General features: G+C 63.4%; 56 protein-coding genes and 1 tRNA gene (1 of these 57 running past the window's edge). 22 read left to right on the top strand and 35 right to left on the bottom strand.

The window, feature by feature from the left end; genetic code table 11:
• Positions 1 to 265, bottom strand: partial view of an argininosuccinate lyase gene (argH, locus tag B7Y64_RS10560; RefSeq protein WP_291326910.1) — the beginning only. The gene continues 1,214 nt to the left of window position 1, outside the view; only the first 265 of its 1,479 coding nucleotides appear in the window; it begins with the start codon at positions 263 to 265; its stop codon lies beyond the left edge, outside the window.
• A gap of 51 nt (positions 266 to 316) precedes the next feature.
• Between argH and B7Y64_RS10555 the strand changes: the two genes are divergently transcribed.
• Positions 317 to 1,480: a histidine kinase gene (locus B7Y64_RS10555; RefSeq protein WP_291328825.1), complete on the top strand. Its 1,164-nt coding sequence runs from the start codon at positions 317 to 319 to the stop codon at positions 1,478 to 1,480.
• Positions 1,461 to 2,228, top strand: coding sequence for a LytTR family DNA-binding domain-containing protein (locus B7Y64_RS10550; RefSeq protein ID WP_291328823.1), 768 nt, complete (start codon positions 1,461 to 1,463; stop codon positions 2,226 to 2,228). Before B7Y64_RS10555 ends, B7Y64_RS10550 begins: the two co-directional genes overlap by 20 nt.
• 233 nt (positions 2,229 to 2,461) lie before the next feature.
• Here B7Y64_RS10550 and B7Y64_RS10545 read toward each other — a convergent pair whose 3' ends face one another.
• Both B7Y64_RS10545 and B7Y64_RS10540 read right to left on the bottom strand, forming a co-directional pair.
• On the bottom strand, positions 2,462 to 3,385 hold the full coding sequence (locus B7Y64_RS10545) for a ZIP family metal transporter (RefSeq protein WP_291328821.1): 924 nt from the start codon (positions 3,383 to 3,385) through the stop codon (positions 2,462 to 2,464).
• 125 nt (positions 3,386 to 3,510) lie between these two features.
• Positions 3,511 to 4,407, bottom strand: a complete 897-nt coding sequence (locus B7Y64_RS10540; protein WP_024814361.1) for a dienelactone hydrolase family protein — start codon at positions 4,405 to 4,407, stop codon at positions 3,511 to 3,513.
• Between the two features lie 353 nt (positions 4,408 to 4,760).
• Here B7Y64_RS10540 and B7Y64_RS10535 point away from each other — a divergent pair, with 353 nt between their 5' ends.
• Complete coding sequence (locus B7Y64_RS10535; protein ID WP_291327064.1) at positions 4,761 to 5,651, top strand: NAD-dependent epimerase/dehydratase family protein; 891 nt, start codon at positions 4,761 to 4,763, stop codon at positions 5,649 to 5,651.
• A 67-nt stretch (positions 5,652 to 5,718) separates the two neighbouring features.
• Here the strand turns inward: B7Y64_RS10535 and B7Y64_RS10530 are convergent, their stop codons facing one another.
• Genes B7Y64_RS10530 through yghU form a run of 3 tightly spaced genes read right to left on the bottom strand, consistent with a single transcriptional unit; the run spans position 5,719 to position 7,762 of the window.
• Positions 5,719 to 6,219 carry an NAD(P)H-dependent oxidoreductase gene (locus tag B7Y64_RS10530; RefSeq protein WP_291327066.1) on the bottom strand — a complete coding sequence of 167 codons (501 nt, stop codon included), beginning with the start codon at positions 6,217 to 6,219 and terminating at the stop codon, positions 5,719 to 5,721.
• A gap of 7 nt (positions 6,220 to 6,226) precedes the next feature.
• Entirely contained in the window at positions 6,227 to 6,859 is a 633-nt protein-coding gene (locus B7Y64_RS10525) for a glutathione S-transferase (protein WP_291327068.1), read from the bottom strand.
• A 27-nt stretch (positions 6,860 to 6,886) separates the two neighbouring features.
• Positions 6,887 to 7,762 carry a glutathione-dependent disulfide-bond oxidoreductase gene (gene yghU / locus B7Y64_RS10520; RefSeq protein ID WP_291327070.1) on the bottom strand — a complete coding sequence of 292 codons (876 nt, stop codon included), beginning with the start codon at positions 7,760 to 7,762 and terminating at the stop codon, positions 6,887 to 6,889.
• A 480-nt stretch (positions 7,763 to 8,242) separates the two neighbouring features.
• On the opposite strand from yghU, the gene B7Y64_RS10515 reads away from it, so the two are divergent.
• A complete protein-coding gene (locus tag B7Y64_RS10515; RefSeq protein WP_291327072.1) occupies positions 8,243 to 9,643 on the top strand; it encodes an OmpH family outer membrane protein in 1,401 nt (466 codons plus the stop codon).
• A gap of 384 nt (positions 9,644 to 10,027) precedes the next feature.
• Here B7Y64_RS10515 and B7Y64_RS10510 read toward each other — a convergent pair whose 3' ends face one another.
• From B7Y64_RS10510 to B7Y64_RS10495, 4 genes are all read right to left on the bottom strand, one after another.
• Positions 10,028 to 10,999: an FAD:protein FMN transferase gene (locus tag B7Y64_RS10510; protein ID WP_291327074.1), complete on the bottom strand. Its 972-nt coding sequence runs from the start codon at positions 10,997 to 10,999 to the stop codon at positions 10,028 to 10,030.
• The gene (locus B7Y64_RS10505) at positions 10,989 to 13,214 is read right to left on the bottom strand and encodes a PepSY domain-containing protein (protein WP_291328819.1); all 2,226 of its coding nucleotides are present in this window, start codon (positions 13,212 to 13,214) and stop codon (positions 10,989 to 10,991) included. Before B7Y64_RS10505 ends, B7Y64_RS10510 begins: the two co-directional genes overlap by 11 nt.
• A 26-nt stretch (positions 13,215 to 13,240) precedes the next feature.
• Positions 13,241 to 13,711 carry a DUF2271 domain-containing protein gene (locus tag B7Y64_RS10500; protein WP_024814346.1) on the bottom strand — a complete coding sequence of 157 codons (471 nt, stop codon included), beginning with the start codon at positions 13,709 to 13,711 and terminating at the stop codon, positions 13,241 to 13,243.
• Between the two features lie 137 nt (positions 13,712 to 13,848).
• Entirely contained in the window at positions 13,849 to 14,172 is a 324-nt protein-coding gene (locus tag B7Y64_RS10495) for a PepSY domain-containing protein (RefSeq protein WP_291326410.1), read from the bottom strand.
• Between the two features lie 268 nt (positions 14,173 to 14,440).
• Between B7Y64_RS10495 and B7Y64_RS10490 the strand changes: the two genes are divergently transcribed.
• From B7Y64_RS10490 to B7Y64_RS10480, 3 genes are read left to right on the top strand one after another with little or no spacing between them, the layout of a single operon-like run.
• A complete protein-coding gene (locus tag B7Y64_RS10490; RefSeq protein WP_291326408.1) occupies positions 14,441 to 15,415 on the top strand; it encodes a hypothetical protein in 975 nt (324 codons plus the stop codon).
• A gap of 39 nt (positions 15,416 to 15,454) precedes the next feature.
• A complete protein-coding gene (locus B7Y64_RS10485) occupies positions 15,455 to 15,859 on the top strand; it encodes a PAS domain S-box protein (RefSeq protein ID WP_291328831.1) in 405 nt (134 codons plus the stop codon).
• A 6-nt stretch (positions 15,860 to 15,865) separates the two neighbouring features.
• Complete coding sequence (locus B7Y64_RS10480; protein ID WP_291328817.1) at positions 15,866 to 16,348, top strand: GGDEF domain-containing protein; 483 nt, start codon at positions 15,866 to 15,868, stop codon at positions 16,346 to 16,348.
• An 87-nt stretch (positions 16,349 to 16,435) separates the two neighbouring features.
• Here B7Y64_RS10480 and B7Y64_RS10475 read toward each other — a convergent pair whose 3' ends face one another.
• Complete coding sequence (locus tag B7Y64_RS10475) at positions 16,436 to 16,741, bottom strand: AzlD domain-containing protein (protein WP_291328815.1); 306 nt, start codon at positions 16,739 to 16,741, stop codon at positions 16,436 to 16,438.
• Positions 16,738 to 17,466, bottom strand: a complete 729-nt coding sequence (locus tag B7Y64_RS10470; RefSeq protein WP_291326404.1) for an AzlC family ABC transporter permease — start codon at positions 17,464 to 17,466, stop codon at positions 16,738 to 16,740. The genes B7Y64_RS10475 and B7Y64_RS10470 overlap by 4 nt, the downstream gene beginning before the upstream one ends.
• A gap of 162 nt (positions 17,467 to 17,628) precedes the next feature.
• Here B7Y64_RS10470 and B7Y64_RS10465 point away from each other — a divergent pair, with 162 nt between their 5' ends.
• Positions 17,629 to 18,042, top strand: a complete 414-nt coding sequence (locus tag B7Y64_RS10465) for a hypothetical protein (RefSeq protein WP_291326402.1) — start codon at positions 17,629 to 17,631, stop codon at positions 18,040 to 18,042.
• Between the two features lie 202 nt (positions 18,043 to 18,244).
• On the opposite strand, the gene polA is transcribed toward B7Y64_RS10465, so the two are convergent.
• Positions 18,245 to 21,037, bottom strand: coding sequence for a DNA polymerase I (polA, locus tag B7Y64_RS10460; protein ID WP_291328813.1), 2,793 nt, complete (start codon positions 21,035 to 21,037; stop codon positions 18,245 to 18,247).
• 211 nt (positions 21,038 to 21,248) lie between these two features.
• On the opposite strand from polA, the gene B7Y64_RS10455 reads away from it, so the two are divergent.
• The 5 genes from B7Y64_RS10455 to B7Y64_RS10435 all read left to right on the top strand — a co-directional run bounded on the left by B7Y64_RS10455 (position 21,249) and on the right by B7Y64_RS10435 (position 26,491).
• On the top strand, positions 21,249 to 21,668 hold the full coding sequence (locus B7Y64_RS10455; protein ID WP_111866073.1) for a hypothetical protein: 420 nt from the start codon (positions 21,249 to 21,251) through the stop codon (positions 21,666 to 21,668).
• A 150-nt stretch (positions 21,669 to 21,818) separates the two neighbouring features.
• Positions 21,819 to 22,178 carry a hypothetical protein gene (locus B7Y64_RS10450; protein WP_024814339.1) on the top strand — a complete coding sequence of 120 codons (360 nt, stop codon included), beginning with the start codon at positions 21,819 to 21,821 and terminating at the stop codon, positions 22,176 to 22,178.
• A 57-nt stretch (positions 22,179 to 22,235) separates the two neighbouring features.
• Positions 22,236 to 23,186 carry a homoserine kinase gene (locus B7Y64_RS10445; protein ID WP_114655326.1) on the top strand — a complete coding sequence of 317 codons (951 nt, stop codon included), beginning with the start codon at positions 22,236 to 22,238 and terminating at the stop codon, positions 23,184 to 23,186.
• A gap of 100 nt (positions 23,187 to 23,286) precedes the next feature.
• Positions 23,287 to 24,129, top strand: a complete 843-nt coding sequence (locus B7Y64_RS10440) for a BPSS1780 family membrane protein (RefSeq protein WP_114655327.1) — start codon at positions 23,287 to 23,289, stop codon at positions 24,127 to 24,129.
• 421 nt (positions 24,130 to 24,550) lie between these two features.
• A complete protein-coding gene (locus B7Y64_RS10435) occupies positions 24,551 to 26,491 on the top strand; it encodes an alkaline phosphatase PhoX (protein ID WP_114655328.1) in 1,941 nt (646 codons plus the stop codon).
• Positions 26,492 to 26,686: 195 nt separating this feature from the next.
• Here B7Y64_RS10435 and B7Y64_RS10430 read toward each other — a convergent pair whose 3' ends face one another.
• On the bottom strand, positions 26,687 to 27,829 hold the full coding sequence (locus B7Y64_RS10430; protein WP_291328811.1) for an FUSC family protein: 1,143 nt from the start codon (positions 27,827 to 27,829) through the stop codon (positions 26,687 to 26,689).
• A gap of 18 nt (positions 27,830 to 27,847) precedes the next feature.
• Positions 27,848 to 30,310, bottom strand: a complete 2,463-nt coding sequence (locus B7Y64_RS10425; protein ID WP_291328809.1) for a UvrD-helicase domain-containing protein — start codon at positions 30,308 to 30,310, stop codon at positions 27,848 to 27,850.
• A gap of 563 nt (positions 30,311 to 30,873) precedes the next feature.
• Here B7Y64_RS10425 and B7Y64_RS10420 point away from each other — a divergent pair.
• Positions 30,874 to 31,851: a GMP reductase gene (locus B7Y64_RS10420; RefSeq protein ID WP_024814333.1), complete on the top strand. Its 978-nt coding sequence runs from the start codon at positions 30,874 to 30,876 to the stop codon at positions 31,849 to 31,851.
• A gap of 27 nt (positions 31,852 to 31,878) precedes the next feature.
• On the opposite strand, the gene B7Y64_RS10415 is transcribed toward B7Y64_RS10420, so the two are convergent.
• Positions 31,879 to 32,760 carry an alpha/beta hydrolase gene (locus B7Y64_RS10415; protein ID WP_111866084.1) on the bottom strand — a complete coding sequence of 294 codons (882 nt, stop codon included), beginning with the start codon at positions 32,758 to 32,760 and terminating at the stop codon, positions 31,879 to 31,881.
• A gap of 123 nt (positions 32,761 to 32,883) precedes the next feature.
• Between B7Y64_RS10415 and B7Y64_RS10410 the strand changes: the two genes are divergently transcribed.
• Positions 32,884 to 33,771, top strand: coding sequence for an NAD(P)-dependent oxidoreductase (locus B7Y64_RS10410; protein WP_111866222.1), 888 nt, complete (start codon positions 32,884 to 32,886; stop codon positions 33,769 to 33,771).
• A gap of 81 nt (positions 33,772 to 33,852) precedes the next feature.
• Positions 33,853 to 33,928, top strand: a tRNA-Lys gene (locus B7Y64_RS10405).
• Between the two features lie 507 nt (positions 33,929 to 34,435).
• Here the strand turns inward: B7Y64_RS10405 and B7Y64_RS10400 are convergent.
• The 11 genes from B7Y64_RS10400 to B7Y64_RS10350 all read right to left on the bottom strand — a co-directional run bounded on the left by B7Y64_RS10400 (position 34,436) and on the right by B7Y64_RS10350 (position 41,359).
• The gene (locus B7Y64_RS10400; RefSeq protein WP_291327302.1) at positions 34,436 to 34,687 is read right to left on the bottom strand and encodes a hypothetical protein; all 252 of its coding nucleotides are present in this window, start codon (positions 34,685 to 34,687) and stop codon (positions 34,436 to 34,438) included.
• Complete coding sequence (locus B7Y64_RS10395; protein ID WP_291327304.1) at positions 34,674 to 35,099, bottom strand: DUF5681 domain-containing protein; 426 nt, start codon at positions 35,097 to 35,099, stop codon at positions 34,674 to 34,676. Before B7Y64_RS10395 ends, B7Y64_RS10400 begins: the two co-directional genes overlap by 14 nt.
• Positions 35,100 to 35,120: 21 nt before the next feature.
• The gene (locus tag B7Y64_RS10390) at positions 35,121 to 35,480 is read right to left on the bottom strand and encodes a VRR-NUC domain-containing protein (protein ID WP_291327306.1); all 360 of its coding nucleotides are present in this window, start codon (positions 35,478 to 35,480) and stop codon (positions 35,121 to 35,123) included.
• A 114-nt stretch (positions 35,481 to 35,594) separates the two neighbouring features.
• On the bottom strand, positions 35,595 to 37,571 hold the full coding sequence (locus B7Y64_RS10385) for an AAA family ATPase (RefSeq protein ID WP_291324184.1): 1,977 nt from the start codon (positions 37,569 to 37,571) through the stop codon (positions 35,595 to 35,597).
• On the bottom strand, positions 37,571 to 37,858 hold the full coding sequence (locus B7Y64_RS10380; RefSeq protein WP_291324185.1) for a hypothetical protein: 288 nt from the start codon (positions 37,856 to 37,858) through the stop codon (positions 37,571 to 37,573). Before B7Y64_RS10380 ends, B7Y64_RS10385 begins: the two co-directional genes overlap by 1 nt.
• Complete coding sequence (locus B7Y64_RS10375; protein ID WP_291324186.1) at positions 37,855 to 38,208, bottom strand: hypothetical protein; 354 nt, start codon at positions 38,206 to 38,208, stop codon at positions 37,855 to 37,857. The genes B7Y64_RS10380 and B7Y64_RS10375 overlap by 4 nt, the downstream gene beginning before the upstream one ends.
• Before the next feature lie 80 nt (positions 38,209 to 38,288).
• Positions 38,289 to 38,534, bottom strand: coding sequence for a hypothetical protein (locus B7Y64_RS10370; protein WP_291324187.1), 246 nt, complete (start codon positions 38,532 to 38,534; stop codon positions 38,289 to 38,291).
• 97 nt (positions 38,535 to 38,631) lie between these two features.
• Positions 38,632 to 39,294 carry a hypothetical protein gene (locus B7Y64_RS10365; protein ID WP_291324188.1) on the bottom strand — a complete coding sequence of 221 codons (663 nt, stop codon included), beginning with the start codon at positions 39,292 to 39,294 and terminating at the stop codon, positions 38,632 to 38,634.
• Positions 39,295 to 39,397: 103 nt separating this feature from the next.
• A complete protein-coding gene (locus tag B7Y64_RS10360; protein WP_210568414.1) occupies positions 39,398 to 39,679 on the bottom strand; it encodes a BrnA antitoxin family protein in 282 nt (93 codons plus the stop codon).
• Positions 39,666 to 39,944 (bottom strand): BrnT family toxin, encoded by a 279-nt coding sequence (locus tag B7Y64_RS10355; protein WP_011806457.1) that lies wholly within the window; start codon positions 39,942 to 39,944, stop codon positions 39,666 to 39,668. The genes B7Y64_RS10360 and B7Y64_RS10355 overlap by 14 nt, the downstream gene beginning before the upstream one ends.
• Before the next feature lie 56 nt (positions 39,945 to 40,000).
• The gene (locus tag B7Y64_RS10350) at positions 40,001 to 41,359 is read right to left on the bottom strand and encodes an integrase family protein (RefSeq protein WP_291328807.1); all 1,359 of its coding nucleotides are present in this window, start codon (positions 41,357 to 41,359) and stop codon (positions 40,001 to 40,003) included.
• Between the two features lie 438 nt (positions 41,360 to 41,797).
• Here B7Y64_RS10350 and B7Y64_RS10345 point away from each other — a divergent pair, with 438 nt between their 5' ends.
• Together B7Y64_RS10345 and B7Y64_RS10340 are read left to right on the top strand one after the other, a co-directional pair.
• Positions 41,798 to 43,072 carry a multidrug effflux MFS transporter gene (locus B7Y64_RS10345; protein ID WP_291324195.1) on the top strand — a complete coding sequence of 425 codons (1,275 nt, stop codon included), beginning with the start codon at positions 41,798 to 41,800 and terminating at the stop codon, positions 43,070 to 43,072.
• A 107-nt stretch (positions 43,073 to 43,179) separates the two neighbouring features.
• Positions 43,180 to 44,319, top strand: a complete 1,140-nt coding sequence (locus B7Y64_RS10340) for an HD domain-containing phosphohydrolase (RefSeq protein ID WP_291324189.1) — start codon at positions 43,180 to 43,182, stop codon at positions 44,317 to 44,319.
• Between the two features lie 100 nt (positions 44,320 to 44,419).
• Here B7Y64_RS10340 and B7Y64_RS10335 read toward each other — a convergent pair whose 3' ends face one another.
• Together B7Y64_RS10335 and orn are read right to left on the bottom strand one after the other, a co-directional pair.
• A complete protein-coding gene (locus B7Y64_RS10335; RefSeq protein WP_291324190.1) occupies positions 44,420 to 46,300 on the bottom strand; it encodes a DEAD/DEAH box helicase in 1,881 nt (626 codons plus the stop codon).
• 323 nt (positions 46,301 to 46,623) lie between these two features.
• On the bottom strand, positions 46,624 to 47,202 hold the full coding sequence (gene orn / locus B7Y64_RS10330; RefSeq protein WP_114655358.1) for an oligoribonuclease: 579 nt from the start codon (positions 47,200 to 47,202) through the stop codon (positions 46,624 to 46,626).
• 38 nt (positions 47,203 to 47,240) lie between these two features.
• Between orn and B7Y64_RS10325 the strand changes: the two genes are divergently transcribed.
• Genes B7Y64_RS10325 through rsgA form a run of 3 tightly spaced genes read left to right on the top strand, consistent with a single transcriptional unit; the run spans position 47,241 to position 49,843 of the window.
• Positions 47,241 to 48,548, top strand: coding sequence for a M48 family metallopeptidase (locus B7Y64_RS10325; protein WP_291324191.1), 1,308 nt, complete (start codon positions 47,241 to 47,243; stop codon positions 48,546 to 48,548).
• Complete coding sequence (locus tag B7Y64_RS10320; protein WP_291324192.1) at positions 48,545 to 48,880, top strand: 4a-hydroxytetrahydrobiopterin dehydratase; 336 nt, start codon at positions 48,545 to 48,547, stop codon at positions 48,878 to 48,880. The genes B7Y64_RS10325 and B7Y64_RS10320 overlap by 4 nt, the downstream gene beginning before the upstream one ends.
• Before the next feature lie 18 nt (positions 48,881 to 48,898).
• Positions 48,899 to 49,843: a ribosome small subunit-dependent GTPase A gene (rsgA, locus tag B7Y64_RS10315; RefSeq protein ID WP_024814324.1), complete on the top strand. Its 945-nt coding sequence runs from the start codon at positions 48,899 to 48,901 to the stop codon at positions 49,841 to 49,843.
• Positions 49,844 to 49,882: 39 nt separating this feature from the next.
• On the opposite strand, the gene B7Y64_RS10310 is transcribed toward rsgA, so the two are convergent.
• The 6 genes from B7Y64_RS10310 to rpsP all read right to left on the bottom strand — a co-directional run bounded on the left by B7Y64_RS10310 (position 49,883) and on the right by rpsP (position 53,941).
• Positions 49,883 to 50,869 carry a CobD/CbiB family protein gene (locus tag B7Y64_RS10310; RefSeq protein WP_111866106.1) on the bottom strand — a complete coding sequence of 329 codons (987 nt, stop codon included), beginning with the start codon at positions 50,867 to 50,869 and terminating at the stop codon, positions 49,883 to 49,885.
• A 58-nt stretch (positions 50,870 to 50,927) separates the two neighbouring features.
• Entirely contained in the window at positions 50,928 to 51,647 is a 720-nt protein-coding gene (locus B7Y64_RS10305) for a CoA pyrophosphatase (protein WP_024814322.1), read from the bottom strand.
• A gap of 96 nt (positions 51,648 to 51,743) precedes the next feature.
• Positions 51,744 to 52,130: a 50S ribosomal protein L19 gene (gene rplS / locus B7Y64_RS10300; RefSeq protein ID WP_024814321.1), complete on the bottom strand. Its 387-nt coding sequence runs from the start codon at positions 52,128 to 52,130 to the stop codon at positions 51,744 to 51,746.
• Between the two features lie 127 nt (positions 52,131 to 52,257).
• The gene (gene trmD, locus B7Y64_RS10295) at positions 52,258 to 53,016 is read right to left on the bottom strand and encodes a tRNA (guanosine(37)-N1)-methyltransferase TrmD (RefSeq protein ID WP_291324193.1); all 759 of its coding nucleotides are present in this window, start codon (positions 53,014 to 53,016) and stop codon (positions 52,258 to 52,260) included.
• Between the two features lie 28 nt (positions 53,017 to 53,044).
• Positions 53,045 to 53,614 (bottom strand): ribosome maturation factor RimM, encoded by a 570-nt coding sequence (gene rimM / locus B7Y64_RS10290; protein ID WP_291324194.1) that lies wholly within the window; start codon positions 53,612 to 53,614, stop codon positions 53,045 to 53,047.
• Positions 53,615 to 53,689: 75 nt separating this feature from the next.
• The gene (rpsP, locus tag B7Y64_RS10285) at positions 53,690 to 53,941 is read right to left on the bottom strand and encodes a 30S ribosomal protein S16 (RefSeq protein ID WP_024814318.1); all 252 of its coding nucleotides are present in this window, start codon (positions 53,939 to 53,941) and stop codon (positions 53,690 to 53,692) included.
• 147 nt (positions 53,942 to 54,088) lie between these two features.
• Here rpsP and B7Y64_RS10280 point away from each other — a divergent pair, with 147 nt between their 5' ends.
• Positions 54,089 to 54,610, top strand: a complete 522-nt coding sequence (locus B7Y64_RS10280) for a GNAT family N-acetyltransferase (RefSeq protein WP_024814317.1) — start codon at positions 54,089 to 54,091, stop codon at positions 54,608 to 54,610.
• Positions 54,611 to 54,857 lie beyond the last annotated feature (247 nt).

Raw genomic sequence — 54,857 nt, 5'->3', positions numbered from 1 at the left:
CCGATTCGATCTCGGCCGTGATCTGCGCCATGCCGCGCTGGATGGAGGCGTGGTCGGAGGCAGAGATGATGCCCTGCGCAGCCAGCATGTCGGCGTGCGCCAGGCTGCCCGCAATGTCGGCCTGCCACAGGCGCTTGTCAAAAAACACGCTGGAGGTGTAGCGCTTGACCAGGTCGCTCATGGGCTCGGAAAACAGTGCGGACCATGCCTGCGCCTTGGTGTCGAGCTGGTTGTGGGAGGGGGTCGTGGCTTGGCTGGTGGGCATGGCAGGGCAATAATCGGGTGGAACTGACACCCGGAACACCCGGATGCCTCAATGCAAAACAAGCAAATTTTATCGACCCAGCCCCTGGAGCTGGAAACGGCGCCCGCAAGGCCCCGCCCACGCGCTCCCGTGCAGCGGGCGCTGGTGTTCGATGCCTGCCATGTGGGCGTGGTGCTGCGCGCCGTGCTGTTTGTGGAAATTGTGCTCGGCGTGGGTGCCCTGTATGGCGCCAGCACCCCGCTGGAATGGCTGGCGCGTGTGTCGCTGCTCACCGGCGGCGCCCTGCCCGCCACGCTGGTCTGGCTGATTGCCGCCTGCAGCCTCAAGACCCTGCTGCAGCGCCTCAGAACCAATGGCCAGTTTGCGGCGGGTGTGGTGCTGGGCGCCCTTGCCGGTTTGTATGCCTGCGCCATGCTGAGCCTGGTGGGCGTGGCCGAGCAGCCGCCCTGGCTGGCCAGCGCGGCCAGCGGCGCGCTGCTGTCGGCGGCGCTGGTGGCGGCCCTGGTGATGCGCGCACGCGGGCGCACCCCGGCAGCCACCACGGCGCGCCTGACCGAATTGCAGTCCCGCATCCGCCCGCACTTTCTGTTCAACACGCTCAACAGCGCCATTGCCCTGGTGCGCGAAGAGCCGGCCAAGGCCGAGTCGCTGCTCGAAGACCTGAGTGACCTGTTTCGCCATGCGCTGGTGGAGCAAGGCGAAGCCGTCACGCTGGCCGAAGAGATCACGCTGGCGCGCCGCTACCTGGCCATTGAAGAAGTGCGCTTTGGCAAGCGCCTGCAGGTGCAGTGGAGCCTGGACCCGCGCACCGACAACGCCCGCCTGCCCCCGCTGCTGCTGCAGCCGCTGGTGGAAAACGCCGTCAAGCACGGCGTGGAGCCCAGTGCCCGTGGCGGCAAGCTGCGCGTGCTGACCGAGCTGCGCGGCAGCCGCGTGGTGGTGCGCATCACCAACACCCTGCCCTCCAAGGAAGGCAAAAACGGCCAGGGCGATGAGCCGGCTACCAAGGGCCACGGCATTGCGCTGGCCAACGTGCGTGCCCGGCTGGCGCTGCTGCATGATGTGCAGGGCGAGTTCAGCGCGGGTGTGCAGGATGGCCTGTACCAGGTGCGCATCACCCTGCCGGCCCCCGCCACGCCCAGGCCCGCCGCCCCTGCGCACGCATCCCGAACCCCGGCCCGCGCCGCTCCAGCCCATGAACATCCTCATCGTTGACGACGAAACCCTGGCCCGCAGCCGACTGCGCACCTTGCTGGGCGATTGCCAGGACACCGTGCGCACCACGGTGGCCGAAGCCGCCAACACGGGCGAGGCCCTGGCGCAGCTCACCCCCACGGGCGGGCGGGCCTTCGACCTGCTGCTGCTGGACATCCACATGCCCGGCCAGGACGGCCTGTGCCTGGCCCACGCCGTGCAGGCCCTGCCCCACCCGCCCGCCGTGGTGTTTGTGACCGCCCATGCCGACCATGCCGTGAGCGCCTTTGAACTCGACGCCGTGGACTACCTCACCAAGCCCGTGCGGCGCGAGCGCCTGTTGCAGGCCCTGACCAAGGCCCAGCGCAGCCACCGCCAGGGCGCACCCATCGGCCCCACCGGCACCCACCATGCCAACGGTGCGGCCGACGGCGAAACCCTGGTCATCCAGGACCGCGGCCGCACCGAGCGCCTGCCCCTGGCCGAGGTGCTGTATTTCAAGGCCGAGCAGAAGTACGTGACCGTGCGCACCGCCACGCGCAGCTACATCATGGACGGCTCGCTCAGCGAGCTGGAAACCAAGTTCGCCCCGCGCTTTTTGCGCATCCACCGCAACGCCCTGGTGGCACGCCGCGCCGTGCGCGCGCTCGAAAAACATTACGACCCCGAGGAAGGCGAAGGCTGGGCAGTGCGCCTGCAGGGGCTGACCGAGCTGCTGATGGTGTCGCGCCGCCAGGTGGCGGCAGTGCGCGAGGAGTTGGCGGGATAGGAAGCCCCCCCTGAGTCGCTGCGCGCCTTCCCCCCAGGGGAACGCCGCCCGTGCGGCGGGGCGGCCCTTGCACGGCGGCTACAGGTTGGGCCGCATCCATTTCATAGGTTGCCTCAATCCGTTGGCCTCATACGGATTTGCCTTGAACCGGATACATGGGCGGGGAGCTTCAGGCAGTGCTGCGGCACGACAAGGCGACCCAACGACGTCATGCGGTGGAAGGCAAACCCGTATCAGTGGACATGCGCCGCGCCGCTCACCAGCATCACAAGGCCCATGCCCACCAGGAGCCAGACGATCTGGGCCATGGTCTCGCGCGCCGAGAGGCGCTTTTGCAGTTGCGGAATCAGATCGGCCAGGGCCACATAGACAAAGCTGCTGGAGGCCACGGCCAGAAAGTACGGAAGCCAGTCGTGCAGCTGCCCCACCAGAAAATACCCCACCAGCCCACCCAGCGCCGTCACGGCCCCGGCCAGCGAGACCTTGACCAGCGCCATGCGCCGGTTCGGGCTGGTCTGGCGCAGCACCACCAGGTCGCCCATGTGGTGAGGCACCTCGTGGGCCAGCACGGAAAACGCGGCAATCACACCCAGCCGCATATCGGCCATGAAGGCCGAGGCAATCAAAATGCCGTCGCCAAAGCAATGCACGCTGTCGCCGGTCAACACGGCCCAGCCACCGGCCTTGGGGCCATGGTGGTGAGAGTGGGCATGGTCATGGTCATGGTCATGGGCGGCATGGTCGTGGTCGTGTCCATGTGTGTGTCCATGTGGATGTGCGCGCCCCTGCTGCACTTGCGCAGCGTGGTCATGCCCGGTCGCGCCGTGCCCGGCGGCGGATGGCAGCCCGTGGCTGTGTTCGTGGCTGTGTTCGTGGCCGTGGTGCCAGAGCTCGGCCTTGTCGAGCAAAAAGAAAAACACCAGGCCCACCAGCAGCGTGGCAAACAGGTCGTGGGCATCGACATGACTTTCAAACGCCTCGGGCAACAGGTGCATGAAGGCGGTGGCCAGCAGGGCGCCTGCCGCCAGGCTGAGCAGGCGCTGCGGCCCCACACTGGCGCCGCCCCCCTTGAGCCCCACCCCCATCAGCAGCGCTGCCAGCCAGACGCTGCCGATACCCGCAGCCAGGGTGGCCAGAATGATTGCTATTAAAGTCATAGCTATATGCGCTTGTTAGATATGCCTTAGCGGCATGTTTTAATAAAAATTCGGTGCACACGGCCCCAAAAAACGAAGCCGCCCCCGCGGTGGCCGGGGCGGCTTTTGCGTGGGGTGCGGCCGTTTCAGACCACGCCGTGCGCCTTGAACCAGGCCAGGGCGCGTTTCCAGCCGTCTTCAGCCGCTTCCTTGCGGTAGCTGGCGCGGTAGTCGGCATGAAAGGCGTGCGGCGCGTCAGGGTACACCACGAACTGTGACGCCTTGGCTGCGGCCGTGCCCTGGCCCAGGGCAGTTTTCATCTTATCAATCGTGTCAAGAGGGATGCCGGTGTCTTTTTCGCCATACAGGCCCAGCACGGGCGCCTTGAGGATGGGCGCCAACTCCACAGGGTGTTTGGGCGTCAGGTTGCTCGCCTGCCCCACCAGGCGGCCATACCAGGCCACGCCCGCCTTGACCGGGCCGTGCGCGGCATAAAGCCAGGTGATGCGGCCGCCCCAGCAAAAGCCCGTGATGCCCACGCGGGCCGGGTCGCCGCCATGGGCTGCGGCCCACTGCACGGCACCATCGAGGTCGGCCATCACCTGCGCGTCGGGCACCTTGGAAACCACCTCGGCCATGAGCTTGGCCATCTCGCCATACATCGCCGGGTCGCCCTGGCGCGCATACAGTTCGGGCGCAATGGCCAGATAGCCAGCCTTGGCAAAGCGCCGGCAGGTGTCGGCAATGTATTCGTGCACGCCAAAGATTTCCTGGATGACCAGCACCACCGGCAGGCCGGTCTTGCCCGCAGGCGCCGCGCGGTAGGCGGGCACCTGGAAGCCGCCCACGGTGAAGCTGACCTCGCCCGCATCCAGCCCGTCGGCCGGGGTGGCAATGGCCGTTTGCGCCATCAGCGGCGCCGCCGCTGCCGCGTAACCCAGGCCCATGGCCACCTGCAAGGCGGTGCGCCGGGTGGCACCCGCCTCGGTGGCGCGACCGGGGAGCAAGGCGTTGACATCGGATCGGGCATCGTCATGCAGCATGGCGCATCTCCTGTAAATGCAAGGGTTGAAGAAAATCGAGGCAGCAGCCCAAAGGCTGGCGGACTTGGAAAGCATCAACTGCCCACGGGCCTGAGCGGCGGCCCAAGGGGCACCGTCTTGTGGCCCCGTGGCCGACTGGAGGCTTGGGGCTGGGGCTGCCAATCCGGCAAAAACTGACCGGGCCAATTTTCACTGATCGGCGCTCCCCGTGCGACAGCCCCTGCGGCAACTCAGGCATCTGCCCCTTGCATTGGCATGGCCGGGCACGCTCTGCGTGCAAGGGGGGCATTGCCCGGCACACAATCGCAAATCCGTCTATTGTCCAAAGCCACGCAGATTTCAGGCGCTACACCATGCACATCCTTCTCACCGGCTCCACCGGCTTCATTGGCAATACCCTGCAAACGGCACTGCAACGCGCGGGCCACACCGTGCACGGCGGTGTTTCGCCGCGCAGCCGCACGCTGCTGCCCGGCCAGGTGCCCATGGACTTTGCCCATGACACCACGGCCGCCGCCTGGCTGCCGCGCCTGGCGGGCATCGACGCCGTGGTCAACGCCGTGGGCGTGCTGCGCGACACGCGCGCGCGCCCCATCGACGCCGTGCACCGCGACACCCCCATCGCCCTGTTCGACGCCTGCGCCCAGGCTGGCGTGCAGCGCGTGGTGCACATATCGGCGCTGGGCATTGACGGCAGCAACACGCGCTATGCCCAGACCAAACGGGCCGCCGAGGCGCACCTGCAAACGCTGGCAACCCAGGCAAAGCTGCGCCCGGCCATCCTGCGCCCCAGCGTGGTGTATGGCAAAGGCGGCGACAGCAGCGCGCTGTTCATGAACCTGGCGCGCCTGCCCTTGGCGCTGTTCCCCGGGCCCATGCTCACAGCGCGTGTGCAGCCGGTGTCGGTACACGACCTGGCCGCTGCCGTGGTGGCATTGCTGGGCCCGGCGCTGGAGCACACCGGCACCATCGACTGCACCGGCCCCGAGGCGCTGACCATGGGCGCCTTCATCGCCAGCCTGCGCCAGCAACTGGGCCACAGCCCCGCCACCGTGCTGCGCCTGCCGCAGCCCCTGACCACCTTGAGCGCGCGCCTGGGCGACGCCGTGCCCCAATCGCCCTGGTGCAGCGAAACCCTGGCCATGCTGGGCAGCGACAACGTGGGCAACCCGGCCGTCTTTGAGCAATTGCTGGGCAGAAAAGGCGTGCACTACAGCCAGCTGGTGGCCACGGCCTGGCGCTGAGTTTTTAGGAAAAATTGGCCTCAAACGCTTGTCATATAAGCGCCATAAGCTATTAATACAATAGCAACTAAAACACCCCCAGCACCAGCCCCGCCGCCAGTGCCTCGCCCAGCGCCCGGCAGCGCTCAAGGTCTTCATCGCCAATCTGTTTGGGCGCCAGGATGGCCTCGGGCGTCTGCGCGTGGGTGCACACGATCAGCGGCTCGGCCACGGGCTTGAGGCGCCAGCCAGTGGCGATGCGTGCAATCTGCCGCGCCGCGTTGCTGCCGTCACTGCCCGCGCACACCAGGCTGGCATACGGGCGGCCGTTGACCTGGTCGAGCACCCCGTAATAGCTGCGGTCAAAAAAGTCTTTCAACTGCCCGCTCATGGCCGCCAGGTTTTCGGGTGTAGCAAACACATAGCCATCTGCCGCCAGCACATCGTGCGGCCCGGCCTGCGCGGCGTGCAGCAGGCGCACCGCGCAGGCCGCCTCTCCCGCCGCCCCGGCGCGCGCCGCCTCGGCCATCTGCCGCGTGCCACCCGTGAGCGAGTGGTAAACGATCAGCAGCGTTTTGGCAGAGCTCATGAGGAGATCAAAGAGCCATCGATGGCCGGCCCGCCATGGCCGCGCGCCAGCGCAGCAGGTGCGGGTGCTGCTCGCCCGGCTTTTGTTTGACCACACGCGCAAAGTCCACCGCCACCACCGCCGTGATGTCGGCCACGCTGAAGCGGTCGGCGGCAATACAGTCGCGGCCCGCCAGGCGCTCGTTCAGCAGGGTAAAAAACTGCGCCACCCGCGCCAGCCCGCGCTCGGCCAGCGCCGGGATTTGCGGGTAATCCACCGCGCCCGGCAGCGCCCGGTTGGCCATGGCCGGCGCGCTGTTGCGCAGCGCCTCGGCAATCGCCAGCAGGCCTTCAAACTCCATGCGCCAGTTCCAGCTGGCGATTTCGGCTTTTTCCTCGGGGGTTTCGCCCAGCAGCGGCGGGCTGGGGTAGCGCGCTTCCAGGTAGGCAGCAATGGCCGCGTTGTCGGTCAGCAGCAAACCCTCTTGCGTGCGCAAGGCGGGCACCGTGCACTGCGGGTTGATGCGCCGATAGGCCTCGCCCAGTTGCTCGCCACTGCGCAGGTCCACCTGCACGGTGTCGTGGGCAAGGCCCTTTTCGGCCAGAAAAATGCGGGCGCGGCGCGGGCTGGGCGCCGTGGCGCAGTCATACAAAGTGATCATTGCAAAGTCCTTGGCGGCGAGAAAGGGTCAGGAGGCAGGGTTCAGCTTGTCCTGCGTGCGGGTGTCAAAGTCACTCGCGTCATGCCTTTCGTGCAACTGGCTGGCCGGTTCGCCCCAGGTGCGGTTGACCTTGCGGCCGCGCTGCACCGCAGGGCGCTTGGCAATCTGGTCGGCCCAGCGCACCACATGGGTGTATTCATGCACCTGCAAAAATTCACCCGCTTCATAAAGCTGGCCCTTGGCCAGGGCGCCGTACCAGGGCCAGGCTGCCATGTCGGCCACCGTGTAGCCGTTGCCCGCCAGATACTCGTGCGCGGCCAGGCGCTGGTTGAGCACGTCCATCTGGCGCTTGACCTCCATGGCATACCGGTTGATCGGGTACTCATACTTCTCGGGCGCATAGGCATAAAAATGCCCAAACCCGCCGCCCAGAAACGGCGCGCTGCCCATCTGCCAGAACAGCCACGACAGGCACTCGGCCCGCTGGGCAGGATCGGTGGGCACAAAGGCGCCAAATTTTTCCGCCAGGTACAACAGGATGGCGCCGGACTCGAACACGCGCACCGGCTCGGCCCCACTGCGGTCCATCAGCGCCGGAATCTTCGAATTGGGGTTGACGGCGACAAAGCCGCTGCTGAACTGCGCGCCCTCCTGAATGGGAATCAGCCAGGCGTCGTATTCGGCGCCACTGTGGCCCAGCGCCAGCAGCTCTTCCAGCATGACCGTGACCTTGACGCCATTGGGCGTGGCCAGCGAATACAGCTGCAGCGGGTGCTTACCCACGGGCAGGTCTTTATCGTGCGTGGCGCCAGCCACCGGGCGGTTGATGCTGGCGAACTTGCCGCCGCTCTCTTTGTTCCATTGCCAGATGGCGGGTGGGGTGTAGGGGGATGAATCTGTCATGTGGGGGGCTCCTTCAGGCAAATCGGATAACCAAGGGCTGCGTGGCCTCTTGCCGAATGAGTGTACTGATGCGTTTTGCGTTCTGCTTTGCCTGAAACCCTTACGCAGCAAGGCATGCCTCGAAAACCGTTGAAGCGCAGCAACGGCAATCGGCTCAGCGGTGAATGGCAGAGAACGACCCAAAGCCGACGGTCCGCATCGATCTCCAATGCAGTCTGTTATGCACAACCGAGTGCTCCTACAGCCAGAACCTGCGCTGTGAGTGCCCTGATTGCACCGCCTCGCAAGCTATAGTTCCCCCAGTACAAGCCTGCCGGGCTTCATGGAATTCTTATACCTGGGTGTTTGCACAGCAAGACTGTTGCAAATGTCGGCTGTAAGCCACTTTCAGGAGTAAGCCGTGTCCCAAATATCCCGCATCTCCCAGCTTATCCCGCAGGTTCTGCGGGATACATTAAATTAGCCATCCTCAGGAGCCACATGCTGTCATTTGCCACCGAGTTCCCTGTCGAAGCAACTCGAACATCTGTAGATTTCCTTGCCGCTGTTCGAGAGTGGCTGCTGGGTTCACCGCATACCGCATTTGAAGCGTCAGACTTGTCCGAAATAGAGGCCAAGGATGAGTTCTCAGCGAAGAAGTCGAACGAACTAATTGAGACGCTCAAATACCAAGCGACGGGCAGCGATATGGCTGCCATCCGGTACACGAAGTTGGATCGTGGCCTCGAATGGGTATCGACTATCGTTTTTTCGCGTGGCCAGCCAAGCTGGATCGGAATTCGCACATCCTGTGAGTCTCAACACCCTGCCGCGAAACTTCCGATCGCAAAGAAGCCAGTTTTTGTGCAAACGTTTTTGACACGCCTTGGCGGTGGAGCGGATGGAGAGATCAAGGTACAGGCGATTCCGCTACGCCTTACCAACTCGGATATCCCATTGGCCGCTCGCTGCGTGTCTGGCCGAGCTGGTTGCCGTCTTCCGCTTGTTTACGTCAGCGCAAGGTTCCAAGGCGGCCACCTAGTGAACGTTGATTCTCTGGCAGAGGCGCTTGCTGGCATGGCCCATGTGGTGGTAGAGCCAAACCGCCCCTTCTCCGTGCGGCTAATGAGTGAGGTCAACTCGCAAAACGTGTACGGTGGCGCAATCGGTGTGTACTGGCCCGAAGGTGGTGGTAGGCGCTCCTTCTTTCTACATCACGAGTCCGAATCACCGTCTGAGATGGAGCGTGCAGTTGTTGAAGAAGTTCGCAGTGCTTTAGTGAATCGCCGCCCACTAGCCCGAGTCACTTGGTCAGCGGTGCAAGAGCTCATTTCTCGTCGTACTTTTGCTGCTTTGCGTGACCAAGGGTCAACAGAAGTGCAAAGATACGTTGACGAGTTCGACAAAGAACTGAAATCCAAACAAGAGGAGCTTGAGGACGCTGAACGCGAAATCGCACGCCTCGAGGCAGAAGTAAGAAAGTACCAGGCTCAAAGCCCCATGCAATCCGGCTTGTTTCTCCAGACCGCACCAGAGCAAGATTTGTATGCTGGCGAACTTCTTGGGGTAGTGGGAGATGCCATCGCCGATGCAGTGACTCGCGTCACTGAAGACAGTCGGCGTCAACACATTCTCAAAAGCATCGTTGCCGCCAATCCGCCAACTGGTGAAGCTGAGGCAATGCGGAATCGTCTGAAATCACTTCTCCGCGACTTCAGGAGTATGGAAGCGAAGGTGCGAAGCGCTCTGCAAGATATGGGCTTCGAAATCTCTGAGGAGGGAAAGCACTACAAAATTGTCTTTCAGGGCGATGAACGCTACACATTCACAATGCCCAAGAGTGGAAGCGATCATCGCGGGGGCCTGAATCTTGCTGGCGACATTTCGCGCTTGTTGCTCTGATGGCTAACTGGCGTGCTACGCGCTCCGGCGCCGTTTAACCTGGACGTTGAGCGCCCGCTTTCTCTAACTGTCACCGTCTGGTATTGGCCGATAGCTGCCACCCATTCAACTCTTCTGCAAACTTGAGCACCTGTTCGTTCTGCCTGCGATACATCGGATTTTGAGACGCCTCAGCGCTGACCGCATCCACCAGTCCGGCATCACCCCGACCATCACACCACCCTCGCCGCCGCCACCCCCAGCACAAACGGCAGCCGCAGCCACAAAGCCATGTCCGCTGCCACCTTGGCGGTCAACAAGGATTCGCCGCGCCCTCACGACCATTCCCCCAGCTCCAGCAAGCAGCACCCAAGCTGCGCCCACGCAAAATTCGGCTGAAACGCGCTATTGACGCTGCCCAGCGTGAATGGCGATCTCCTCAAATCCATCGCCATCCCGCAACACGAACACCGCATCCATGCCCCGCTCTTGTGCCAACCGGACTCCGGCCTCCTCACCGAGCACCAGCAGTGCGGTTGCCCATCCGTCGGCGAGCATGCAGGTGGGTGCCACTACCGTGACTGCCGCGAGCCGGTTGTTCAAGGGCCGCCCGAGGGAAGGGCTCATGGTGTGGGCAAAGTATTGGCCCGCCACTTCAATCCAGTGGCGGTAGTCGCCCGAGGTTGCAATGGCCGCATCGGTGAGTTCCATCACGCCCATGGCCTCACGCACGCCCCGAAGGGGCTTCTCAATCGCTATGGCCCACGGTCGCTGGTCTGGTTTCAGGCCACGCGCACGCATTTCACCGTCAATTCCCACAAGATAACTGGCGATTCCCCAGCCATCCAGGCAATGGGCCAACTGGTCCACGCCAAAGCCTTTGGCGATGCCTGAAAGATCGAGCGTGATGGCAGCCCGTTTGCGAACCCGGTGATTGCCGGGGTCGATATCCAGCGCTTCTATTGCAGAGCGATGGGGCTGGCCTTTGAGCGCCTTGATCTGCTGCGCATCGGGTTGCTGCTGGCCGGGGCCAAAACCCCAGGCGTTGACCACGGCCCCCACACCAATATCAAACGCTCCCAGGGACTGCTGCCCCAACTGCAGCGATGCCTGCAGCACGCTCATCAGCTCGGGGGGCATGGTGAGCCATTGCTGCACCGGAGCGGCGTTGAGGCGGCTCAGGTCCGAGTCGGGCTTCCAGGTGGACATTTGTCGATCCACCGCGTCCACTGCGGCAAACAACTGGGCATGGATTGCAGCCGCATCGAGACCCGGCGGCGCAAAAAAAACGGCGCTGTACCGCGTGCCCATGGTTTCGCCGTTCAGGCTGTAGCGCTGCGCCGGCGTGCCAGAGGAGTTCTGCACCTCAGAAAACATCTTCACGGTAACGTCCCTGCGCCTTGAGCGTCTGTGTATCCAGGTGAATGGGGGCCAGCACTTGGTCCAGTGCCTGCAGGGTACTTTTTGCCATGCCACGGCTGCCGCAGACCAGAATTTGCCCGCCATTGGCCATCAGCTGACGCAGTTGCTCCGCATCATCGATGACGCGATCCTGTACGTACTCGCCGTCCTTGACCCGCGAAAAGGCCGCATGCAACTGTGTCAGCCGGCCATCTGCCAAATAACGGCTCAGCTCGGGCTCATAGAGAAAATCGGAAGCAGGGTCGCGCCCGCCCCAATACAGGTACATGGGATGTTTGCCCGTGTTGTTGCGAATGAACCCCGCCAACGGCCCGATCCCTGTGCCGGCGCCGATGAGAATGACAGGCGCCTCTCCAGACACTGGGCGAAAATCCGGATGGAGTTGGATAAAGGCGTCCATCCGCTCCCCCACTTTCAGGCCGTGAAGAAATTGGGAGCACAAGCCTTCGGGAAGCTTTCGCACGCAAATCTCCAAAACACCGTCGCGCGACCCGCTGGCGAGCGAATAGAAACGGGGTATTGCACTGCCCGGGGGCACCACCCCAGCCAGATCGCCCACCTCGAAATGCGGCAAGCGCCCGCCCCCCAGCAGACGCTGCCAGCGGCCCCCCAACCCTGGCCGCGCCACGGGGGCAAAGCGCAAGATGCTGGTGGGTGCATTCACCTGCTCACCGTAGTCAACCCGCTCGACCAATTCAAAAGCATCCGTTCGCGGGGGCTTGGGCGTGTGCTGCAGCGCCAGCTCCTGGCCGATCAGCTGACTGACGGCCTGGCCCCAGCGGACAAACGCCTGGGTCGACTGCCTGTCCACCGTTTCCAGCGCCAGCATGCGGCGCCAGCCCTGGGCCAGCAAAGCGGCTTGCACGTCTTTTGCAAACTGACAAAACCGCGGGAACTGCTGGTCCCCAAAACCCAGCACGGCAAAGCCCAAACCGGGCGGGGCCTTCACCTTGCCCAACCGCGCGAGAAACTGGCTGGCTGAGCTGGGTGCATCGCCGTCGCCATAAGTCGCCGTCAGGATGAACAGGCGTTCGGCACGGCGGTACTGTGCCGCCAGTTGGTTCATGGGCGCCGTGTGCACCTGCAAACCCGCCTGCGTCAAGGCGTTGTGCAGCGCATTGGCAAAGCCCCAGGTGCTGTTGTTTTCGCTGCCAACCAAAATAATGGTGTCGGCCGATTGCGCCGCGCTGTTGCCAACCATGCGCGGCATGGACTGGCGCCGCTCCCACCAGGTCAGCGCGCCTGTCGCGCCCAAGACCGGCACACCCAGCGCACAAATCCCCAGCAACAAACCAAGCCACCACAAGCCCTCGCCGGTGTGCAATTGGTAGACCTGCTCGTAGATGCGGCGCGCCACACCATGGGCCTGATAGGACAACAGCGCGCCAGTTGCCTGATCGACATACGCATCGCCCTGGTTCGTCCGCAGCGAATAGACGTCCGAAGGGTCGCTCGGGTGGGGGTACACCAGCTCGCGCAAGTCATTCAGATCGGTTGCCAGCAAGGCCGCCAACGCCGTAACCGGCTGTGCGGGGCCGCCCGCCTGCCTGGACGGAAACTGCGGCTCGCTTTGCATGCCATCTGGCACCAGTGCAAACGTTGCCGCCGACATATAAATGCCCGTCAACGCAGACAACAGCAGTGCCGGCAGCACCCAACGCCCCACCTGCGCGTGCCAGCGCTGGTTCAAGCCTCCGCGCAGCGGCTGCGCAATCTGCCGCCAGCCTCCAACGCGCCAGACCAGCAGCACCACGCCAGAAACACACAAGAAAAGCATCGCCAGGGCCACCACACCCACCACCGCCCGGCCAGGCGTGTCAAAAAGCAAAGAGCGGTGCAGGTCTTTCACCCAGCGCGAAAACCCCGAAGGCGCATGGGGGGCAATGCCTTGGCCGCTGACAGGGTCGACACGGTCAGCGCCCGGCTGGTCATTGCGGGTGTAATAAACAATGATCGAGCCCGAGGGCGTGCGCTCAATTTGCTCGACATCGGGGTAATGCTGCGCCACCCGGCCCGCCAGCGCTGCCACGCTGATCTGACCGTCTGCGGGTACCGTGGCCTGGAGCCGCTCCAGCGCCGGGTCCAACGACAAAGCCACCCCACTGAGCGACAGCACCGTCAGAAACAAGGCGGCGATCAGACCCGCGAGTGAGTGAAGCTTGCGCACCATCGTACGAACCCTTGCTTAACGCGCCGTCACATGCCGTAGGTGAATGACTGGACATAGCCGCGCCCTGCGGCGGGTTTACCGGCGCCCTGGGTGGTCAGGGGCACGCGCACGTCGGCCGCGTTGTCGCGCCCATCTTCCACCGCGCTGTCGATGCGAATTTCATGGCCGGAGTCAATCAGCACATCGGCCAGTTCCACGGTGACTTTGAGCGTTTTTCCACTGCCCACGCTGGCACCACTGACACCATCAAACTCTGCCGCCTTCAAGCCACTGCCACGGGCCCAGTCACGCAGATGTTTGTAGTACTTTGATTTTTTTCCGGACACCCAGAGCGTTTTTTTGTACAGACCGTTCGTATCGGTCACGTAGATCGCCAGATATGCTCCGTCGCCACCGTAGTTTTTGAGCTGGGTGGTCAAGGTCACCGGACGCGCCTGCGCCAGGTTGGGCAGCGTCATCACGCCGGCAAGGCAAAGCAAAGCAGCAAGTTTTTTCATAATGATTCTTTCGGTAAATTGTCAGGACTGCGCACGCCGCGCGCCCACCGTGGTCTGAAAGTGAAGAAGAAAGCCAGCGCGCGTTTCAAATGCCAACGGGCGCCATCCGGCACACGGGCCCTCGCTCGGCAGGGGCGTCATTTGGCTTTCTGTGCTGGATCAAGATAGTCCGCCGCTTCAGCGTCGTCACTGAACTCGATTTCGAGTTTTTTGATGCGCAGTGACTGGGGCGAATACTTGCCTTTGAATCGGTTTCCCCGGGCATCGATACCGCGAACCTCATAGCAACCATCGTCCACCTTGATGCGTTGCACCGTGCCGCCGCGCTGCTCGATCTGCTGGCGCAGCCGCTCACGCGGCTGCCAGTCGGCCACCGGGTCTGCACAATCGTTTGCAGCCCATGCTGCACCGCCCATGAGTATGCCGGCCAGCGCGGTGTTGACGAGAACCAAAGCTTTCATGATTTCTCTCCTCTGTGAACAGACAAGAGAACTCTAACGACGCAGCCTTAACACTTGATGAACTGGACCGCCGCCAGTGATTTGCCTGTTTTCGTTAGCGACGCGTTGCAGCTACCGCCGCGCCAAAGCTGCCTGCGCCCATTTCTGCGCAGACAAGAAGTTGTCCGCGAATTGCAACAGCAGCGTGTGAGTTGACCCAGCCCCACTGGAGAACTGTGGCAGCATGGCGGCCGGGTTTTCAGGCTCTTCTTCTCCAAGGTGCGATTTTTTGCAAAAAAATGCTTTGCGGTCTCTGGCGCTGCTGCTTTTGCTGCTGACGTTGGTGGTCGTCGCCGAAATCGGCCTCACCCATCGAAACGCTTATGAAGCGACCCAAGCCCATGAGCGCGACCGGGTGCAGCACGACCTGGCAGACATGCGGCTCACGGTCAGTGGCTATCTGGAAAAATTGACGCGCGATGCACAGTTGATGTCCCGCTCGACCGTGCTGGGCCTGTATTTGAGCGACCCCACACCTGAAAACACAACCCATGCCGAAAAAGCGCTGCAAACCCTGTCCATGCTGCGCGGGGACTATGACCAGACACGCTACATCGACCAGAACGGGCAGGAAAAGATTCGGGTCGACAGAGAAAACGGCCAATCCGTCTTGCACAGGCAGGGTTTGCAAAACAAGTCGGACCGCGGCTATGTGCAGACGGGGCTTCAGCTTGGCGCAGGCCAGGTTTTGGTGTCAGAACTGGACCTGAACGTCGAGCAGGGAGTAATTGAAGAACCCCACCGGCCAACCCTGCGTGCCGTGGCCCCGGTTTTCCTCGATGGCAGCCGCAGGGGGCTGATGGTGCTGAACATCGCTGCTGATGAACTGCTCGCCAGCCTGCGCGTCAACCTGCCCGCTGGCAGCGATCTGGTGATGCTCAATGCCACCGGCGGCTGGATCACCGGAGGGGGTGCACTGGACTGGCAGTTCATGCTGGATCCGTCGGCACGACTGAGCGCGCAGGACCCGGCCTTGTGGGCATCCATTGAAGGCCAGCACAGCGGAAGCTTCGAGCGCCTGGGCGAGTGCTATCACTACGAGTGGTTCCAGACGACCGGTGATGGTGTGCAGGCGCCCAAGTGGCTTTTGGCACAACGGCGTGCCAACGAGCCCTGCGCTGCTGCCGCCGCCGAAGCCACCCAGATAGCCGCCAAAAGAATTGCCATCACACTGCTCATCGCCCTTCCCCTGGCAGTGCTGTAGCACCAATCACGCGTCAAAAGTCGGCGCTTTCAGCAAGCCCTGCAAGACCAGCAGGCCGAGTTGAGCATGATCGCCCAGGAGGCAGGCCATGGAATGATCATGGTGGACCGCCAGTGCCATGTGCTTTGGATGAACCGGGAGGCCGAGCGGTTGCTGGGCTGGAGCGAAGCCGAGCTGGTGGGTAAAAATCTGCATGAAACCATCCACCTCACACCTGAGGGACAACCGGTTCACGCGGGGCTGTGCCCCACGCTGAACGCCCTTGAAACCGGCGAACGCCATGGCACAGACCGCGATTCGATGGTGGGTCGAAATGGCCAGCGATTGGTGTTCAGCACCCGCGTCACCCCGTTCGGCCCCGCAGAAAACCGCAAGGCCGTTGTCGCCTTTGCGGATGTCAGCACCCATGTGGCACTGCAACAAGAATTGGCCGTCCAGGCGTAAACAGACGTGCTGACCGGCACGCTCAACCGCCGATCCATCGTGCAAAACCTGCAGGCTGCCCTGGACGACCCGACTCAGACCCCCTGCGTACTGGCGCTGGACATTGATTTCTTCAAGAAAGTCAACGACACGCACGGACACCAGACCGGCGACCAGGTACTGATCCACTTCTGTCGAACCATAGAAACCATGCTGCGCAAGGGAGACCTTCTGGGCCGCATGGGTGGCGAAGAATTTCTGGTGGTTGCAAACACCCCGTCACTGACAGATGCCATGGGACTGGCGGAGCGCATTCGTGCATCCATCGCCAGCACCCCATGCCCGTGCAGCCCGGACACCCCGATTGCCATCACCACCAGCGTCGGCGTGGCCCAGCCCCGCGTCGGAGAAACGATGGAACAACTGCTGGAGCGCGCCGACGAAGCCCTCTACCGCGCCAAGCACGCAGGGCGCAACCGGGTGATGATGGCAGGCGCGGCAATCGCCTGAAAGCCACGCGCCCAAGCCCCCCGCCCGGGCCAGCCAAGCCCGGCGCGGCGGCTCTGCAAGCGCACCACAGGCATCAGCGGCGCCATATCAAGCCCACCAGCGCACCAACCCCGCTGCCACCGCACCCAGCACCACCACCAGCAAAAACGGCAGCCGCAGCCACAAGGCCAGCGCCGCTGCTGCCAGGGCCGCCAGGCGCGCGTCGATCACCAGGGCGGTGCCTGCGGCAAGGGTGTTCATCACCGTGAGCGAGGCGAGCAGCGCCACGGTGATGGCACCGGCCACACGGGTCATCCGCGGGTTTTGCAGCCAGCGGGCCGGCACGGCGTAGCCCGCCAGCTTGGTGAGGTAGGTGGCTGCGCAGGCCAGCAGGATGAAGCCCCAGAGCGTCATGCCGCGCCTCCGGTGCGAGACGCGTCCCCGTGGGCATCCGGGGTACGCCCGCGCCAACCCCAGGCGGCGCCCACCACGGCGGCCAACAAAATGGGCAGGCCGGGCGGCACCAGCGGCACGGCCAGGGCGGTGACCACGCCGCACACCACCGCCAGCGCCACGGGTTCGCGCTGTTGCAGGCGCGGCCACAGCAGGGCCAGAAAGGCCGCCACGGCGGCGCCGTCCAGCCCCCAGCGGCGCGGGTCGCCCAGGGCGTCGCCCAGCACGGCGCCGACCAGCGTGAACAGGTTCCAGAGCACGAACACGCCGACGCCCGCCGTCCAGAAGCCGCGCCGCTGTTCATCGGGCGTGGTCTGGCCTGCGGCGGTGGCAGCGGATTCGTCGATGGTGAGCTGCGCTGCCACGGCCTTGCGCCAGCCGGTGGGGGCGATCATGGCGTTGAGCTGCATGCCGTAGACCGCATTGCGCACGCCCAGCAGCGCGGCAGCGCCCAGGGCCGCAGAGCCCGCGCCGCCGCCGGCGATGACGCCGATGAAGGCGAACTGCGAGCCGCCCGTGAACATGAGCAGGCTCAGCGCCATGGCCTGCCACACGGTGAGCCCGGCGGCCACGGCCAGGGCGCCAAACGAGATGCCGTAGAGGCCGGTAGCGACGGCAATCGACAGGCCCATGCGGATGGCGGGGGTCCAGGTGGAGGGGCGCAGGGTGGGTGGGGAGGATTCCATGGAATTCAATTTTGATAGCTAGCAACGCTTATCAGTAAAGCGCGGGAGGCCAAAAACACTCAAAACATTCAGCGGGTACGTTGTGGCGGGCTGCGGACGCAGGCGGTGTCAGGCGGCCCACCGACGCCATGCCCTGAGGCCCGGCTTGGGGATCAGAGCACTATGCACCTGCGGCTTTTGGGTTCATATTGCGAACGCATTTTCAAAAAAGGTGGATATCTGATGTTCTTTCCTGCCCTTGTGGGCTTACTGGGTCTGGTGGGAGTGGTGGTTTTTTTCTGGTTGCACAACGGCCCGGGGTCCGGCCGCCCCTTCGGCAACCGGGTGGCTGCCCACATCGGCATTCCGAAAAGTGTCTTTTACGCGCTGCTGGAAAACGGCGTCGAAGGCTCGTCGCGTGAATTGCTGGCATCTCTTCAGCGGTCGAAACTGGGCCTGGAGGAGGCGGGCGTCAAGCTCGGCCCTGCGCTGGGCAGGGGGCTTGCGCGCCTGGAACGGCGATTTGGCACCCAGGACAGTTACGACCGGGCCAAGCCCATTGTTGCCAGACTTGTCGCGGCAGCTGAAGAGCAGTGACATAGCAACCCCAACGCCATCCGCTGGCAGCGCCCATCCGTCCAGGGATGGGCAGCATCGCTGACCCTGCGACGGGGAAAGCACAAAACCACTCATGTTTTGATAGCTTGCAGCGCTTGTTTCACAAGGGCTTCAAATAAAAATAGTATTGAATTGCTTGTGAAATAAGCGCAAGCAGCTCCTGATTAAGGAGCAAATGGGTTCAGTGCGCCTTGTCCCAGTTCGGCCCCACGCCCACCTCGGCCAGCAGCGGCACCTTGAGCGCAGCCACATCGGCCATCAGGCGCGGGATGTGTGAGCGCAGCCAGTCCACCTCGCTCTCGGGCAGCTCGAACACCAGTTCGTCGTGCACCTGCATGATCATCTTGATGCCGGGCTTGTGTGCGTCCAATTCTTTCTGCACGGCCACCATGGCCAGCTTGATGAGGTCGGCCGCCGTGCCCTGCATGGGCGCGTTGATGGCGGCGCGTTCGGCACCGGCGCGGCGCGGCCCGCTGCCGGATATCTCGGGCAGGTACAGGCGGCGGCCGAACACCGTCTCGACGTAGCCCATGGATCGCGCGGCGGCCTTGGTTTCGTCCATGTACTGCTTCACGCCGGGGTAGCGCTGAAAGTAACGGTCGATGTAGGCGGCGGCGGCCTTGGTTTCTATTCCTAGGTTCTTCGCCAGGCCAAAGCTGCTCATGCCGTAGATCAGGCCGAAGTTGATGACCTTGGCGTAGCGGCGCTGCTCGCTCGTCACCTGGTCCAGTGCCACGCCAAACACCTCGGCGGCGGTGGCGCGGTGCACGTCCAGCCCGGCGTGGAAGGCGTGCAACAGAGCGTGGTCGCCGCTGATGTGGGCCATGATGCGCAGCTCGATCTGGCTGTAGTCGGCGCTGGCAATCACGCAGCCGGGCGGCGCCACGAAGGCCTCGCGCACGCGTCGGCCCTCGGCGGTGCGGATGGGGATGTTCTGCAGGTTCGGGTCGTTGCTCGACAGGCGCCCCGTGACGGCCACGGCCTGCGCGTAGTGCGTGTGCACGCGGCCGGTGCGCGGGAGGGCCAGTTGCGCGAGCTTGTCGGTGTAGGTGCCCTTGAGCTTGACCAGGCCCCGGTGCTCCAGCAGCTTGGCGGGCAGGGGGTAGTCTTCGGCCAGCTTTTCCAGCACTTCTTCGTCGGTGCTGCGCGCGCCGGTGGCGGTTTTTTTGACCACGGGCATGCCCAGCTTGTCGAAGAAGATTTCGCCGAGCTGCTTGGGGCTGCTGAGGTTGAAGGGCTGGCCGGCGATCTCATACGCCTCGGTTTCCAGCTGAAGGATGCGCTGGCCCAGCTCATGGCTTTGCTGCGCGAGCGTGGGCGCGTCGATGAGCACGCCGTTGCGCTCGATGCGGTAGAGCGCCTCGCTGCTCTGCATCTCCAGCTCGTAGATGAAGCGCAGTTTCTCGTCGGCCTGCAGCAGCGGCCACAGCGCCAGGTGCACGTCCAGCGTCTGGTCCGAGTCTTCGCACGAATAGGCGGCTGCCTTGTCCACCGGCACTTGGGCGAACGGGATCTGGTGCGCGCCCTTGCCGCACAGGTCTTCGTAGCTGATGCCTGTGCGGCCCGTGTGGCGCTCGGCCAGGCTGGACAGGCCGTGGGGCTTGTGCACTTCGAGCACGTAGCTTTGCAGCATGGTGTCGTGCACATAGCCCTGCACTTCGATGCCATGGTTGGCAAACACATGGCGGTCGTATTTGACGTGCTGGCCGAGCTTGTGGTGCTTGCCATCTTCCAGCCAGGGTTTGAGGCGTGCCAGCACTTCATCGCGCGGCAGCTGCGCGGGGGCATCCGGCCCGGCATGGGCCAGCGGGATGTAGGCGGCCTCGCCGGGCTGCACGCTGAAACTGATGCCCACGATCTCGGCGCGCATCTCGTCGAGCGAGGTGGTTTCGGTGTCCAGCGCCACCAGCTCGGCCTTTTGCAGGCGCTGCAGCCAGTGGTCAAAGTCGGTCCAGTTGAAGATGGTGTCGTACACCACCGGGCGGTGCTGCGCGGCCTCGGCCACGGGGCTGGCGGAGTGGTCGGCGAACAGGTCGCCGCTCTGGCCGGGCATGGCCACCACGGGCGCGGGCGCGGCGGCCGGGGCGTCGCCTGCCAGCGTGCGCGCCAGGCCTTTGAAGCCGTAGGTGTCGCAAAAGGCCATGAGCGGCGCGGTCTGGGGCTGGCCGATGCGGATGGCGTCCAGCGCAGGCATGCCGGGCACCCAGCCGTTCAGGTCGCAGTCGGTCTTGATGGTCAGCAGCTGGCGGCTGGTGGGCAGCCAGTCCATCGCCTTGCGCAGGTTCTCACCCACGGCGCCCTTGACCTCGCCGGCCCGCGCCACCAGGGCGTCCACCGAGCCGTATTCCTGCAGCAGTTTCACGGCAGTTTTGGGGCCCACCTTGTGCACGCCGGGCACGTTGTCCACCGTGTCGCCCACCAGCATCTGGTAGTCCAGCATCAGGCGGGCGGGCACGCCGAATTCAGCCTCCACCCCGGCCAGGTCGCGCACCTTGCCGCTCATGGTGTCGATGATGGAGATGTGTTCGTTGACCAGCTGGGCCAGGTCCTTGTCGCCGCTGGAGATGACCACGTCAATGCCCTGGCGCGCGGCCGCCACGGCCAGGGTGCCGATCACGTCGTCGGCCTCCACGCCGGGCACGTCGAGCACCGGCCAGCCCATGAGGCGCACCACCTCGTGGATGGGCGCGATCTGGCTGCGCAGGTCGTCGGGCATGGGGCTGCGCTGGGCCTTGTATTCGGGGTAGAGCGCATCGCGGAAGGTGGGGCCCTTGGCGTCGAACACGCAGGCTGCGTAGGTGCAGGGGTGGTCCTTCAGGAGCTTCTGCACCATGTTGATCATGATGCGGATGGCGCCGGTCTTTTGCACCGTGCCGTCGGACAGGGTGGTGCTCATGGCTTCGCCGCCGGCAAAGAAGGCGCGGTAGAGGTAGCTGGAGCCGTCCACCAGCAGCAGGGTCTTTTTGTCACTCATGCGGCGATTGTGCACACTCGTTCATCCCCGCGCGGCCTGGGATGCCCGCTCTTGGTTACTGCGCCCGGAAAGCGGCAAAATACGTGTTTTTCTAGCCCGTGCCTGCCTTGGGCCCCTGCGTTGACTGGCGCCGTCAGGGCGCCACCCAGCAGATGGTGCGATGCCCCTGCACCCTGGGCTGGAACATTGCTCAATTTTTAAGGTGATCCCCATGAAGAAAATGCTCGCGTTGTTGATCGGTGCGGTATGCACGCTGGCGATGGCAAACACGGAGTTCAAGAACATCCCGGTGCCAATGCAAAAAGCACTGCGCGGCAACGCGCTCAAGACGGTGCATCTGGACAACGGCGTGATGCGGCTGCAAATGGACAAGCCGGTGATCACCGAACTGGTGTATTCCACCTTTGTCTTTCACAACATCTGCGCCGAACAATGGCACAACCCCGAGCAATTTGCCAAGTTGGCCCTGACGCGGGTGGAGCTGCTCAACGCCACTGGCGCACAGGGCTTTGCCTTTGACGCCCGGGGCAACGTGTGTGAGCAGATGGGGCAGCTGGGCAAGAACTTCGGCACCTTCATCGGCCAGCGCACGGTGCAGTGCGAAGCGGGCACCTGCCCCAAGCACCCCTGATCGATTTTCAAGGCACTGCGGCGGGCCGCCTGCCGTCTGCCCCCAAATAGAAGGGCTTGGCGCCAACCGCAGCATGGCAAGTGCTGCCCCCCGGTTTGGGGCACAAAACCATGCGCCATACCGCCCGCACGCGCCGCCTACAATGGCGCCATGCGCGCCGTTCACCTCTTTTTGCTGCTGGGCCTGGCTGCCAGCCCCCTGCTGGCCCAGACCACCCCTCCAATTGCCCCGCAAGGCAATGCGGACAAGCGTGAGCAGCTCCCAAATCCAGAGCAGATGCAAGGCCGCAACAACCAGCGCACCGAGCGCATTCGCGTGGAAGACGAGGGCAGCCGCGTGGACGAGCTGCGTGTGGGCGGCCAGACCCAGAGCATCACCGTGCAGCCCAAGACGGGCGACATGCCCGAATATGAAGTGCAGTCGCCCGACGGAGCCCGCAGCCGCGCCGGCAGCCGCAGCGGCGCCGAAACCAACACCGCCCCGCGCGTCTGGAACGTGATCAAGTTCTGACGCTGCCCCTGGCTGCCCATTCCCTTGTTTTTGTCTTACCCGTTTTTCTTTTGAGCGATGGCCGTTTTTACCGAAGTCTCGACGAATGAGGCGCGCGAACTGCTGCGCCGTTTGCAACTGGGTGACCTGGTGGCGCTGCGCGGCATTGAGGGGGGCATCGAGAACACCAATTACTTCCTGACCAGCGACCAGGGTGAGTTTGTGCTCACGCTGTTCGAGCGCCTCACTGCCGCCCAGCTGCCGTTCTATCTGTACCTGATGAAGCACCTTGCCCACCACGGCATGCCGGTGCCCGACCCCAGGCCCGACCAGAACGGTGACATCCTGCACAGCGTATGCGGCAAGCCCGCAGCCGTGGTGAACAAGCTGCGCGGCAAAAGCCAGCTGGCACCGCAGCCCGTGCACTGCGCCGCCGTGGGCACCATGCTGGCGCGCATGCACCTGGCGGGGCGTGATTACGACCGCCTCCAGCCCAACCTGCGCGGTCTGCCCTGGTGGAACGAAACCGTGCCCGTGGTGTTGCCCCACATTGGCCCGGAGCAGGCCGCGCTGCTGCGCTCCGAGCTGGCGTACCAGAACCATGTGGCCGCTTCATCGGCCTATGCGGCGCTGCCACGCGGGCCGGTGCATGCCGACCTGTTCCGCGACAACGTGATGTTTGACGGCGAAGAACTCACCGGCTTCTTCGACTTTTATTTCGCGGGCGTGGACACCTGGCTGTTTGACCTGGCCGTGTGCCTGAACGACTGGTGCATCGACTTGGCCCAAGGCGCCCACGACGCCACACGCGCCGCCAGCATGTTGAACGCCTACCAGGCCGAGCGCCCTTTGACCGCCGCCGAGCGCGAGCTGCTGCCCGCCATGCTGCGTGCGGGTGCCCTGCGGTTCTGGATTTCGCGGCTGTGGGATTTTTACCTGCCCCGCGAGGCGTCCATGCTCACCCCGCACGACCCCACACATTTCGAGCGCGTTCTGCGAGGCCGCATTGCCCGGCCGGTGCACGCCTGATCCCCTTCACCCCGGCGTCTTTTAGGGTGCTGGGTTAAATTCGCCGCTACCGTCCCGCCACCCACGGCCCGGGGCTCTTTCTGATTGTCAAAACCTTTCCATGAAACTCCACATCGTCCCCGCACGCACCGGCCTGGCCTGGGTCAAGCTTGGCATTCGGGCGTTCTGGCGGCAACCCATGGCACTGGCGGCCCTGTTTTTCATGACCATGGCGGCCATGTCGGTGGCCACCATGATCCCGCTGGTGGGCCCGGCCGTGGCGCTGGCCCTGCTGCCCTCGGCCACACTGGCCATGATGGTGGCTGCTGCCGAGGCCGTGCAAGGCCGCTTTCCCACGCCCGCCGTGTTGCTGGTGGCCTTTCGCACCGGGCGGCAGCACCTGCGCGACATGCTGGTGCTGGGGGCGCTGTATGCGGTGGGGTTTCTCGGCGTGATGGGCCTGTCGGCACTGATCGACGGGGGCCAGTTCGCGCAGGTGTACCTGGGCGGCGCCCCCCTCACCCGCGAGATGGCCGAAACGCCCGCGTTCCAAGGGGCCATGTGGCTTTCGATGGCGTTGTACCTGCCCCTGTCGCTGCTGTTCTGGCATGCACCCGGCCTGGTGCACTGGCATGGCGTGCCGCCAGTGAAAAGCCTGTTCTTCAGCATCGTGGCCTGCCTGCGCAATTTTGGCGCCTTCACGGTCTATGGGTTGGCCTGGATGGGCGTGTTTCTGCTGGGCGGCCTGGTGATCAGCCTGGTGGCGGGCCTGCTGGCCGTGGGCGGGCTCACCTCGGTGGTGGGCGGCATCATGGTGGGCGCGGCCATGATGATGGCGGCCATGTTCTTCACCTCGGTGGTGTTCACTTTCCGTGATTGTTTCGAACCACCCGAAAAGCCCGAGCTGCAAGCCCCGCACGGCAATCCGTCCGATGCGGCACCGGGGCCTGGCGGCACGGTGTAACGAGCGCGCGGCGGGGCAGCCGGCCCCAAGGCTGCGGCAGCAAGCGCCAGTGCAGCCCTTGCCAACGCCCTGGGCCGCGTACCGCGTGCCCTGCCCCATCGTTCGCACACGGTACAGCACGCATCCAGCGCAAGAGCCGCCCGGTACGGTGGCCGACTGGTGCCTGCGCATGGCTTCCTGGCAGCCTCTGCCGCCCTGTGCGGCGTGACAGACACACTGCCTGCGCAGTGCATATACCGCGCGTTAAAACCCGCTGCGGATGACAGTTTGTCACGCAACCGTCAAACGTCTGTCACGGGGCATTTCTAGTATCTGCGGCTGGAAGCAGCACTCTGCCCCGGCACAGCCACACCCGTGGCCGGCGGTGGCATGCGAAGGCGCTCTCTGCTTGTCCGCACACCAACCTGGAAATCTCCCCAAAATGACCCAACCGACGATGCCCACCCGCCGCAAAGCCCTGCAACTGTTGGCCGGCGTTCCGATGCTTCCGCTGGGCGCCAGCGCTTCAGCCGCCCTGCTGACTGCCTGCGGTGGCAGTGACGACCCCAGCTATGTTTCTGCCAGCTTCACGTCGATGGCTGCGCCCACGCTGGCCAATGCAGCGGCCATGGCCACCACGACCGTGGGCTCCACGCTGAACATTAAGTTCAGCGACGACTCGGTGCGCTCGTACCAGCTGGCCTACCAGCCCTTCTTCGTGACGGGCGACATGGTCTCTGACGGAAAAGGCGGCACGACCCTGTCGGGCGGCTACTACGACATCAACAACAAGCCCATCATCGACGCCACGGTGCCAGGCAAGGAGCGCCATTACTTCTCCGACGCACCCGATGGCACCTCGCTGCTGACGGTGGCCAACCCCACGGTCACCGGCCTCAAGGGCAAGGCCGTGTTTGCCGTGGTGCAGTTTGAATACACCACCTGGGCACAAGATGGCAAGACCGGCATGTACGGCAAGCTGCCCTCGCCCATCGCCGTGCTGACGCTCGACCAGGACCAGGCCACCGGCAAACTGAGCCTGGTGAAATACCACAACGTGGACACCTCCAAGGTGCACGGCCTGTGGATCACCTGCGGTGCCAGCATCTCCCCCTGGGGCACGCACCTGTCGAGCGAAGAGTACGAGCCCGACGCATTTGCCGCCCGCAGCGCCAACTTCATGGACGACTTCAGCAAGAACCTGTATGGAGATGCCGCCAAGGCCAACCCTTACAACTACGGCCACATGCCCGAAGTCACGGTCAATCCAGACGGCACCGGCAGCATCAAGAAGCATTTCTGCATGGGCCGCATCTCGCACGAGCTGGTGCAGGTCATGCCCGACAATCGCACCGTGCTGATGGGCGATGACGCCACCAACGCCGGCTATTTCGTGTTCGTGGCCGACAAGGAAAAAGACCTGTCGTCCGGCACACTTTACGTGGCCAAGGTAGGTAGTGGCTTCTCCATCGATCCCAAGGTCGGCACGGCTGCCCCGCTCACCTGGATCAAGATGGGCTCGGCCACCAGCGCTGAAATTGAAAAGCTGGCCAGCACGCTCAAGCCCACGGACATCATGACCATGGTGAAGGCGGACCCGAACGACGCCAGCTACACCAAGATCGTCGCCAACGGCAAGACCGAGTGGATCAAGATCAATGCCGGCATGGAAAAGGCCGCCGCTTTCCTGGAAACCCACCGCTACGCCGCCTACCTGGGCGCCAGCACGGGCTTCTCGAAGATGGAAGGCACGACTGTCAACATCAAGGACAAGGTGGCCTACTCTGCCCTGCAGAATTGCCGAGACTCCATGGTGGCCGGCAACGCGTCGAACGTGCCTGGCAATGGCATCTCCATCCCCAAGGCCCTGAATGCCGGCGCCGTCATGGCGCTCAACCTCAAGGGTGGCCAAAAGGACACGGCGAGCGCTGCCATCAACAGCGAATGGATGCCTGTGGACACCAAGGCGCTGCTGGCCGGTGAAGACATCACCGCCGATGCCCTGGGCAACACCGCCAACCCCAACAACATCGCCAACCCCGACAACCTGAAGTTCTCGGAAAAGATGCGCACCCTGTTCATCGGCGAAGACAGTGGCCAGCACGTCAACAACTTCCTGTGGGCTTACCACATCGACACCAAGCAACTCTCGCGCATCATGTCGATCCCTGCGGGCGGCGAAGCCACCGGCCTGCACGCCGTGGACGAGATCAACGGCTGGACCTACATCATGAGCAACTTCCAGCACGCCGGTGACTGGGGCGGCATCCACAACGTGGTCAAGGGCCAGCTCGATCCTCTGATCAATGCCAACTACAAGAACAAATCTGGCGCCGCAGTGGGCTACCTCACGGGCACGCCAACCCAGATGAAGCTGGGCTGATCCGCTGACCAGATACGGGCATGCGCTGCATGCCTTGCACGCAAAAGGCGGGGCCAAAAGCCCCGCCTTTTTTCATGGGCGCAGCACCGCAAGGGGCTACAGCCAAGCGCAGCAGTGGGGCACCATGGCTAATGAATTCAGCAGAAACAGGGCGATAGCCCAATCAATTCAGAAGCACCCGAAATTCAACCCAGCTCAGCCCGCCTTGCGGCGATGTCGGTGCAGGTGCGCGCGGTCATCCACACTGGAGAAGACAACGGCAAACACGATGCCCAGCGCCGCGCCCAAAATGGTGTCGAGCACGCGCTCGACCGGCATGCTCGCGACCACCGCGGGCGATGCCAGGTACGTCATGAGCAGCGCCATGGGCGTCACGGTGATCTGGCCAAGCGCGTAGTTGTAGCCAATGATCACCTCGGTCAGAAACTGGAACAGCACGATCGCAGCCACCACCACCCAGAACGAAGGCTGCTGCGCCAGCATGGCCCACACAATGAAAGAGCCCACGACGGTCCCCGCCATGCGCTGCAATGCGCGGTTCATGGTGACATGCAGGTGCCCGCCCTGCATCACCGACACCGCACCAATCGCCGCCCATGCGGGATGGTGCCAGCCGGCCATGAAGGCAATCCAGGCCGCCAACCCGGCACATGCGGTGATGCGCACGGCCGCAATCCACTGGTGCGACCAGGGGGGCACATGCACGGGCGGCAAGCGCAAAGCATTGAGTTCAGGGGCGCGCCACCGGTCCGTCACCAGGCAAGTCCCTGCCGCCATCACGCCACCGAAGAGCGTGGCCAGCAACCGGGCCAGCACCTCGGCGCCACCGTCCACGGGGTGGTAGGCCGCCCCGGCCGCAAACACGATGATCACGGCCCCGGGCCCGCCCAGGCTCCACCACGACACCGCCACGGTGGACGCGCCGGCCACCAGGGCCAGCGCCAGCACCATCATCCACGGCAGCGCGCCAGCCCACGATGCGAGCGAGGGCACCAGCACCCCCAGCGCCAGCAGCAGCGCACAGATCACGACGATGCGCATGCGCCGCTGCACCGTGGAAAAGCGCCCGAACAGGGCCGCCAGCGCACCGATCGAGGCGAACCCCACCATTTCGGGCCAGGGCGAGAAATGCGTGACCACGATCGCCAGCAGCACGGCCAGCGCAGACTGAAGGCCCGCAATGGCAAAGATGCGCAGCGAAGGCGGCGCGCCCAGGGCCATGCTCTCCCGCCACTGCGCCGGGCTCACCAGATGGCGCGCCGATGCGCCGTGCGTGGCACTGCGCTGACGCCGGCGCTTTTGGGACGAATCGCCGGGTTCAGGCATGGAAGTCTTCATGGCAGGCGGGGGGCGCGTTCACTCCACCACCGTCAGCTTGGCCACCGACAGCGCCAGCCACTTGGTGCCATGGCGCGGAAAGTTGACCTGCGCGCGCGCGTCGTCGCCGGTGCCTTCAATGGCCAGTACCTTGCCTTCGCCGAATTTGGTGTGAAACACGTTGAGCCCTGCGCGCAAACCGTGCGACGGCGTGGCCTTCTGCACCGGTACGGGTGGGCTGACAAAAGTCTCGGATTTGAAGCCAAATTGGCCTCTAGCGCTTGATCCATAAGCGCTAAAAGCTCCTGAATTAGGAGCGTACGAGCCAAACCCCTGCTGCTTGGGCGTGATCCACTTGAGCGCGGCTTCGGGCAACTCGTCAAAAAAGCGGCTCTTGATGTTGTAGCGCGTCTGGCCGTGCAGCATGCGTGTTTGCGAGTGGCTCAGGTACAGGCGCTTGCGCGCGCGGGTGATGGCCACGTACATCAGGCGGCGTTCTTCCTCCAGGCCGTCGCGGTCGCTGGCTGAGTTTTCGTGCGGGAACAGGCCCTCTTCCAGGCCACCGATGAACACGCCGTCAAACTCCAGGCCTTTGCTGGCGTGCACGGTCATGAGCTGCACGGCGTCCTGCCCGGCCTGGGCCTGGTTGTCGCCCGCCTCCAGTGCGGCATGGGTCAGGAAGGCGGCCAGGGGCGAGAGGGTTTCGCCGGTATCGATGTCCACGATACCGGGCACTGCGGGCGAGAGCTGCTCATCCAGCACCGGCGCGCTGGGGTCCAGCCCCTGGCTCACCGGGCTTTGCGTGCCCTGCCCCAGCGGCGTGCCATGCTCGTCCAGCGGCAGGGCCACCGCGTCGCGGCCAAAGCCCTCGTGGGTGACAAAGCTCTCGGCAGCGTTGACGAGTTCTTCCAGATTCTCGATGCGGTCGGCGCCTTCTTTTTCGGTACGAAAGTGCTCCACCAGCCCGGTGGATTCGAGCATTTGCTCGATGATGCCGCGCAGGTTCAGCCCCTGGGTTTGCTCACGCAGCACGTCGACCATGGCCACAAACGCGCCCAGGTTGGCGCCCGCCTTGCCTGGCACGGCGCTCACCGCGTCGTGCAGCGAGCAACCGGCGGCGCGGGCGGCGTCTTGCAGCACCTCGATGCTGCGCGCACCAATGCCGCGCGGCGGAAAGTTGACCACGCGACTGAAGCTGGTGTCGTCGTGCGGGTTCTCCAGGAGGCGCAGGTACGCCAGTGCGTGCTTGATTTCCGCGCGTTCAAAAAAGCGCAGACCGCCATACACACGGTAAGGCACGCTGGCATTGAACAGGGCCGATTCGATTACGCGGCTTTGGGCATTGCTGCGGTAAAGCACGGCGATTTCCTTGCGCTCGAAACCATCGCTCTTTACCAGCTGCTTGATCTCATCCACCATCCACTGCGCCTCGGCCAGGTCGGAGCTGGCCTCGTACACGCGCACCGGCTCGCCCGCGCCCTGCGTGGTGCGCAGGTTTTTGCCCAGGCGGCGGCTGTTGTGGCTGATGAGGGCGTTGGCCGAGTCGAGAATGTTGCTGTAGCTGCGGTAGTTTTGCTCGAGCTTGATCTGGCGCTGCACATCAAATTCGCGCACAAAGTCGGCCATGTTGCCCACGCGCGCGCCGCGAAACGCATAGATGCTTTGGTCGTCATCGCCCACGGCAATCACGCTGCCGCGCGCCTCAAAACGCCCGCCCACCTCGTTGCCCGCCAGCTGCTTGAGCCAGGCGTACTGCAGCTTGTTGGTGTCCTGAAACTCATCGACCAGCATGTGCTGAAACCGGCGCTGGTAGTGCTCGCGGATGGGGTCGTTGTCGCGCAGCAATTCGTAAGAGCGCAGCATCAGCTCGCCAAAGTCCACCACGCCTTCGCGCTGGCACTGCTCTTCGTACAGCTGGTAGATCTCGACCTTCTTGCGCGCATCGCTGTCATGCGTGGGCACGTCGCCGGGGCGCATGCCTTCTTCCTTGCAGTGGGCAATGAAGTAGGCCAGCTGCTTGGGCGGAAAACGCTCGTCGTCCACGTTGTGCTGCTTGCACAGGCGCTTGATGGCCGAGAGCTGGTCTTGCGTGTCGAGGATCTGGAACGACTGCGCCAGGCCTGCCGCCTTGTGGTGCGCGCGTAAAAGGCGGTTGCACAGGCCGTGAAAAGTGCCAATCCACATGCCGCGCACGCTGACGGGCAGCATGGCCGACAGGCGGGCCACCATTTCCTTGGCTGCCTTGTTGGTAAAGGTGACGGCCAGAATGCCGCCGGGCGTGGCATAGCCGTTTTGCAGCAGCCAGGCGATACGCGTGGTGAGCACGCGCGTCTTGCCCGAGCCGGCGCCAGCCAGGATGAGCGCGTGGCCCGCAGGCAGGGTGACGGCGGCCAGTTGCTCGTCGTTCAGATTGGCCAGAAGGGGCGATGCTGCCGAGGCAGCACCGGCGTGTGGGGGCACCAGGGCTTCTGGTGCACCCGAAAACGGGTCTTGTGGAAACATGCAGCCATTGTAGAAAGCACCCCACCGCTGGGTATAGCCGCAGGGCCAGTAGGGCCCCTGCGAATGGCCTGGGCGCTGGCATCGGCCCCCAACGGGGTGTGATCATGCGTGCTGGACAGATCGAATGATCACGGTCACCTTGCGATAAAAGTATTAGCAAAAACAGGCTCTAGCGCTTATGCAATAAGCGCTTGCAGCTATATAAAGCAGAGCACTTCTACCACTTGCGAACAAACCCTGTGCGCATTGCCCAGGGCGCCCGTCCGGCCCACTGGCGTGTGTGCTGCGGTGGGATGGGGCCCGAGGCGCAGCGCCCCGCCGTGGCTGCGGCGCATTGCGACGACCGGCACAGCCCGGCAGCAGGCAGGGGCATTCCGGCAAAGCCGCGCGCGGGTAGAATCAATCACCGGGCCCAAGTTTCTTGACGTCCGGTTTTTTTGTGCCTGCGCTCAGCAGGGTTCGGAGCGGCCACCACGGCCCCGCCCACACAACCGGTCGCCAGGCCAAGCGCCCACCGCAGTCAAAATTGTTTGGCTGCGTCCCTTGATGGAGCTTGGAATCTCATGGAAATCTTCGACTACGACAATGTTTTGCTGCTGCCCCGCAAGTGCCGCGTGGAAAGCCGCTCGGAATGCGACGCCAGCGTAGAACTGGGCGGGCGCAGCTTTCGCATCCCGGTGGTGCCCGCCAACATGAAGACGGTGGTGGACGAAAGCATATGCACCTGGATGGCGCAAAACGGCTACTTTTATGTCATGCACCGCTTTGACCTGGACAACCTGCAGTTCGTGCGCGACATGCACGCCAAGGGTTGCTATGCCTCGGTCTCGCTGGGCGTGAAACCGCCCGACTACGCCACCGTGGACCAGCTGGTGGCCGAGGGCCTGTGCCCCGAGTACATCACCATCGACATCGCCCACGGCCATGCCGACAGCGTGAAGGCCATGATCGCTTACCTCAAGCAGCACCTGCCCAAGGCCTTTGTGATTGCTGGCAACGTGGCCACGCCCGAGGCCATCATCGACCTGGAAAACTGGGGCGCCGACGCCACCAAAGTGGGCGTGGGGCCAGGCAAGGTGTGCATCACCAAACTCAAAACCGGCTTTGGCACGGGCGGCTGGCAGCTCAGTGCGCTCAAGTGGTGCGCGCGCGTGGCCACCAAGCCCATCATTGCCGACGGCGGCATCCGCAGCCATGGCGACATCGCCAAGAGCATCCGCTTTGGCGCCAGCATGGTGATGATCGGCTCGCTGTTTGCGGGCCACGAAGAGTCTCCCGGCAAGACCGTGGAAGTGGATGGAGAACTGTTCAAGGAGTACTACGGCTCGGCCAGCGACTTCAACAAGGGCGAATACAAGCATGTGGAAGGCAAGCGCATTCTCGAGCCCATCAAGGGCAAACTTGCCGACACACTCATCGAGATGGAACAGGACGTGCAAAGCTCCATCAGCTACGCGGGCGGCACCCGGCTGATGGACGTGCGCAAGGTCAACTACGTGATTCTGGGCGGCGACAACGCGGGCGAACACCTGCTGATGTAGGCCACCCATCGGGCTGCGGGCGCGTGTTCAGGCCCGCAGCAGGTTCAGGGCCATGTGGTGTAGGTCATGCCCGGGCTGTGCCAGCGCATCGAGAATACTGAAATGGTTCAGCCCGGCCAGCACCTGGTGGCGCGGCACGGCGCGTGAGCCCCAGGCGTCCTGCAGCAGCCGGGCCTGCCGCAGGAACTCGGCGCTTTCGTCGCCACCGACCGCGCTGTACACAATGCCCTGGCTGGGCGCCTGCAACCTCGCCGGGCTGGCTTGCAGCACATGCTGCGCGGTCAGGTGCAGCACCGACTGCAAAAATGGGGTGTGCATGATGGGCTCCAGGTCGTGAATCCCCGAGATCGAAAGCGCGTTGCGCACCAGCCCGTCCGGCCATCCGTCGCCCAGCAGCGGCCACACGCTTGTCAGCAGCATGGCCGCCAGTTGCCCACCTGCGGAATGGCCTGCCACCGTGATGCGGCCAGGGTCACCTCCATGGCGCTCAATGTTGCCCCACACCCAGCCCAGCGCCCTCTCGACCTGGCGCACGATCTGGGGCACCGTGACGGGAGCCTGGGGCGTGCCGGGGCACAGCGCATAGTTCACCATCACCACGCAGACTCCCTCGCGTGTGAACGCAGGCGCCAGAAAGGAATGCTCAGACTTGTCGAGTGCGCGCCAGTACCCCCCGTGGATGAAAACCAGCACCGGGGCCGGCGAGCGGCCCGGCACGTGGGGCGCAAAGATGTCGAGCGCCTCACCAGTGCCGCTGCCGTAGGCAATGTCCAGCGCGCACGCCCCACTGGTGCGCGCCAGGGCAGACGCGTCGGCCCAGCGCTGCAGATAATCCACGTGGTCCGGCACCAAGGCCCGGTTGTTGTACATACGCTCCAGCCAGGCCGGATCGTGGTGGGGGAAGTTCATGGCGCGTCTCCTTGTGCGTGCCATCATCCCGGCATATTCAGCACACTGCAAGCTCGCTGACAGGGAGTGGCAGTGAAAAAGCCCATGATGGCGGCAGACAAAACAGCTTCCAAGGATGCGCCCATGACCACCACCCCGCCGCTTCGCGTTGCCGTCCTCGGTATCGGCATGATGGGATTGCCCATGGCCCGACGCCTGTGCGCGGCAGGCCACCAGGTACACGCCTGGAACCGCACCCGCGCCAAGGCCGATCCACTGGCGTCCGCTGGCGCCACGGTGCACAACACACCCACAGACGCCGTGCGCGATGCCGACTTTGTCATCAGCCTTCTGGAGAACGGCTCGGTGGTGGACCAGGTGCTTTTCGGGCTGGGCACGGCGCAAGCCATGCGTGCAGGCGCCCTGTTTATCGACATGGCCTCGATACAACCCCGGGAAGCCCGCGACCACGCGACTCGCCTGGAGGAAATGGGGCTGACCCACCTGGATGCGCCGGTCTCCGGCGGCACGGTGGGCGCCGAAAACGGCACCCTGGCCATCATGGCAGGCGGCCGGCCGCAGGAGTTTGCGCGCGCACAGCCCATCTTTGCCATCTTTGGACGCGCCACCCATGTCGGCCCCCACGGCGCGGGCCAGCTGGCCAAGCTGGCCAATCAAATGATCGTGGGCATCACCATTGGCGCGGTGGCAGAGGCACTGCTCTTTGCCGCCAAAGGCGGCGCCGACATGGCCAAGGTGCGAGAGGCCATCAGCGGCGGCTTTGCTGACAGCCGGATTCTTCAACTGCATGGTCAGCGCATGGTGGACCGCGACTTCGCTCCACGTGGCCGCATGACGGTTCAACTCAAGGATCTCGACAACGCCCTGATCACCGCCCAGGAAATCGGCTTTGATGCCCCCATCACGGCGCTTTTCGAAGCGCTGTACAAAGATGGCGTCGAACACGGACTGGGCCAGCTGGACCACAGCGGCCTGTTTGTCGAGCTGGCCAGCCGCAACGCCATGCAATAATTTTTGTACCAGCTTGCCAACGCCAGAATTTTTGGTGCATAATTCAAGGCTCAGCAGCAATGCTGGCAGATTAAAAAGTTTGGGTTCTTAGCTCAGTTGGTAGAGCAGCGGACTCTTAATCCGTAGGTCGAGTGTTCGAGTCACTCAGGACCCACCAAGCTAGCCCGCATGGGCACACGAAACCCTGCTATCAAACCGGTAGCAGGGTTTTTTGTTTTTGGCTTCGTTCCGGCTCATGTAGCCACCATGTAGCCAGCGGTACAGGGTTTTGCACCGTGTAGCCAGCATGTAGCCACCCAGCGCCAGGCAAAAGAAAAGCCCCACGGCGGGGGCTTCGGGGTAGTGGGGATGCAGCGCTGCGCCACCAGGCCCACGGGCAAGAGCTTGCTATCTGGCCTTGTCGTTGCGCTCTGCGGTGCGGGTTGCGCTATCTGTCAGCGGTTGACAGATAGCCATGCGCCAGCACCCAAAAGCCCCACGGTGCGAATTACTGGGGCGGCAGGTCTTTGATTGCAGTTTGATTGATGCAAGCTATCAAAAACGCATGGCATGGAATATGCAACCCGCAAAAAATGTGCCTGATAGCTTTTGAAAATGATGCTGCACTATGGTTTTTGCAGCAGCGGGTTAGGCTGGGTCTGTTCGGGTGGGGTGCGGTCAGGCTTCACTTGCCAGCCATCAGCAAAGCACAGCCCGGCCTGTTGCGCGTCACCTCGCGGGATGCCCGGTCTATTAGCTCTTGCTCAGTCTCTCCAGGCTGGCGCGTCCATCGCTGGCTTCCATTCTGGTCATGCAGTTCCTGTAGTTCTTCATCAAGGTTTCCACGACTCAGGGGTTGAATAACGATGGTCGTAGGCCCTTCATCCATCGAAACCCCCTTTTCCAGTTCGGCAATTCTCTTTTCAAGGCTTTGCATTCTTTTCCTCCAGCACATCGATACGGCGCGCCAGTTCATCAATCTCAGCCACACGGGCCAGCGTACCAATGGCACCCAGCAGGGCGGCCCCTTGTCCGGGTGCAAGCTCTCCAGCGGCCACGGATGCCAGCACGGCGCGCCCTTGGTCGGTCAGGGTGCCATCGGGCAGGCTCAGGGCTTGCGTGGCCTCCACGGGCTTGATGGGCGGCAATGCACGTTCCAGCAGCAGGCGGGCGGCTTGCACATCACCAGCCAGGGCGGCAGTGGTCAGGCTCTCCAGAATTGCGGGCACGTTGCCTGCAATGGCGGCGCGCAGCTTTGCCACTTCACCCGTGCCAGCCGGGCGGCCTTTGGGGTTTCCAGACTGGCCCGGCTTCCATGCAGCGGCGGGCGGTTTTCTTCTTGTCGCCATCGGTGTTCCTTTTGTGCTTTTTCAGTTGTTGAGTTGTTCGCGCACATCGCGGCAGTCACGCGCCACAAAGGCAACGCCACCAGCGCCGCGGATGCGCTCTAGGAATAGGGCTTGCTCGGGGCGCAGGCGTCCGGCCTGGGCTTTCACTTCCACACCCAGCAAGCGGCCATCCTTCAATTGCCCCAGCACATCGGGGCAGCCCTTGAACCCAAAGCGGATAAAGCGGCCTTCCACCTTTGCAGCCCCGGTATTCATGCGCTCACACCACGCCACGGCGGGATGCGTTCTCAGCGCCTTCAATACTTCCACCAGGGCGGCAGCTTCGGGGCGGCGGTTGGCTCGGGGTGTCTGTTGTTCCAGGCCGAAAAGGTCAGCATTCATTGCACGCCCCCTTCCCCGGAATTTCTCCCCGGAATCCTCCCCCCTTATAGGGGGGGCGGGGATTTTCGGGCCTGGGAATCCCCGAAACGGGGAAAAACGGGGAATTTCGGGGTATCAAGCAAGCCATATCCACCCCTTGTCACACCCCACCACACCACGCGAAACCAGCCCGGTAATTCCATCTCTGGCGCGTTCTGTTTTGCGGTCTGGTGCCACTGTCAGACGTTCGGCAAGGCGGGGTAGCACCACCTCCAATTCCACAGCAGGGCGGCCCGGCGGGCAGGATGCAGGCGCACCCGGCGTATTGAATGGCCCGGCCTTTTGCAGCAGGTCACGCAGGGCATCAAGAATCACCCGTTGATTGCCACCCTGGGGCAGCTTCACGGCTCGCACTTCGTCTAGGGCGGTATCACGCACCACCACGCACGATGTAATGGCCTCGCCGGTTTCCTCCACTCCCAGCGCCTCTACTTGCAGCTTGAATTGGTGCGCGGTTCCGTCCTGCCCGTCCTTGCTTTTCGCCACCTTCCATTCCCGGCGGTCGCCTTCGCGTGAAACTTCGATTGCGGCATCCATTGCAGCGAATAGCGAACTGTGCCCACGCAGGCCAGCGGCGGCATTCTTGCCCGTGTGGTGAACCAGCACCACCAGCCCACCGGTCAGGGTTTGCAGGGTCTTTGCAGCCTCCAGAATCTCGCCCATGTCGCGTGAACTGTTTTCGTCGGCAGTGGGCGCGGCGCGGTTCAAGGTGTCCACCACCACCACAGCGCCAGCAGGCACCACGGCGGCAAGGTCTAGCACGTCCTGCCCGTCGGTCAGCTTGAACGGTTGCAGCATCATGCGCAGGCCGTCAGGCAATGCACGGCCCCGGCTGGTCTCCCATGCCTGGGCGCGCAGCTTGAACCCGGCTTCACCCTCCAGCGCGGCATACACAACGGGCGCGGCTTCCACCCGGCAATCAAACCAGCGTTGCCCCTCGGCAATGGCGGCGGCCATGTCAAAGGCCAGGAATGATTTACCGGATGCGCTAGGGCCATACAGCGCAGCAAGCCCCACGGCAGGCAGCACACCACGCACACGCCACGCCAGCGGGGGCAGGTTGCGCAGCTCATCGCCCCCCAGCAGCTTGTAACGGGGCTCAGGCTTGGGCGGCTCTGTCGCTGCCTCCAGCAGCCCGGCCAATACATCGTGCCCGTCACGCTGCGCAAGGTCGTTTGCGTCGAAGTTCTGCACCTCGCCCTGGGGCATGTAGGCCACGGCGCATTGCAGCGTCTGGGCAATCTCTGCGGCGCTTTCTTCCTTGCCCACATCAGGCACCAGCACCAGCCGGGCGGATGCGTCACGCTGGCGCTGGTCGGCAGCCACGCGGGCCACGTTGCCCCAGCCAAAGCACACCACGGCAGCATTGCCCGTTGCTTGCCAGCAGGCCCATGCTTGCCCGATACCCTCGCACAGATACAGCGGCGCACCCGGCACCACATCGCCCACGGTGAAGCTCGCCCCGGCCATCGGCGCACCGGGCAGGTTCATTTTTTTACCGGCACCGGGCGGCGGTATCAGTTGCAGGCTTTGCAGCCCTTGCGGGCCATAGGCAGGCACCACCAAAGCCCCGGCCATGCTCTGCCCTTGAATGCGCAGGGCGTCGCCACCGGGCACCACGCGCAAGGCATCCAATGGCACCCCGGCGGCAGCTTTTGCCACGATGTAGCCATGTGCAGCGGTTGCAGCATCGCAGCGTTCCCACACCTCGGCAGGGCTCATGCCTGGGGCGGGCTTGCGCTGCGGCTCTGCGGCCTTCCTGGGGGCTTGTTGCTGGCGTTGCTGGGGCTTGCCTTCGCCCATGCGCCACCCATGTTCAGCGCCCACGCGGTAAAGGGTTCCAGGGCCAATACCCTTGCCCGGCTTGAAACTGCGCCACGTATCGCGGGCGTCGCGTTCGCTGTAGTTGCCAGCCCCGGCGCTCCATTCGTTGAACGTATCGAAGTCAAGGCCAGCAGCTTGTGCAGCCATGCCCACCTTCACCCATTCATCGCGGGGCAAGTCGGGGGGGATGCTGTGCAGTGCGTCGATTGCTTTTGCGGTGTCGTGCATCAAAACGGCACCCCCCCATCGTCCGCTTCGGCGGGGTTGTTCGGACTGTTGCCCGGCTCGTTCAGTGGCTTCAATAGCTGGGGCTCTCTCTCCAGCTTCGCAGCCAGCAGGCGCAGCAGTTGCGCGGCCTCCAGCGGGTCAGGCGTCAACACGTAAACGGTAACGGGCGCGTTCGGCAATTGGTGCCCGTCCGGTATGGTGCAAGCATCAAGGGAATAGGGCATTGCACTGCCCCAGCGGTCGCCCCACCACTCATAGTTGCTGCACTCGATTTGAATTGCTTTCATGCGCCCCCCTTTTTCTGGCGCTTTGCCATCCATTGATGCAGCTTGCGGCGGTCGCCATCGGTCAGCAGATACACGCCAGGGCGGCAGATAAACCCGTCACGGTCAACAAAGTTGATGCGCTTGCATGGCACCTCCAGGCCACGGCGGCGAAGCTCTGCCACCAGTTCCGGCCCATTGCTGCAACCCGCTTCGGTGTCCAAGTTCTCGCGCGGCATCGGGCGGCGCAGCAGTGCGGCGATTGCACGCAGGTGACGGGGGTTATCGGTTCCGATAAACTTCGATGTGTGCTCTTTGGAAAGCCCCTTGTCCGCTGCAACGGTCTGGGGCTTTTTCATTGGGGCGGCGTTCATTAGCGGCCCCCCTTGCGAAACCAGCGGGACGGGGCAGCGCACCACAGCGCCAGCATCAGGCGATTGATAGCGGCGGCCATTTAAGCCACCCCCAGCACGGCGCGAATCTCTGCCACGCTCCAGGCCAGACGGCCCATGATGCGGCGCGGGCGCAGCGGCCCGTTTTCCATGCAGGCCCAGCCCCTCAAAGTCTGCGGGCGGCGGTTCAGGTAGTGGGCAGCGGCGGCGGTGTCCACTGCGGGGCGGTTCACCAGTTCCAGCGGGGGGAACTCTTGGGGCTCAGATACAGCGCGGCGGGTGTCTGCGCTGTGTAGGGTCGCTTGCATTGGTTACCGTCTTTCTGCCCAGTGCGGGCATTGATTGATGACGGTTTCCAAGTATTCGCATATGTCGGCAGGTAAGCGCCTGCCGTTCGCTTGCCGACTACCTGCCGTAAAGGCGCTCTCTATGCGCGCTCAGGTCTTGCGCCAGGGCCTGCCGTGTAATGTTCTCGGCTTTTGCGATTTCCTTGATTCCACGCGGCAATTGCGCGTAGGTGTCTTGCGGCATAGACAAGCCAGCATCAAGGCACATTTGCCAGCGGCGCGCTTGCCGTTGTTCCGCACTGCCAGCCACCACGGGCGCGGGCGCTGCGGCCTGGGGCTCAGGGTTCAACGGCCACCGAAAAGGAAAACCGGCGCGCTCTAGCCATGCGTCAAGATTGGCAGGCGTAACCCAATCGTGAAACACCATGCAGTCACGGCCCACCAGCGGCCCGCCGAACTCGGGGTTAGTCAAAGTCAGAGCGCCAGCACGGGCGGCAGGGTGCATTTCGTTTGTCAGAAACCTGTACGCATCAAAGCTGTTTGCAGCGGCCAAAACGTCCGCTACCTCTGGCATAGTGAAGTTGCCTTTTGCTTGACGGGCCATCGTGCGCTGAATGTCTGCAATGGCGTCAGCAGCCTTGGACGAGCCAGAGCCCATATCAGCACATGACACATTACGAATGTGCACCCATGTATCAGGCGGCAGCGCCAGCAAGTCGGCATCAACGCAAAGCGGGACGACTGGCACCTTAAAAATCGGTGTTTGTTCTTGTTCGCTCATAGCACCCCTTCAAGTGCAGCCTTCAAAAGGAGCCCCAGCAGGCGGGTGAAGGTGTCCCGCTTTTCGGCCCGGTTTCGAAGCGGGCCTAGCTGGGGCGAAACGGTCAGGCGTGCGCCCGCACCCAGCTTTTCAGGGCCTCATTGATGCGGGTTTGCCAGCCATCGCCCGAGGCCTTGAACTTCTCCAGCACCTCTACATCCAGGCGCAGAGTGACCTGGGCCTTTGTGCCACTACCCAGCGGGCGGCCACGGCGTGCCAACGGCTTGACCTGCTCCCATTCGGTGTCTGTGAAGGGCGCAGCGTCAGGGTCTGCCAGCGCAGCGGCGGTAATGGCTGCATCCTCGGCAGGCGTCGGCTGGATGGTTCCGGTTTTAAGTTTCGGCATAGCGCTTCACCTCTCGCGTGTTGGCTTTTCTCAAACTGATAACGCGGCGCTCGGTCGGTTGCTCTGGCGGGCGGTCAACATACACCACGTACATGATGCGCAGGCCGATATAGCCCAGCGCCACCATGCGGGGCTCGCCATAGTCCCGGCGCGTGTCGGGCCACACCACGGCGGTTTCCCATTCGAAGCCCACGGCATCCAACAATGAAAACCCATGCTTTGCCAGATTGGCGGCATCTTTGGCCGGGTCGAACGTCACATTCATGGTTTAGTGTAGCTACGTTTATTTAGATTGCAAGGATTATTTGTAGTTGCGTTATTTCAGACGGCCACCACACGCAGCGCACCGGGCGCGGCCTTGGCATCAAACACAATCCCGGCCTGTTCCAAAATCCACGCCTCTATGCGCTCATGGTGTACGCGCAGCAGGTCTAGCGGGCGCACGGTGTAGTGCTTTTCAGCGGTTGCACTGGGCTTGTGGCCCATGATTTGAGCCACCACACCGGCGGGAATTTCGAGCCACTCCGTCAGGCTCTTGAAACTGCGGCGCAGGCCATGCAGAGTTAGCCCCTCGATACCAGCCACAGCACAGGCGGCAGTATGCGGGGCTCTTGGGATGCTCAGGGTCTGCCCTTCGGTGTCCTTGCCCCGTGCGGTGCTGGGAAACACCCAGTCACTGCGGCGCGGCAGCGAGTGCAGCAGGTGCGACACATAGGGCGTCAGGGGTATGACTCGCTCCCCTTCCACCTTATCCCGGATGGTCAACCCCTTCCACTTGGTGTTGACATCCTCCCAGCGCAGCCCCAGCACCTCGCCCGGCCTTGCACCAGTCAGCACCAGCACTTGCAGGTAGGCGGCTGCAATGGGGTTTTGAATCTGTTGCACGGCGGCAAACCACGCAGGTAGCTGTTCTTTCAGCAGCGCATCCTGCTTCACCCCGGCCTTGCCCAATGCCTCGCGGGCCTTCTTGGTCTTGGCAGGGTTCACGCTGGGCATCGCTGGCGCATATTCCGGCTGTTCTGCGCACCAGCTCAAAAAGGCTTTCAGGCAGCGCCATGCCAGCCGGGCGGATGTTGGGCGGGTCTGCGCTTCGCGTGCTGCCCATGCCTCGATAACAGGCGCGGTCAGGTCACGCAGTGCAAGCCCCATCAGCGGATGCAACGGCCCGGCCACAGTCACACCACGGCCACGGGTGCCACGCTTGGAAACCTCGCCACCGGCCTGAACCAGCTTCACATGGTCGGCATGGTGTCGTGCTCCCCAGTGCGGGCGGCGGGCCTCAAGGTACAGGGCCCACACCTCACCCACGGTAACGGCTTGGACGGCGGCGGCGGCCTTCGCTGCGGCCTTGTCTGCCTGTTGCTGGCGCTCTATCTCTCGGGGGTCTTGCCCGTTATCCAGCACCACGGCAAGGCGGCGGGCTTCGGTGCGGGCCTGTTCAATGCTCCACAGCTTCACGTCCCCAATGGTGCGGCGGATGGTTTGCCGGTCTAGCTTGGCCTCATAGACAAAAGACTTCGCACCAGCAGCGGTTACACGTACACGCAGGCCGGGCGCTTCGCTGTCTCGCATGAATGCCTGTTGCTTGCCAGCGGGGCAGGCCAGGCGGTCGATAGCCCCGGCGGTCAGGTTCACCCGGTCGGCCAGGTCGGGGGCTTCGCTTTTCTTCGGTCGTGCCATGCTGATTGCTCCGGTCGGTTTGGCTACACGGGCAATCCATGTAGCCACCATGTAGCCACCATGTAGCCAAAAACCCCATATTTTGGGGAATATCAATCAACGCTTATGCTGTGTTCTTACCCAGTACATCAGCCGTAAGTTGTTGATTTATATTGATTCTATCAGCACCAATCAACACGGCCAAATATATATTTACTCCGACTCTTAATCCGTAGGTCGAGTGTTCGAGTCACTCAGGACCCACCAAACTGCAAAACCCCGCTGTCTTCAAGATGGCGGGGTTTTTTCATTTGCAGCGCCTGCCTGCCCGGCCGCTCCCACATACGAGGCGCAGGCGCAGCACTCAACGCTCAGAGCTGCGCCCAAAGCCCGGATCAAAGTGCTCGCCGATAATGGATCCGACCCGTGCGCTGGACAACGCAATCGTCACTCCCGCTGATGCGGGTAACTTCCATTCATCCTGCACATTCAACCTCCTTCATGAATCCACAAGCCCACCTGCTATGGCGTGCACCCCGTTGGGCACTGGCGGTGCTGCTGGCCTTGCTGGGCATGCTGGGGCCTTTTTCGATCGACACATACCTTCCGGCGTTCTCGGGCATTGCCTCGGCCTTGGGCGCCACGCCGGTGCAGATGCAGCAGACGCTCTCTGCGTATCTGTTCGGCTTTGCCTTCATGAATCTCTTTCATGGCGCGCTGGCAGACAGCTTTGGCCGCAGACCCGTGGTGTTGGCCGGCATTGCAATGTTCACCATTGCATCGGCCGGGTGTGCGCTCTCGCAGAGCATTGAACAACTGGTGCTTTTTCGCGCCTTGCAAGGTCTGTCAACCGGCGCTGGCATTGTGGTGTCTCGTGCGGTGATCCGCGACATGTTCCCACCCGCCCAGGCACAGAGGGTCATGAGCCAGGTCACCATCTACTTTGGTGTCGCGCCGGCCATTGCCCCCATCGTGGGTGGCTGGCTGTTTGTGCATCTTGGCTGGCACAGCATTTTCTGGTTCCTGACCCTGGTGGGGGTTGCGCTCTGGGTCGCCAACCTGCGGTTCCTGCCCGAAACCCTGCATGCGGACCACCGCCAGCCCTTCAATGTTCCACACCTGATGCGGGGCTATTGGCAACTCGGCTCCAGCCCGCGCTTCCTGCTGCTGGCCCTCGCCAGCGGGGTGCCGTTCAATGGCATGTTCCTGTATGTGCTTTCAGCCCCTGCCTTTCTGAGCGACCACCTGGGGCTCGCACCCACGCAGTTTTTCTGGTTCTTTGGCCTGACCATCTGCGGCATCATGGGTGGAGCATGGCTGAGCGGCCGGTTGGCGGGGCGGGTTGCGCCCAAGCGGCAGATTCAGCATGGCTTTGTCATCATGTGCGTTGTTGCGGTTGTCAACGTGATCGCGAATGCTGTTTTCACTGCACACGCAAGCTGGGCGCTCTTTCCCATCGCCGTGTTTGCGTTTGGCTGGGCGTTGATGGTGCCGGTGGTGACCTTGCTGGTACTGGACCTTTACCCGCAACGGCGCGGCATGGCATCGTCTTTGCAGGCGTTTGTGGGGTCCACCGCCAACGGGGTGGTGGCCGGTGTGGTGGCGCCGCTCGTGATGCACTCCACGTTGTGGCTGGCGGTGGCATCGCTGTTGATGATGGGCATCGGCATGCTGGCCTGGTTCTACCTGCACCATCGCTGGCCCGAAATCGGACGCACCTCTGAGCCAGGCTGACTCACAGGTATGTTCAATCGTCAGCCACTCTGCAACAATCGTCCAGAGGCGCCCCACCCCCGCAAAGGATTCACGACCCAAACAATGCGATCAACCAAGGTTTGGCCATGCAACTATTGAAACTGGTGGAGTCCGAGATCCAGATGGATGTTGCGCTGCCGTGGAACGTTCGCAACCACGATTGCGCCCTGCTTCTCGCACGGGGGCACATCGTCAGCAGCGAGGCCCAGATGCAGGCCTTGCTTGAGCGTGGCATCTACGTCGACCTGGAGGAAAAGCGGGCAGTAGAAGCCCTTTATGTCCCCAAGTCAGGGCCGGTAAAAAGTATTTACACGCGCTGGGCCGATACCGTCGACACCCTGGAAACACTGGTGCACGAGTTGCCGCATGCGCCGGAATTCCCCGCCAACATAGAAAAACTGGCGCAGGAGTTGATCACGTTGGCCGACCTGGATGCCGATATCGCCATCTTCCTGGCGGTCCGCCAGGACCAGGCCAGGCACCTGCGGTATGGTTACAGCCACAGCGTCTACACCGCTCTGCTGTGCATCCTGATGGCGCGGCGCATGGAGTGGACCGCCGCACGTGTTCGCCTCATCACGCTGGCCGCCCTCACCATGAATGCCAGCATTGCCGACTTGCAGGGTCAGATGGCGAGCCAGGACTATCCCGTGCTGGACCGGCAACGCACCCAACTGCGCACACATCCCATCGATAGTGCCGCATTGCTCGCCAAGGCAGGCATCACCGACGCCGCATGGCTGGAGGCCATTCGCCAACACCATGAACAGGGTAATGGCAGCGGCTACCCCAGGGGCTTGACGCAAATCGATGAATTGGCCCAGATGCTGCGCATGGCCGATATTTTCATGGCACGCATCAGCCCCCGGGCAATCCGCGCACCCATGATTGTCCAGGATGCCGCCCGCCAGATGTTTCGGGACGACAAAGGGGGAGCGATGTCGTCCGCCATCATCAAGGTACTGGGCATCTACCCGCCGGGCAACCTGGTGAAACTCGCCTCTGGTGAGCTGGGCGTGGTAATGCGCCGTGGCACAGAAGCTCGCACACCTTTGGTGGCCGCCGTCACCGACGCACAGGGCCGCAGCGTCACCACCACCCTGCATCGCAACACCGCAGACCCTGCCCATGCCATCACCGGCCTCGCAGCAGACGACAAACACCTGCTTTCGCGGGTGCCCCCCGAGCGCCTCTATGGCTATGCACAGGCGGGCGCGCTGACCTGAGCGTGCGCGGCGGCCCCACAGCCGCCACCCCTGACGAAAAAAAGGGCTGGCCCCTTTCGGAACCAGCCCTCTTCAACTCGTCAGCAATTCTGCAGACAACTCAGCGTGCAGGGCGCGCTGGGCGCTTGCGGGCATCATGGGGCACAAAAGGCTTGCCACCACCAGCACCTGCCGGCTTGGAGAAAGCGGGCTTGCGGGGAGCGAAGTCACCGCGAGGTGCGCCAGCATCGCCACGTGGGGCAAAGCCAGCACGGCCAGCGTCGCCAAACCCAGGCTTGCGGCCAAACGACTCGCCATCACGGCGGGGCGCAAAACCACGGTCACCACCACGGTCGTCACGGCCAGCAAAGCCGCCGCCACCGCCGCCTTCACCACGGGAGGCAGGAGCGCCACGGTTGTCACGACCAGCAAAGCCGCCGCCAAAACCACCGCCGAAGCCACCACGGTCATTGCCGCCACGTGCGGGACCACCGAAGCGGCCGCGCGACTGGTTGTCACGGTTGTCAAACGAACGGCCAGGGGCGCCACGGCCACCACCACCGAAATCGCCACCGCGAGGTGCCTGCGGCGCGCGCTGCGAGGGCTCCATGCCAGGAATCACTTCGGCCTTGAACTGCTGGCGGCTGTACGACTCAATGTCGTAGATTTTGCGGCGATCGCGGAACTCGGCAAACGTGATGGCCAGGCCATCGCGGCCCGCACGGCCGGTACGGCCAATGCGGTGGGTGTAGTCCTCGGCCTTCATGGGCAGGCCGAAGTTGAACACGTGGGTAATGGTGGGTACGTCAATACCGCGTGCCGCCACATCGGTGGCCACCAGGATCTGCACCTGGCCAGCGCGCAGCGCCATCAAACGGCGGTTGCGCAAACCCTGGCTCAGGGCGCCGTGCAGGGCAACGGCCGAGAAGCCTTCCTGCTGCAGGTCGTTGGCCAGGCCGTCGCACTCCACCTGGGTGCTGGCAAAAACGATGGCCTGGTTGATTGTGGTGTCACGCAGCCAGTGGTCGAGCATCTTGCGCTTGTGCTGGGCGTTGTCGGCCCAGTACAGCATCTGCTTGATGTTGGCGTGCTTCTCTTGCGGAGAATCGATGGTGACCTTCTGCACCGACGAACCACCGTCATGCATCACGCGCATGGCCAGCTGTTGGATGCGGGGCGCAAACGTGGCGCTGAACATCATGGTCTGCTTGCGCTGGGCGGTCAGCTGGTTCAGCTCGGCCAGGTCATCCGAGAAGCCCAGGTCGAGCATGCGGTCGGCTTCGTCGACAACCAAAAACTGCACCTTGTCGAGCTTGATCTGCATCGAGCGCTGCAGATCCAGCAGACGGCCAGGAGTGGCCACCACGAGGTCGGCATTTTGCAGCTTGGCGATCTGCAACTGGTAAGGCATGCCACCCACCACGTTGGCCACGCGCAGGCCACGGCAATGCTTGACCAGATCGATGGCGTCGTGTGCGACTTGCTGTGCCAGTTCACGGGTAGGGCACAGGATCAGGGCGCCGGGGGTGGCGGCCTTGAAGTTGCGCGAGCTCGTGGGGTCCTTGCGCTTGGCGCGCTTGGGAGCGGGTTCGCCACGGGCAGCGGCTTCGGCCACAGCGCGGTCGAAGGCGGCGCGCTCTTCGGCTTCGGCTTCGGCTTGCTGGTTGATCAGCGTATGCAGCACGGGCAGCAGGAAGGCGGCAGTCTTGCCGCTACCCGTCTGGCTGGAAACCATCAGGTCGATGAACTTGGAAGCATCGCTGCCCATTGCCAAGGGAATGGCCTTGAGCTGCACGCTGGTGGGCTGGGTGTAGCCCAGATCGGCCACAGCCTGCACCAGTTCAGGGGCCAGGCCCAGCTCGATGAAACCATTGGGCTCAGCAGTGACTGCCTCGCTGGTGGATTCAATGGAAGTGTCAAGGGTGGACTGCTCGGCAATAACGGCAGCAATAGAAGTATCTGCAGGCGCGAAATCGCCCTGCACCAAAGTGGTGTCGGTCATGAATTTTTCTCTCACGAAGACGGTCGCAAGCGTAGCCCGCGATGGCTTCGTCAATGGTTAAAAAACATCAACCATCAAACGAAACCTGCATGCGCTCTGGGCGGATGCTGGTGGGCGTTGTTCGCCAGTCCTGCGCTGTCTGAGACAGCCGGCTGGCAAGCCCGGTGTGTGAGGGGAGATGCACAATCTGCGTACAGTTTCCTGCGCAGCCCGCAATTATCGCATGAATAGGGGTTTCCCCGCAAGCCCCCCCACCCTGTTCATCACAAGCCGCCTTGTAGGTGGCTTGTGATCCGCCACTGCAACGGGGCGTCCAGCCAGCGTCAAACGGACAGCAGGTGCTTGCGATAGTGCGCCAGCTCGTCAATGCTTTCATGCACATCGGCCAGGGCGGTGTGCTTTTGCGCCTTCTTGAAGCTGCTGTAAGCCTCGGGCTTCCAGCGCTTGGCAAGCTCCTTCAGGGTGCTCACATCCACGTTGCGGTAGTGAAAGAAGCGTTCCAGCTTGGGCATGTAGCGCACCAGAAAGCGCCGATCCTGTCCAATGCTGTTGCCACACATGGGCGCGGTGCCCTTGGGCACGTAACGGGCCAGAAATTCCAGTATCTGTTGCTCGGCCTCGGCCTCGGTCACAGCAGAGGCTTTCACCTTGTCGATCAGGCCGCTGCGGCCGTGCGTGCCCTTGTTCCAGGCGTCCATCTTGTTCAGCAATTCGTCTGCCTGATGAATGGCAAACACAGGGCCTTCGATGCGTGGCTCCAGCTGGGGGCCTGTCACGATCACAGCGATTTCCAGCAGTCGGTCGGTATCGGGCTCCAGGCCGGTCATTTCGCAGTCCAGCCAGACCAGGTTCTGGTCCGATTTGGAAAGCACGGGGGGTACGGGGTTGTTGGCTTCAGACATGGCGGGCATTGTCGCTGATGGCCTAAACTCGCGCCCACATGCCTATCTCCGACGCTTTTTCGCCCTCCAGTGCCCTCACCATCGCCTTTGCCGCTGCGATTTGTGCCGGTCTGCTGCTCAAATTCTGGCTGACTTCACGCCAGATTCGCCATGTGGCCCAGAACCGATCCAGCGTGCCCGACGCCTTTGCCGCGCGCATTTCACTGGCAGCCCACCAAAAGGCCGCCGACTACACCATCACCAAGGCACGCTTGAGTTTGCTGGAGATGGCGCTGGGCGCCGCTGTGTTGATGGGCTGGACGCTGCTGGGCGGGCTCGACGCCCTGAATCAGGCCCTTTTGGGTGCATTGGGCGGTGGCATGGTGCAGCAACTGGCACTGCTGGGAGCGTTTGTCGTCATCAGTGCGGCCGTCGACCTGCCGGTCACGCTGTACCAGACCTTCGTGATCGAGCAGCGCTTTGGCTTCAACAAGATGACGCTGGCACTGTGGCTGGCGGATCTGGCCAAATCCACCCTGGTGGGCACCCTCATCGGTCTGCCGATTGCGGCGCTGATCCTTTGGCTGATGGGCGCTGCAGGGCCATCGTGGTGGCTGTGGGCCTGGGGCCTGTGGATGGCATTCAACCTGCTTTTGATGGTGATCTACCCCACCTTCATTGCCCCCCTGTTCAACAAGTTCCAGCCACTCGAAGACGAATCGATCAAAACCCGCGTCACGGCGCTGATGCAGCGTTGCGGCTTTGCGGCCAAGGGGCTGTTCGTGATGGATGGCAGCCGCCGCAGCGCCCATGCCAACGCCTATTTCACCGGCTTTGGCGCCGCCAAGCGCGTGGTTTTTTATGACACCCTGCTGCGCCAGCTCTCGCCAGGCGAAGTAGAAGCCGTACTGGCCCATGAGCTGGGACACTTCAAGCACCGCCACATCCTCAAGCGTGTGGCCAGCCTATTTGCCCTGAGCCTGGCCGGCTTTGCCCTGCTCGGTTGGCTCTCCACCCAGGTATGGTTTTACACGGGGCTGGGCGTGCGCCCCTACATTTCCCTTGATCTGGCGGCGCCTCCAGTGCCCAACGATGCGCTGGCCCTGCTGCTGTTCCTGCTGGCAGTGCCCGTTTTCACGCTGTTCATTGCGCCCGTTTTTGCAGGGCTTTCGCGTCGCCACGAATTTGAAGCCGACGCCTATGCAGTGGCCCAGACCAACGGGGCCGATCTTTCCACTGCGCTGCTCAAGCTCTACGAAGACAACGCCTCCACACTCACCCCCGACCCGGTGTATGTGAAGTTCTACTACTCGCACCCGCCCGCTACTGAACGGCTGGCACGCATGCCATCGTCCGCCCAACCATGACCACAATGCTGAAGAAAAAAGACTGGTCGGCGCATACCCGACGTGCGCTGACAGCTACGGAAATAGTAGCAAACCTGGCCAAGATCGAAGGCTGGTCCCTCAGCGGTGATGGCGCCCAGGTGGCCATCGAGAAAACCTACCATTTCGCCAACTACTACGAAACCATTTCCTTCGTGAATGCAGTAGCCTTTGTGGCCAACGCACAAGACCACCACCCGGACCTGTCAGTGCACTTCAACCGCTGCGTGGTGCGCCTGAACACGCACGACGTGCAGGGCATCTCTGCCACCGACTTCGATTGCGCGTCCCGGTTCGACGCCCTGCTGGCATGAACCCCACCGCCTACTCCCATGACTGAACGCAGCGCCCTCATGGAAGGATTTGTGGTGGCCGGACACGGGCGCCACTGCATGGTGGAGACCGCCGACGGTCAGCGCCGCATCTGTCATCCGCGCGGCAAGAAGAGCCAGGCCGTCGTGGGCGACCGGGTGCTGTGGCAGGCCCCTCCGAAAGGCCAGGGCGAAGAAGGCACCATCGAAAAAGTGCTGGAGCGACGCAACCTGTTTTACCGTCAGGACGAGATCCGCACCAAGTCCTTTGCTGCCAACCTCGATCAGATCCTGATCCTGATCGCCGCCGAGCCGGTGTTTTCCGAAAGCCAGCTGGCCCGCGCCCTGATCGCAGCGGAGGCGGCTGGCATCAAGCCCCTGATTGCGCTCAACAAGAGCGATCTGGTAGAGCCCTTTGCCCGCGCTTGGGAGCGCCTGCTGCCTTACCGCCACATGGGCGGCGGGCACCATTATGGCGTGCTGCCGCTGTCGTTGTCGCTGTCGGGGGACGTGGACCGCGCCCTGCTAATGCAACACCTGCAGGGCAAAACCACCTTGGTACTGGGGCCCTCGGGCTCGGGCAAAAGCACGCTGATCAACCTGCTGGTGCCGGGCGCCACCGTGCTGACGGGCGAGATCTCACAGGCTTTGAACTCGGGCAAGCACACCACCACCAGCACCAACTGGTATTGGGTGGACAGCGCCCGCACCACTGCCTTGATCGATTCGCCAGGCTTTCAGGAGTTTGGCCTGCAGCACATCGCGCCCATGCAACTGGCGTCGTGCATGCCCGACATTGCGGCCCACGCCACCGACTGCAAGTTCTACAACTGCTCACACCTGCACGAACCGGGCTGCGGCGTACTCACCGCACTCAAAAACGGCACTGGAGCAGATGGAATAAGCGCCAATCGCTACAAAATTTACAGCGACCTGTTTGCCGAATTGAGCCACACCCGCTACTGAGCCACACCCCACATTGGCCGCCCGGCCCGGGGTATCCGGTCAACCCAGCAGGCGCGCCAAGGTCAACAGCGCCAGCAGCAGCATCCACACCACCACGGAGCGCCAGACCAGGCCCACCACGCTGCGCAGATGCCCCACCTCGGGCTCGCGGCCAGGAGTGCTGTCGCTGTCGCCCATGTCGGCCTCTATTTCGAGCCCCTGCGGTGTCTGAAGGTCGGCACGGGCACGCAGGGCCTCGCCGCCAAGCCGCACATTGATGGCCCCCGCCGTGGCGGCCAGCACCACGCCATCGTTGTCATTGGGAAAGCGCTGCGCATGAAAGCGCCAGCCCTCGATGGCTTCTTCAAAACTGCCCACCACGGCAAAACTCAAAGCGGTCATGCGCGCAGGCAGCCAGTCGATGATGGTCCAGGCCCGCACCGAGGCTTGCTGCAACGACTGGCTGGCAGGTTGTGCGCCCGAGCGCTCCCTGTGATGCCAGTGGCGCGAGACAAATTCGGCCAGCCGGTACAGCACCGCACCACTAGGCCCCAGGCCCAGTGCAGCCAGCACAGAAAACCATGCCAGCACACCAAACACATGCCGGTGCGCCGCCAACACCGAGTATTCGATCACATGGCGCACGATCTCGCTGCGCGGCAGCGCGCCGACATCCACCTGCTGCCAATGGGCCAGGCGCTCACGCGCACGATCTTCATCGCCCTCTTCCAGCGCATCACGGATGCCGGTGAAATGGTGGCTGAACTGGCGAAACCCCAGGGTGACATACAGCACCGCCACACTCCAGACCACCGCAAACGGCCATCCCAGCAGCAACATCAGCAACCAGTGAATTCCGAGGGTGACCAGCGCCGGTACCAGCACAGCCAGGCCCCAAGCCACCCAGCCGTGGTGCGGCTTGCCCGCGTCAAAGTTGCGGCTGACTGAAAGGGCCCACGCGCGGAGCCCCGCGTGGATGGGGTTGGTGCGAGCCAGAGGACGGGCCTGCTCGATCAGCAGAGCGAACAGGATGGCAAAGAAACTCATGGAGGGCAATGATACTGGCGTAGCGTGCATTTGGGCCGCACGAGCGCTCGCCCCGCCATCACGCCAGCATGAATCGATAAAAATTGCGCAACATACCGGCCGTGGCACCCCAGATATAACGATTCTTTTCGCCATCCTGATAGGGCATGGAGAACCACTCGCGGCGCACACCCTCCCACTCGAACATATGGCGCTGATGGTGGGCAGGATTCAGCAAAAACGCCAGGGGCACCTCGAACACATCGGCCACTTCGTAGGGGTTGGGGTGCAGCACGCAGTCGGGCTGCACCAGCGCCACCACCGGGGTGATGATGAACGATGAACCGGTGACATAGGTGGGCAGCACGCCCAGCACTTCGACAAAGCGCCGCTCCAGGCCCACTTCTTCCTCGGCCTCGCGCAAGGCCGTGTCAGCGGTGGAGACATCTTCCGCGTCCGCCCGTCCACCGGGAAAAGCCACCTGGCCCGAATGGGTGGACAGGTGCGCCGTCCGCTGCGTCAGCAGCACCATGGGCTGCTCGCGCAGCACGATAGGCACCAGCACGGAGGCGTGGGCAGGCTGGCGATTCATGAATTTCTTTTCCAGCACCACCTCAGGCGTCCAAAGCGGTGGGTGGGCAAAGCGCGCCCGCAGGGCCTGCGGTGTCTGTGCGTGTACCGGAACAGCGGGCAGATGCGCATCCACCCCCACCACCGGAACGGCACGGGGATCAAAATCGGGCAGCGTCGAAAGCGACGCAGGCGTGACCGATGGAGCAGGAATGGGCGACGGATTCACGACAAGTCAGGAACACACGGCACAAGGGCCGCAAAAAACAAAAGCCGCTACAGGCAGATGCTGTAGCGGCTCCGGTCAGGGGAAGTTGCCTGTGCCTTATGCGGCGACGGGTGCAGCCACCTTGACACGCGAAGGCAGCTTTTCCTTGATACGTGCCGACTTGCCGCTGCGCTCACGCAGGTAGTACAGCTTGGCGCGGCGCACGTCACCACGGCGCTTGACTTCGATCTTGGCGATCAGGGGGCTGTAGGTCTGGAACGTGCGCTCCACGCCTTCGCCGCTGGAAATCTTGCGCACCGTGAAACCGCTGTTCAGGCCGCGATTGCGCTTGGCAATCACCACGCCTTCGTAGGCCTGCACGCGCTTGCGCGTGCCTTCAACTACGTTCACGCTCACGATGACCGTGTCGCCAGGGGCAAACACGGGAATGGTCTTGTTCAAGCGGGCAATTTCTTCCGCTTCCAGGGTCTGGATCAGGTTCATTTTGGTGTCCAACGATCTTGTCCGCGCCAAAAATGGCTGCGTCGGGATTGACGTCTCAGTGTTTTGCGGGAGAACTCCCTGTCAAAACGGCCGGGCAGAGGATCGAAAAGCCTTTGATTATAGCAATTCAGCCGAGCTTGGCCAATACCGCTTCATCGGCGGGTACCAAGCGCCCCGCCTTGCGCGCAGCATCGATCAGGTCGGGCCGGTGCTTTGCGGTGATGGCCAGGCGCTGATCGCGCCGCCAGCGCTCAATCTGCGCGTGGTGCCCGGACATCAGCGGCGCGGGCACCGGGCGCCCCGCCCATTCCTCGGGGCGGGTGTAGTGGGGGCAATCGAGCAAGCCATCGAGCGCCGGATTGAAGCTGTCGAGCTGGTGGCTGCCCTCATCGTTGAGCACGCCGGGTTGCAGCCGCGCCACGGCATCCAGCAAGGCCATGGCCGCAACTTCACCACCCGACAGCACGAAATCGCCCAGGCTCATCTGCATATCGACATGGGCGTCGATGAAGCGCTGATCGATGCCTTCGTAGCGCCCACACAACAAAACAGCGCCCGCACTGGCCGACCAGCGCTCTACCGCCGCGTGGTTAAGGGTTTCGCCGATGGGCGAAAAAAGGACCAGCGGCGCCTGGGCGTCTTCGGGTTTGCCGCGTTCGGCTCGGATGGCGGCAAGGCACCGCGCCAGCGGTTCGGCCAGCATCACCATGCCGGGGCCACCGCCAAAGGGGCGGTCGTCCACGCGACGGTAGTTGCCTTCGGCATGGTCGCGCGGATTCCACAGATGCACATCGACCTGCCCGCTGGCATAGGCGCGGCGGGTTACGCCGCCGGCCAGAAACGGCGCAAACAACTCCGGGAACAGGGTGATGATGTCAAAACGCATGGTGCGCGGCTCGCCGGAGCCAGGCCGGTCAGTAGTCAGGCTGCCAGTCAACCGTGATGCGTTTCTCGGGCAGATCCACCTTGTCGACAAATGCCGAGACGAACGGAATCATGCGCTCCAGGGACTTGCCGTCCTGCTCATAGGCTAGCACCAGCACCGTCTGCGGGCCGGTGGACATCAGCTCCTGCACCTGGCCCAGCGCCACGCCTTCGCGGTTGACAACCTGAAGACCGATCAAATCGACCCAGTAATACTCGTCTTGCGTGGTAGCAGGAAAGCTCGAACGGGGCACAAAGATGCGCGCGCCACGCAGCGCCTCTGCGGCATCACGGTCATCAATGCCCTGCGCCCAGGCCACCACCGTGTCGGAATGGACCTTGGACTGGCGAATCAGCAACAGCACCGTGCCAGAGAATGTCTTGGCCCCGCGCTCGGAGGGCTGCAAATACCAGTGCTTCGCCGCAAACAACGCCTCTGCATTGGCACTGTGGGACAACACCTTGAACCAGCCCTTGACGCCCCAGGCGTCGGCAATGCGCCCGACCTCAACAGCATCGGCAGGGAGTTCGGCGGGTTCGAGCGTCAGGGGTGCGGCCATGGTGTACCTCGTGCAAAAAAGAAAAGGGCGGGTTCCGCCGGGCAAGCCAACGGAACCCGCCCTTTTCGGGGGACTTTAAGCAGCCTTCTTGGCGGCTTGCTTGATCAGGCGGTCCACCGTAGGCGAAGACTGGGCGCCCACACTCTTCCAGTACGTCAGACGGTCTTGCACGATGCGCAGGCCTTCTTCGTTTTCCTTGGCGGTGGGGTTGTAGAAACCGATGCGCTCGATAAAGCGGCCATCACGGCGCACGCGCTTGTCGGCAACGACGATGTTGAAGAAAGGACGACCTTTGGAGCCGCCGCGGGAAAGTCGAATGACGACCATGATTTATCCTTCGGGTGGTGAACTCCGGCAACATTTGCCTTGAGCCACAGTATTTGCAACCATATTCGCAACGCTTGAGACACGCGACATGGCCACCCGGCCAGCGACACGCTGCAAAGCCCGCGATTATATCCATTTCCCCCTTTCATGCCCAATATTCGTCCCAGCACCGACAGCGATATTCCCGCCATCACTGCCATTTACCAACACCATGTGCTGCACGGCACGGGCACATTCGAGATCGATCCACCCACCGAAGCCGACATGGCGACACGCCGCGCGGACGTGCTGGCGCGCGGTCTGCCTTGGCTCGTGGCCGAAAAAGAAGGGCAGATTCTGGGCTTTGCCTATGCCAACTGGTTCAAGCCACGACCGGCCTACCGCTTCTCGGCCGAGGACTCGATTTATGTGGCCGACAGCACACGCGGCATGGGCGTAGGGCGCAAGCTGCTGGCAGAACTGGCGTTGCAGGCCGAAGCCGCCGGCGTGCGCAAGCTGCTGGCCGTGATTGGCGATTCGGCCAACGCCGGTTCGATCGGATTGCACCGTGCGCTGGGCTTCACCGACGTGGGCACCCTGCGGTCGATGGGCTGGAAGTTCGGCGCCTGGCGCGACATCGTGCTGATGGAAAAGACCCTGGGCGCCGGCGATACCACTTCGCCGGAATAATCGGGGCATGAAACATTACCCCCACGCTCCCCACTTCGTGTGGTCGCTGCCCCCCAAGGGGGCCGCTTTTCATCTTGGGGCGGCCCGGCGATGAAAAATAACCCCCACGCTCCCCACTCCGTGTGGTCGCTGCCCCCCCGAGGGGGCAGCTTTTCATCTTGGGGCGGCCCGACGATGAAACATTACCCCCACGCTCCCCACTTCGTGTGGTCGCTGCCCCCCGAGGGGGCCGCTTTTCATCTTGGGG

The sequence above is a fragment of the Acidovorax sp. 35-64-16 genome (assembly GCF_002281195.1).
Classification (GTDB): Bacteria; Pseudomonadota; Gammaproteobacteria; order Burkholderiales; family Burkholderiaceae_C; genus Acidovorax; species Acidovorax defluvii.
This window is presented reverse-complemented; position numbering and strand designations above follow the sequence as displayed.

Bases quoted from the DNA above. Each gene is read 5' to 3' on its own strand.
- B7Y64_RS10400 (WP_291327302.1), bottom strand. From the start codon at position 34,687: ATGCAAAGCCTTGAAAAGAGAATTGCCGAACTGGAAAAGGGGGTTTCG.
- rpsP (WP_024814318.1), bottom strand. From the start codon at position 53,941: ATGGTCGTCATTCGACTTTCCCGCGGCGGCTCCAAAGGTCGTCCTTTC.
- B7Y64_RS10515 (WP_291327072.1), top strand. From the start codon at position 8,243: ATGCTGTCATTTGCCACCGAGTTCCCTGTCGAAGCAACTCGAACATCT.
- B7Y64_RS10325 (WP_291324191.1), top strand. From the start codon at position 47,241: ATGCCTATCTCCGACGCTTTTTCGCCCTCCAGTGCCCTCACCATCGCC.
- B7Y64_RS10475 (WP_291328815.1), bottom strand. From the start codon at position 16,741: ATGACGCTCTGGGGCTTCATCCTGCTGGCCTGCGCAGCCACCTACCTC.
- B7Y64_RS10280 (WP_024814317.1), top strand. From the start codon at position 54,089: ATGCCCAATATTCGTCCCAGCACCGACAGCGATATTCCCGCCATCACT.
- polA (WP_291328813.1), bottom strand. From the start codon at position 21,037: ATGAGTGACAAAAAGACCCTGCTGCTGGTGGACGGCTCCAGCTACCTC.
- B7Y64_RS10455 (WP_111866073.1), top strand. From the start codon at position 21,249: ATGAAGAAAATGCTCGCGTTGTTGATCGGTGCGGTATGCACGCTGGCG.
- B7Y64_RS10310 (WP_111866106.1), bottom strand. From the start codon at position 50,869: ATGAGTTTCTTTGCCATCCTGTTCGCTCTGCTGATCGAGCAGGCCCGT.
- B7Y64_RS10445 (WP_114655326.1), top strand. From the start codon at position 22,236: ATGGCCGTTTTTACCGAAGTCTCGACGAATGAGGCGCGCGAACTGCTG.
- B7Y64_RS10320 (WP_291324192.1), top strand. From the start codon at position 48,545: ATGACCACAATGCTGAAGAAAAAAGACTGGTCGGCGCATACCCGACGT.
- B7Y64_RS10355 (WP_011806457.1), bottom strand. From the start codon at position 39,944: ATGAATGTGACGTTCGACCCGGCCAAAGATGCCGCCAATCTGGCAAAG.
- B7Y64_RS10425 (WP_291328809.1), bottom strand. From the start codon at position 30,310: ATGTTTCCACAAGACCCGTTTTCGGGTGCACCAGAAGCCCTGGTGCCC.
- B7Y64_RS10510 (WP_291327074.1), bottom strand. From the start codon at position 10,999: ATGTTTTCTGAGGTGCAGAACTCCTCTGGCACGCCGGCGCAGCGCTAC.
- B7Y64_RS10540 (WP_024814361.1), bottom strand. From the start codon at position 4,407: ATGCTGCATGACGATGCCCGATCCGATGTCAACGCCTTGCTCCCCGGT.
- B7Y64_RS10530 (WP_291327066.1), bottom strand. From the start codon at position 6,219: ATGAGCTCTGCCAAAACGCTGCTGATCGTTTACCACTCGCTCACGGGT.
- B7Y64_RS10410 (WP_111866222.1), top strand. From the start codon at position 32,884: ATGACCACCACCCCGCCGCTTCGCGTTGCCGTCCTCGGTATCGGCATG.
- B7Y64_RS10470 (WP_291326404.1), bottom strand. From the start codon at position 17,466: ATGGAATCCTCCCCACCCACCCTGCGCCCCTCCACCTGGACCCCCGCC.
- B7Y64_RS10545 (WP_291328821.1), bottom strand. From the start codon at position 3,385: ATGACTTTAATAGCAATCATTCTGGCCACCCTGGCTGCGGGTATCGGC.
- B7Y64_RS10505 (WP_291328819.1), bottom strand. From the start codon at position 13,214: ATGGTGCGCAAGCTTCACTCACTCGCGGGTCTGATCGCCGCCTTGTTT.
- B7Y64_RS10335 (WP_291324190.1), bottom strand. From the start codon at position 46,300: ATGACCGACACCACTTTGGTGCAGGGCGATTTCGCGCCTGCAGATACT.
- B7Y64_RS10385 (WP_291324184.1), bottom strand. From the start codon at position 37,571: ATGCACGACACCGCAAAAGCAATCGACGCACTGCACAGCATCCCCCCC.
- B7Y64_RS10430 (WP_291328811.1), bottom strand. From the start codon at position 27,829: ATGAAGACTTCCATGCCTGAACCCGGCGATTCGTCCCAAAAGCGCCGG.
- B7Y64_RS10370 (WP_291324187.1), bottom strand. From the start codon at position 38,534: ATGCAAGCGACCCTACACAGCGCAGACACCCGCCGCGCTGTATCTGAG.
- yghU (WP_291327070.1), bottom strand. From the start codon at position 7,762: ATGACAGATTCATCCCCCTACACCCCACCCGCCATCTGGCAATGGAAC.
- B7Y64_RS10390 (WP_291327306.1), bottom strand. From the start codon at position 35,480: ATGAATGCTGACCTTTTCGGCCTGGAACAACAGACACCCCGAGCCAAC.
- B7Y64_RS10350 (WP_291328807.1), bottom strand. From the start codon at position 41,359: ATGGCACGACCGAAGAAAAGCGAAGCCCCCGACCTGGCCGACCGGGTG.
- B7Y64_RS10380 (WP_291324185.1), bottom strand. From the start codon at position 37,858: ATGAAAGCAATTCAAATCGAGTGCAGCAACTATGAGTGGTGGGGCGAC.
- orn (WP_114655358.1), bottom strand. From the start codon at position 47,202: ATGTCTGAAGCCAACAACCCCGTACCCCCCGTGCTTTCCAAATCGGAC.
- trmD (WP_291324193.1), bottom strand. From the start codon at position 53,016: ATGCGTTTTGACATCATCACCCTGTTCCCGGAGTTGTTTGCGCCGTTT.
- rimM (WP_291324194.1), bottom strand. From the start codon at position 53,614: ATGGCCGCACCCCTGACGCTCGAACCCGCCGAACTCCCTGCCGATGCT.
- B7Y64_RS10360 (WP_210568414.1), bottom strand. From the start codon at position 39,679: ATGCCGAAACTTAAAACCGGAACCATCCAGCCGACGCCTGCCGAGGAT.
- rsgA (WP_024814324.1), top strand. From the start codon at position 48,899: ATGACTGAACGCAGCGCCCTCATGGAAGGATTTGTGGTGGCCGGACAC.
- B7Y64_RS10465 (WP_291326402.1), top strand. From the start codon at position 17,629: ATGCACCTGCGGCTTTTGGGTTCATATTGCGAACGCATTTTCAAAAAA.
- B7Y64_RS10525 (WP_291327068.1), bottom strand. From the start codon at position 6,859: ATGATCACTTTGTATGACTGCGCCACGGCGCCCAGCCCGCGCCGCGCC.
- B7Y64_RS10395 (WP_291327304.1), bottom strand. From the start codon at position 35,099: ATGGCGACAAGAAGAAAACCGCCCGCCGCTGCATGGAAGCCGGGCCAG.
- B7Y64_RS10500 (WP_024814346.1), bottom strand. From the start codon at position 13,711: ATGAAAAAACTTGCTGCTTTGCTTTGCCTTGCCGGCGTGATGACGCTG.
- rplS (WP_024814321.1), bottom strand. From the start codon at position 52,130: ATGAACCTGATCCAGACCCTGGAAGCGGAAGAAATTGCCCGCTTGAAC.
- B7Y64_RS10375 (WP_291324186.1), bottom strand. From the start codon at position 38,208: ATGAACGCCGCCCCAATGAAAAAGCCCCAGACCGTTGCAGCGGACAAG.
- B7Y64_RS10450 (WP_024814339.1), top strand. From the start codon at position 21,819: ATGCGCGCCGTTCACCTCTTTTTGCTGCTGGGCCTGGCTGCCAGCCCC.
- B7Y64_RS10345 (WP_291324195.1), top strand. From the start codon at position 41,798: ATGCGGGTAACTTCCATTCATCCTGCACATTCAACCTCCTTCATGAAT.
- B7Y64_RS10495 (WP_291326410.1), bottom strand. From the start codon at position 14,172: ATGAAAGCTTTGGTTCTCGTCAACACCGCGCTGGCCGGCATACTCATG.
- B7Y64_RS10340 (WP_291324189.1), top strand. From the start codon at position 43,180: ATGCAACTATTGAAACTGGTGGAGTCCGAGATCCAGATGGATGTTGCG.
- B7Y64_RS10440 (WP_114655327.1), top strand. From the start codon at position 23,287: ATGAAACTCCACATCGTCCCCGCACGCACCGGCCTGGCCTGGGTCAAG.
- B7Y64_RS10535 (WP_291327064.1), top strand. From the start codon at position 4,761: ATGCACATCCTTCTCACCGGCTCCACCGGCTTCATTGGCAATACCCTG.
- B7Y64_RS10365 (WP_291324188.1), bottom strand. From the start codon at position 39,294: ATGAGCGAACAAGAACAAACACCGATTTTTAAGGTGCCAGTCGTCCCG.
- B7Y64_RS10420 (WP_024814333.1), top strand. From the start codon at position 30,874: ATGGAAATCTTCGACTACGACAATGTTTTGCTGCTGCCCCGCAAGTGC.
- B7Y64_RS10435 (WP_114655328.1), top strand. From the start codon at position 24,551: ATGACCCAACCGACGATGCCCACCCGCCGCAAAGCCCTGCAACTGTTG.
- B7Y64_RS10555 (WP_291328825.1), top strand. From the start codon at position 317: ATGCAAAACAAGCAAATTTTATCGACCCAGCCCCTGGAGCTGGAAACG.
- B7Y64_RS10415 (WP_111866084.1), bottom strand. From the start codon at position 32,760: ATGAACTTCCCCCACCACGATCCGGCCTGGCTGGAGCGTATGTACAAC.
- B7Y64_RS10550 (WP_291328823.1), top strand. From the start codon at position 1,461: ATGAACATCCTCATCGTTGACGACGAAACCCTGGCCCGCAGCCGACTG.